Annotated in this window: 44 protein-coding genes and 4 pseudogenes (1 of these 48 running past the window's edge); 26 read left to right on the top strand and 22 right to left on the bottom strand. The window is 41.6% G+C overall.

Annotation, left to right across the window (positions count from 1 at the left end; genetic code table 11):
- Positions 1-381: 381 nt before the first annotated feature.
- The 5 genes from dnaA to P3L56_RS00025 all read left to right on the top strand — a co-directional run bounded on the left by dnaA (position 382) and on the right by P3L56_RS00025 (position 8,436).
- The gene (gene dnaA / locus P3L56_RS00005; protein WP_042846777.1) at positions 382-1,773 is read left to right on the top strand and encodes a chromosomal replication initiator protein DnaA; all 1,392 of its coding nucleotides are present in this window, start codon (positions 382-384) and stop codon (positions 1,771-1,773) included.
- A gap of 5 nt (positions 1,774-1,778) precedes the next feature.
- Entirely contained in the window at positions 1,779-2,879 is a 1,101-nt protein-coding gene (gene dnaN, locus P3L56_RS00010) for a DNA polymerase III subunit beta (protein ID WP_042846778.1), read from the top strand.
- A gap of 9 nt (positions 2,880-2,888) precedes the next feature.
- Positions 2,889-3,983, top strand: coding sequence for a DNA replication/repair protein RecF (gene recF, locus P3L56_RS00015; RefSeq protein WP_042846779.1), 1,095 nt, complete (start codon positions 2,889-2,891; stop codon positions 3,981-3,983).
- An 18-nt stretch (positions 3,984-4,001) separates the two neighbouring features.
- Entirely contained in the window at positions 4,002-6,416 is a 2,415-nt protein-coding gene (gyrB, locus tag P3L56_RS00020) for a DNA topoisomerase (ATP-hydrolyzing) subunit B (RefSeq protein ID WP_042846780.1), read from the top strand.
- A 436-nt stretch (positions 6,417-6,852) separates the two neighbouring features.
- Positions 6,853-8,436 (top strand): phosphoethanolamine transferase, encoded by a 1,584-nt coding sequence (locus P3L56_RS00025; RefSeq protein ID WP_198861036.1) that lies wholly within the window; start codon positions 6,853-6,855, stop codon positions 8,434-8,436.
- 336 nt (positions 8,437-8,772) lie between these two features.
- On the opposite strand, the gene asd is transcribed toward P3L56_RS00025, so the two are convergent.
- Positions 8,773-9,879: an aspartate-semialdehyde dehydrogenase gene (gene asd / locus P3L56_RS00030; protein WP_042846781.1), complete on the bottom strand. Its 1,107-nt coding sequence runs from the start codon at positions 9,877-9,879 to the stop codon at positions 8,773-8,775.
- A 333-nt stretch (positions 9,880-10,212) separates the two neighbouring features.
- On the opposite strand from asd, the gene P3L56_RS00035 reads away from it, so the two are divergent.
- Positions 10,213-11,397, top strand: coding sequence for an MdtL family multidrug efflux MFS transporter (locus P3L56_RS00035; RefSeq protein ID WP_198861037.1), 1,185 nt, complete (start codon positions 10,213-10,215; stop codon positions 11,395-11,397).
- A complete protein-coding gene (yidZ, locus tag P3L56_RS00040; RefSeq protein WP_071547546.1) occupies positions 11,390-12,355 on the top strand; it encodes an HTH-type transcriptional regulator YidZ in 966 nt (321 codons plus the stop codon). Before P3L56_RS00035 ends, yidZ begins: the two co-directional genes overlap by 8 nt.
- A gap of 70 nt (positions 12,356-12,425) precedes the next feature.
- Here the strand turns inward: yidZ and ykgO are convergent, their stop codons facing one another.
- A complete protein-coding gene (gene ykgO / locus P3L56_RS00045) occupies positions 12,426-12,551 on the bottom strand; it encodes a type B 50S ribosomal protein L36 (protein ID WP_042846784.1) in 126 nt (41 codons plus the stop codon).
- A gap of 2 nt (positions 12,552-12,553) precedes the next feature.
- Entirely contained in the window at positions 12,554-12,814 is a 261-nt protein-coding gene (locus P3L56_RS00050; protein WP_071547547.1) for a type B 50S ribosomal protein L31, read from the bottom strand.
- Between the two features lie 241 nt (positions 12,815-13,055).
- Between P3L56_RS00050 and P3L56_RS00055 the strand changes: the two genes are divergently transcribed.
- From P3L56_RS00055 to P3L56_RS00085, 7 genes are all read left to right on the top strand, one after another.
- Entirely contained in the window at positions 13,056-14,168 is a 1,113-nt protein-coding gene (locus P3L56_RS00055) for an SGNH/GDSL hydrolase family protein (RefSeq protein ID WP_052219354.1), read from the top strand.
- 218 nt (positions 14,169-14,386) lie between these two features.
- Positions 14,387-15,298: an N-acetylglucosamine kinase gene (gene nagK, locus P3L56_RS00060; protein ID WP_042846786.1), complete on the top strand. Its 912-nt coding sequence runs from the start codon at positions 14,387-14,389 to the stop codon at positions 15,296-15,298.
- Between the two features lie 391 nt (positions 15,299-15,689).
- Positions 15,690-16,325, top strand: a complete 636-nt coding sequence (locus tag P3L56_RS00065; protein ID WP_272686184.1) for an OB-fold-containig protein — start codon at positions 15,690-15,692, stop codon at positions 16,323-16,325.
- A 79-nt stretch (positions 16,326-16,404) separates the two neighbouring features.
- The gene (locus tag P3L56_RS00070) at positions 16,405-18,606 is read left to right on the top strand and encodes a flotillin family protein (RefSeq protein ID WP_042846788.1); all 2,202 of its coding nucleotides are present in this window, start codon (positions 16,405-16,407) and stop codon (positions 18,604-18,606) included.
- Positions 18,607-18,686: 80 nt separating this feature from the next.
- The gene (locus P3L56_RS00075; RefSeq protein WP_210831740.1) at positions 18,687-23,624 is read left to right on the top strand and encodes a DNA repair ATPase; all 4,938 of its coding nucleotides are present in this window, start codon (positions 18,687-18,689) and stop codon (positions 23,622-23,624) included.
- Entirely contained in the window at positions 23,624-24,202 is a 579-nt protein-coding gene (locus P3L56_RS00080) for a rhomboid family intramembrane serine protease (protein WP_198861039.1), read from the top strand. Before P3L56_RS00075 ends, P3L56_RS00080 begins: the two co-directional genes overlap by 1 nt.
- A gap of 185 nt (positions 24,203-24,387) precedes the next feature.
- Positions 24,388-26,877: a penicillin G acylase gene (locus P3L56_RS00085; protein WP_233102520.1), complete on the top strand. Its 2,490-nt coding sequence runs from the start codon at positions 24,388-24,390 to the stop codon at positions 26,875-26,877.
- 38 nt (positions 26,878-26,915) lie between these two features.
- Here P3L56_RS00085 and P3L56_RS00090 read toward each other — a convergent pair whose 3' ends face one another.
- A complete protein-coding gene (locus tag P3L56_RS00090; RefSeq protein WP_048605648.1) occupies positions 26,916-27,578 on the bottom strand; it encodes a helix-turn-helix transcriptional regulator in 663 nt (220 codons plus the stop codon).
- A 74-nt stretch (positions 27,579-27,652) separates the two neighbouring features.
- Here P3L56_RS00090 and P3L56_RS00095 point away from each other — a divergent pair, with 74 nt between their 5' ends.
- Positions 27,653-29,062: an MFS transporter gene (locus P3L56_RS00095; RefSeq protein ID WP_198861041.1), complete on the top strand. Its 1,410-nt coding sequence runs from the start codon at positions 27,653-27,655 to the stop codon at positions 29,060-29,062.
- A 52-nt stretch (positions 29,063-29,114) separates the two neighbouring features.
- Here P3L56_RS00095 and P3L56_RS00100 read toward each other — a convergent pair whose 3' ends face one another.
- The gene (locus P3L56_RS00100; RefSeq protein ID WP_042846794.1) at positions 29,115-30,602 is read right to left on the bottom strand and encodes an MFS transporter; all 1,488 of its coding nucleotides are present in this window, start codon (positions 30,600-30,602) and stop codon (positions 29,115-29,117) included.
- Between the two features lie 94 nt (positions 30,603-30,696).
- On the opposite strand from P3L56_RS00100, the gene P3L56_RS00105 reads away from it, so the two are divergent.
- From P3L56_RS00105 to P3L56_RS00115, 3 genes are all read left to right on the top strand, one after another.
- The gene (locus tag P3L56_RS00105) at positions 30,697-31,242 is read left to right on the top strand and encodes a TetR/AcrR family transcriptional regulator (RefSeq protein WP_129467263.1); all 546 of its coding nucleotides are present in this window, start codon (positions 30,697-30,699) and stop codon (positions 31,240-31,242) included.
- 70 nt (positions 31,243-31,312) lie between these two features.
- Positions 31,313-32,170 (top strand): hypothetical protein, encoded by an 858-nt coding sequence (locus P3L56_RS00110; RefSeq protein ID WP_166685553.1) that lies wholly within the window; start codon positions 31,313-31,315, stop codon positions 32,168-32,170.
- A 928-nt stretch (positions 32,171-33,098) separates the two neighbouring features.
- The gene (locus P3L56_RS00115; RefSeq protein ID WP_001353740.1) at positions 33,099-33,338 is read left to right on the top strand and encodes a BrxA family protein; all 240 of its coding nucleotides are present in this window, start codon (positions 33,099-33,101) and stop codon (positions 33,336-33,338) included.
- 187 nt (positions 33,339-33,525) lie between these two features.
- Here the strand turns inward: P3L56_RS00115 and intI2 are convergent.
- Positions 33,526-34,503 (bottom strand): annotated as a pseudogene (gene intI2 / locus P3L56_RS00120) (class 2 integron integrase IntI2).
- 331 nt (positions 34,504-34,834) lie between these two features.
- On the opposite strand from intI2, the gene dfrA1 reads away from it, so the two are divergent.
- The 8 genes and pseudogenes from dfrA1 to P3L56_RS00160 all read left to right on the top strand — a co-directional run.
- Positions 34,835-35,308 carry a trimethoprim-resistant dihydrofolate reductase DfrA1 gene (gene dfrA1, locus P3L56_RS00125; protein ID WP_000777554.1) on the top strand — a complete coding sequence of 158 codons (474 nt, stop codon included), beginning with the start codon at positions 34,835-34,837 and terminating at the stop codon, positions 35,306-35,308.
- Positions 35,309-35,437: 129 nt separating this feature from the next.
- A complete protein-coding gene (locus P3L56_RS00130) occupies positions 35,438-36,070 on the top strand; it encodes a type B-2 chloramphenicol O-acetyltransferase CatB2 (RefSeq protein ID WP_012477387.1) in 633 nt (210 codons plus the stop codon).
- 71 nt (positions 36,071-36,141) lie between these two features.
- Positions 36,142-36,666 carry a streptothricin N-acetyltransferase Sat2 gene (gene sat2, locus P3L56_RS00135; protein WP_000704156.1) on the top strand — a complete coding sequence of 175 codons (525 nt, stop codon included), beginning with the start codon at positions 36,142-36,144 and terminating at the stop codon, positions 36,664-36,666.
- A 57-nt stretch (positions 36,667-36,723) separates the two neighbouring features.
- A pseudogene (gene aadA1, locus P3L56_RS00140) lies at positions 36,724-37,559 on the top strand (ANT(3'')-Ia family aminoglycoside nucleotidyltransferase AadA1).
- Between the two features lie 28 nt (positions 37,560-37,587).
- The gene (locus P3L56_RS00145; protein WP_001444089.1) at positions 37,588-38,085 is read left to right on the top strand and encodes a hypothetical protein; all 498 of its coding nucleotides are present in this window, start codon (positions 37,588-37,590) and stop codon (positions 38,083-38,085) included.
- A 60-nt stretch (positions 38,086-38,145) separates the two neighbouring features.
- Entirely contained in the window at positions 38,146-38,517 is a 372-nt protein-coding gene (locus tag P3L56_RS00150; protein WP_000119696.1) for a hypothetical protein, read from the top strand.
- 409 nt (positions 38,518-38,926) lie between these two features.
- Positions 38,927-39,304, top strand: coding sequence for a hypothetical protein (locus P3L56_RS00155; protein WP_001271300.1), 378 nt, complete (start codon positions 38,927-38,929; stop codon positions 39,302-39,304).
- 22 nt (positions 39,305-39,326) lie between these two features.
- Positions 39,327-39,479: pseudogene (locus P3L56_RS00160) on the top strand (IS256 family transposase); the annotation flags it as partial.
- 55 nt (positions 39,480-39,534) lie between these two features.
- On the opposite strand, the gene P3L56_RS00165 reads toward P3L56_RS00160, so the two are convergent.
- The 16 genes and pseudogenes from P3L56_RS00165 to atpI form a co-directional block, all read right to left on the bottom strand.
- Positions 39,535-41,151: a Tn7-like element transposition protein TnsE gene (locus P3L56_RS00165; protein WP_000251879.1), complete on the bottom strand. Its 1,617-nt coding sequence runs from the start codon at positions 41,149-41,151 to the stop codon at positions 39,535-39,537.
- A complete protein-coding gene (locus P3L56_RS00170) occupies positions 41,152-42,678 on the bottom strand; it encodes a TnsD family Tn7-like transposition protein (protein ID WP_001243518.1) in 1,527 nt (508 codons plus the stop codon).
- A gap of 2 nt (positions 42,679-42,680) precedes the next feature.
- Positions 42,681-44,338: pseudogene (locus tag P3L56_RS00175) on the bottom strand (AAA family ATPase).
- On the bottom strand, positions 44,335-46,443 hold the full coding sequence (locus P3L56_RS00180; RefSeq protein WP_000267723.1) for a DDE-type integrase/transposase/recombinase: 2,109 nt from the start codon (positions 46,441-46,443) through the stop codon (positions 44,335-44,337). The pseudogene P3L56_RS00175 and the gene P3L56_RS00180 overlap by 4 nt, the downstream one beginning before the upstream one ends.
- A complete protein-coding gene (locus tag P3L56_RS00185; protein ID WP_001029679.1) occupies positions 46,430-47,251 on the bottom strand; it encodes a TnsA endonuclease N-terminal domain-containing protein in 822 nt (273 codons plus the stop codon). The genes P3L56_RS00180 and P3L56_RS00185 overlap by 14 nt, the downstream gene beginning before the upstream one ends.
- A 159-nt stretch (positions 47,252-47,410) precedes the next feature.
- A complete protein-coding gene (glmS, locus tag P3L56_RS00190) occupies positions 47,411-49,243 on the bottom strand; it encodes a glutamine--fructose-6-phosphate transaminase (isomerizing) (RefSeq protein WP_198861042.1) in 1,833 nt (610 codons plus the stop codon).
- 210 nt (positions 49,244-49,453) lie between these two features.
- Positions 49,454-50,824: a bifunctional UDP-N-acetylglucosamine diphosphorylase/glucosamine-1-phosphate N-acetyltransferase GlmU gene (gene glmU / locus P3L56_RS00195; protein WP_042846796.1), complete on the bottom strand. Its 1,371-nt coding sequence runs from the start codon at positions 50,822-50,824 to the stop codon at positions 49,454-49,456.
- A 124-nt stretch (positions 50,825-50,948) separates the two neighbouring features.
- Positions 50,949-51,374 carry a F0F1 ATP synthase subunit epsilon gene (locus P3L56_RS00200; RefSeq protein ID WP_042846797.1) on the bottom strand — a complete coding sequence of 142 codons (426 nt, stop codon included), beginning with the start codon at positions 51,372-51,374 and terminating at the stop codon, positions 50,949-50,951.
- A 21-nt stretch (positions 51,375-51,395) separates the two neighbouring features.
- Positions 51,396-52,778: a F0F1 ATP synthase subunit beta gene (atpD, locus tag P3L56_RS00205; protein ID WP_042846798.1), complete on the bottom strand. Its 1,383-nt coding sequence runs from the start codon at positions 52,776-52,778 to the stop codon at positions 51,396-51,398.
- 34 nt (positions 52,779-52,812) lie between these two features.
- Complete coding sequence (gene atpG / locus P3L56_RS00210) at positions 52,813-53,676, bottom strand: F0F1 ATP synthase subunit gamma (RefSeq protein ID WP_042846799.1); 864 nt, start codon at positions 53,674-53,676, stop codon at positions 52,813-52,815.
- 55 nt (positions 53,677-53,731) lie between these two features.
- Complete coding sequence (atpA, locus tag P3L56_RS00215) at positions 53,732-55,273, bottom strand: F0F1 ATP synthase subunit alpha (protein WP_042846800.1); 1,542 nt, start codon at positions 55,271-55,273, stop codon at positions 53,732-53,734.
- Between the two features lie 14 nt (positions 55,274-55,287).
- A complete protein-coding gene (gene atpH / locus P3L56_RS00220; RefSeq protein WP_042846801.1) occupies positions 55,288-55,821 on the bottom strand; it encodes a F0F1 ATP synthase subunit delta in 534 nt (177 codons plus the stop codon).
- Positions 55,822-55,833: 12 nt separating this feature from the next.
- Positions 55,834-56,304 (bottom strand): F0F1 ATP synthase subunit B, encoded by a 471-nt coding sequence (atpF, locus tag P3L56_RS00225; protein WP_042846802.1) that lies wholly within the window; start codon positions 56,302-56,304, stop codon positions 55,834-55,836.
- Between the two features lie 58 nt (positions 56,305-56,362).
- Positions 56,363-56,602 carry a F0F1 ATP synthase subunit C gene (atpE, locus tag P3L56_RS00230; RefSeq protein WP_004093904.1) on the bottom strand — a complete coding sequence of 80 codons (240 nt, stop codon included), beginning with the start codon at positions 56,600-56,602 and terminating at the stop codon, positions 56,363-56,365.
- Between the two features lie 46 nt (positions 56,603-56,648).
- Entirely contained in the window at positions 56,649-57,467 is an 819-nt protein-coding gene (atpB, locus tag P3L56_RS00235; protein ID WP_048605636.1) for a F0F1 ATP synthase subunit A, read from the bottom strand.
- 33 nt (positions 57,468-57,500) lie between these two features.
- Positions 57,501-57,671, bottom strand: the end of a protein-coding gene (gene atpI, locus P3L56_RS00240) for a F0F1 ATP synthase subunit I (RefSeq protein ID WP_042846804.1). Its footprint extends 207 nt past the window's final position; only the last 171 of its 378 coding nucleotides appear in the window; the start codon falls outside the window, past its right edge — the gene reads right to left on this strand; the stop codon is at positions 57,501-57,503.

Genomic DNA, 57,671 nt, shown 5'->3' on the forward strand with positions numbered 1-57,671 from the left:
CAAAGCGCAAGGATCTTGAAGTGATCTGAAAATATTTTTTGATCAAGCAGAATATTTTCGAGAAATCGTCTAAAGTTATCCCCAGCCATGTGGAAAAATAGCGGGTAATGACGATCATCCTGTCTGTTTCTTTATCATAAGAGATGCCTTATCACATTTACCTGTGGATAAAAAGCATAAAAACTGTGTAAAAGAATGAAGATCTCTGGCTAATTTTGCGGTATGATCTCGGGTCTATTTCTGATCCACTGATCAGCAATATGCGGTAAGTAAAAATTAATCTAAAACCTCTTTGGGCCATTAATAAAAAGTGATCCTGAGAAAATTCTTTGTTTGAATCCGTAATTCTTGTTCCATTGACCTTGTTTAGGGGAGTCCAACGTGTCACTTTCGCTTTGGCAGCAATGTCTTGCCCGATTGCAGGATGAACTACCTGCCACAGAATTCAGTATGTGGATACGCCCCCTTCAAGCTGAATTAAACGACAACACACTGGCACTGTATGCCCCAAATCGTTTTGTTCTCGACTGGGTTAGAGACAAGTACATCAATAATATTAATGAATTATTGAATGACTTTTGTGGAACTGACGCGCCTGCTCTACACTTTGAAGTGGGCAATAAACCGATTGCCGTCGCACCGGCAGCAACGCAAGCACGTACAACAAACCAAGTACCTGCATTTGCCGCGCCGTCAGCTCCGATTAAACCAAGTTGGGATAACTCAGCCAAAGTACAACCGGAAGTCGCTTACCGTTCTAATGTGAACCCTAAGCACACTTTTGATAACTTTGTTGAAGGTAAATCGAACCAATTGGCTCGTGCCGCCGCGAGGCAAGTGGCTGAAAATCCGGGTGGGGCCTATAATCCACTATTCCTTTATGGTGGAACAGGTTTAGGTAAAACTCACTTATTACATGCTGTAGGCAATAGTATTATGGAGCATAAAGCCAACGCACGCGTGGTTTATATGCACTCTGAACGTTTTGTTCAAGATATGGTCAAAGCTCTACAGAATAACGCAATTGAAGAATTTAAACGTTATTACCGTTCTGTAGATGCATTACTTATTGATGATATTCAATTTTTTGCTAACAAAGAGCGTTCACAAGAAGAGTTTTTCCATACTTTTAACGCGTTACTTGAAGGCAATCAGCAAATTATTTTAACATCCGACCGTTATCCAAAAGAGATTAACGGGGTTGAAGATCGCTTAAAGTCACGCTTTGGTTGGGGTTTAACGGTAGCAATCGAACCACCAGAACTCGAAACCCGTGTCGCGATATTAATGAAAAAAGCAGATGAAAATGAAATCCAACTGCCAGGTGAAGTGGCTTTTTTCATCGCAAAACGGCTTCGCTCTAATGTTCGTGAGTTAGAAGGCGCATTAAATCGTGTGATCGCCAACGCAAACTTTACAGGTCGCGCAATTACTATCGATTTTGTACGCGAAGCATTACGTGACCTATTAGCACTACAAGAAAAACTGGTAACTATTGATAATATTCAAAAAACTGTTGCTGAATATTATAAAATTAAAGTGGCAGATTTACTGTCGAAACGCCGTTCTCGTTCTGTCGCTCGTCCGCGTCAGATGGCAATGGCCTTGGCAAAAGAGCTGACCAACCATAGTTTACCTGAAATCGGGGATGCCTTTGGCGGCCGTGACCATACCACGGTATTACACGCTTGTCGTAAAATTGAACAGTTACGGGAAGAGAGCCATGACATCAAAGAAGATTTTTCTAATTTAATCAGAACATTATCATCTTAATTGCTATGAAATTTATTATAGAACGCGAGCAGTTATTAAAACCGTTACAACAGGTTAGTGGTCCTTTAGGTGGGCGTCCAACTCTGCCTATTTTAGGTAACCTTTTATTACAGGTAAAAGAAGGCACCCTCCAACTCACTGGAACCGACCTTGAAATGGAGATGATGGCCAACGTTCCTCTAACGCAGGAACATGAAGTTGGTGCAACAACAGTGCCTGCACGCAAGTTTTTTGATATCTGGCGTGGTTTACCTGAAGGTTCTGAAATTCTAGTAGAACTCAATGATGATAGACTGCTCGTCCGTTCTGGTCGTAGCCGCTTTTCATTATCTACTTTGCCAGCAGCAGACTTTCCAAACCTAGATGATTGGCAAAGTGAAGTTGAGTTTTCTCTTCCTCAGTCAATACTGAAACGTTTAATTGAAGCAACTCAGTTTTCCATGGCACACCAAGATGTGCGTTATTATCTCAACGGAATGCTATTTGAAACTGAAGACTCAATGCTGAGAACCGTTTCAACCGATGGGCACAGGCTAGCAGTTTGTGCGATGGACATCGGTCAATCTTTACCTTCTCATTCGGTAATTGTTCCTCGTAAAGGGGTGATTGAGTTAATGCGCTTGTTAGATGGTGGCGATTCACCATTACAACTGCAAATCGGTAGCAATAACATACGCGCCCACGTTGGGGATTTTATTTTTACCTCTAAATTGGTTGATGGTCGCTTCCCTGATTATCGCCGTGTGTTACCGAAAAACCCAAATAAAACATTAGAAGCTCGTTGTGACTTACTAAAACAGGCATTTTCCCGTGCGGCGATTTTATCCAATGAAAAATTCCGCGGAGTACGCTTATATTTTAGTGAAAACCAATTACGCATCACAGCAAATAACCCTGAGCAAGAAGAAGCTGAAGAAATTGTTGATGTTAGCTATCAGGGAACTGAGATGGAAATTGGTTTTAACGTCAGCTACATCTTAGATGTCTTAAATGCACTGAAAAGTGAAAACGTGCAGCTATTATTAACCGATGCAGTTTCCAGTGTGCAAATTGAAGACGCTGAAAGCAAAGCGGCGGTATATGTTGTCATGCCAATGCGTTTATAATCGGTATTTATGATCCTTTCGCGTTTATTAATCCGCGATTTTCGAAATATTGAAAATGCGGATCTCGCCCTTGCTAATGGGTTCAATTTTTTAATTGGCCCAAACGGGAGTGGCAAAACTAGTATACTGGAAGCAGTGTACACCTTAGGTCATGGCCGCGCATTTCGCAGTATTCAAGCGAATCGTGTTATTCGTCATGAGCAAGAACAATTTATTCTTCATGGTAAACTTAGCCATCTAGATAAAAATCGTAATGACCTTTCATTGGGGTTAAGCAAAAATCGCGAGGGTGACAGTAAAGTTCGCATAGACGGCACCGACGGCCATAAAATTGCAGAGCTTGCAAAACTGTTGCCGATGCAATTAATTACCCCAGAAGGTTTTACACTACTCAATGGCGGCCCGAAATATCGTCGAGCCTTCATTGATTGGGGCTGTTTTCACAATGATCCGTTGTTTTTTTCAGTATGGTCTGATTTAAAACGGTTATTAAAGCAGCGAAATGCGGCTTTACGCCAAGTTACCCGTTACGAACAAATACGTCACTGGGATAAACAACTGGCGCCAATTTCAGAGCAAATTAGCCAATGGCGTCATGACTACATCGCAGGTATTGCCGAAAATATAGAGCAAACCTGTCAGCAGTTTTTACCCGAATTTTCACTCTCGGTATCCTTTCAGCGCGGTTGGGATAAAGAAATTGATTATTCAGAACAATTAGAGCGCCAATTTGAGCGTGATAGAGCACTAACCTATACCGCTTCAGGGCCACATAAAGCAGATTTGCGTATTCGTGCAAATGGTACCCCTGTAGAAGATATGCTTTCTCGGGGCCAACTAAAGCTATTAATGTGTGCATTAAGGTTAGCGCAGGGTGAGTTTTTCACTCGTCAGAGCGGGCAAAGGTGCCTGTATCTGCTGGATGATTTTGCCTCCGAGCTTGATGCGGGTCGCCGCCAATTGTTAGCGACACGTCTCAAAGCTACGCAAGCACAAGTGTTTGTCAGTGCCATTACAGCTGAACAAGTTAATGATATGATAGACGCAAACAGTAAGATGTTTAGTGTAGAACATGGCAAAATAGAAGTTCAACCTCAGGAATAGAAAGAGCAGGAAACGTTGATGTCGAATACATATGACTCCTCAAGTATCAAGGTATTAAAAGGACTGGATGCGGTGCGTAAGCGCCCGGGCATGTATATCGGTGATACAGACGATGGAACAGGTCTTCATCACATGGTTTTCGAGGTTGTCGACAACGCTATCGACGAAGCCCTCGCAGGCTTCTGTGACGATATCGTGATCACTATCCATGCCGATAACTCTATCTCCGTACAGGATGATGGACGTGGGATACCAACAGGTATACACGAAGAAGAAGGTGTCTCTGCTGCAGAAGTTATCATGACTGTCCTGCACGCAGGGGGGAAATTTGATGACAACTCCTATAAAGTCTCCGGTGGTTTACACGGAGTTGGGGTTTCTGTTGTTAACGCCTTATCTGAAAAACTTGAACTGGTCATTCGTCGTGACGGTAAAGTTCATGAGCAAATTTATAAACACGGTGAACCACAAGGTCCTCTGACTGTTGTTGGGGAAACAGACATAACAGGTACTCTCGTACGTTTTTGGCCAAGTATGGATACCTTTAAAGGTGTCACAGAATTCGAGTATGATATTTTAGCTAAACGTCTTCGTGAGCTATCATTCTTAAACTCTGGGGTATCAATCAGGCTTATTGATAAACGTGATGGGAAAGAAGACCATTTCCATTACGAAGGTGGTATCAAAGCCTTTGTTGAATATTTAAGTCGCAATAAAACGCCAATTCATCCGTCAGTATTTTATTTCTCTACAGAAAAAGACGGTATTGGTGTTGAAGTTTCAATGCAATGGAATGATGGCTTCCAAGAAAACGTGTACTGCTACACCAATAACATCCCACAACGTGATGGTGGTACTCACTTAGCTGGTTTCCGTGCAGCGATGACCCGCACATTAAATAACTACATGGAAAAAGAAGGCTATCAGAAGAAAAGCAAAGTCAACGCTACAGGTGATGATGCGCGTGAAGGCCTAATTGCTGTTATTTCCGTGAAAGTTCCAGACCCTAAATTCTCATCACAAACCAAAGAAAAACTAGTTTCTTCTGAGGTAAAAACTGCCGTTGAAACTATCATGAACGAGCGGTTGGTTGAGTATTTACTGGAAAACCCGAATGACGCTAAAATTGTTGTCGGTAAAATTATCGATGCCGCTCGTGCTCGTGAAGCCGCACGTAAAGCACGTGAAATGACACGCCGTAAAGGTGCGTTAGACTTAGCCGGCCTACCGGGTAAATTAGCAGACTGCCAAGAACGTGACCCAGCATTATCTGAACTCTACTTAGTGGAAGGGGACTCTGCGGGCGGCTCAGCAAAACAAGGCCGTAACCGTAAAAACCAAGCTATTTTGCCACTAAAAGGTAAAATTCTTAATGTTGAAAAAGCGCGTTTCGATAAAATGCTTTCTTCACAAGAAGTTGCCACTCTTATCACAGCATTAGGTTGTGGCATCGGACGTGATGAGTACAACCCAGACAAACTGCGTTATCATAGCATTATTATCATGACGGATGCGGACGTCGATGGTTCACACATTCGTACACTGCTATTAACCTTCTTCTATCGTCAAATGCCTGAAATTGTTGAACGTGGTCATATCTTTATCGCTCAGCCGCCACTGTATAAAGTAAAACGTGGCAAACAAGAGCAATACATAAAAGATGATGATGCGATGGACGATTATCTTATTTCTATCGCCCTTGATGGTGCAGAGTTACATCTCAGTGCCGACGCTCCAGCAATGAAAGGTGAAGAATTAGAAAAGCTGGTTGTCGAATATAATGCGGCTCACCGTATTATTCGTCGCCTTGAGCGCTTATACCCACAAGCCTTACTCAACAGCTTAGTTTATCAGTCTACGCTGACTGAGGAAGACTTAAAAGAAAACGCAAAAGTTGAAGAATGGGCTCAAACATTAGTTAAGCGCTTAGAAGACAACGAGCAATTCGGCAGCACATATAGCTACATAATTAAAGAAAATCGTGAGCGCCAATTATTTGAGCCAACAATCCGTATTCGCACTCACGGTGTTGATACTGATTACAACCTCGACTTCGATTTTGTTCACGGTAGCGAGTATCGCCGTATCACTCATTTAGGCGACTTAATCAGTGGCTTAATTGAAGAAGGGGCGTATATCCAACGTGGTGAGCGTCGTCAGAATATTGATAACTTTGAAGAAGCTCTCGCTTGGCTATCTCGTGAATCGCGTCGTGGTCTGTATGTACAGCGTTATAAAGGTCTTGGTGAAATGAACCCAGAACAGCTTTGGGAAACCACCATGAACCCTGAAACTCGCCGTATGATGCGCGTAACCGTAAAAGATGCTATCGCAACAGATTTACTCTTTACTACATTGATGGGTGATGCTGTTGAACCTCGTCGTGCATTTATTGAAGAGAATGCGCTAAAAGCAGCAAATATTGATATTTAATTATTATATTTACTGATTAATATTAAATAACTCCACTCGAAAGTGTGGGGTTATTTTTTTCTTTATTTCCCCTACTTATTTGCTCACTGAACATGACATTCAGCAGCCCTCTTATTTTAAAATAAGCAATAACTCATTAATTTATTAGCTGATTATGGTAAGTCTTTATCTAAAAGCGACCATCACAGTGATATTGAGATCCAAATTGCTCTCTCTTTTAACAAAGTTTCTTCGCTGCCATTTTCTTGGTAGGGAAAAGCTCATGACTTAACCTCACGAGATTTTACAGTTTTTTACGCCACTATTTTGATTATCTTATCTTTTTATGTGCTATAAACGGTTAATCCCCTAAGTTAATTAGATGTTAATGGTTAAATCCATATGTTCAATAACCCAACACACTCAAGGTAAAAGCAAAATACGTAATAAGAAAACAATGATACGACAACTGATTATCCCTATTTATTTTTTGTTGCTCTCATCCATCCCTGTTTTTTTCAGTGGTGATGCGAATGTGATGGCAGACACTGCGATTATCATTTCTGGCACACTCATTATGCTTCTGTGTGCTGGCGTATATCGGTCCCTTATCGGAAAAATATTCACGGTTTTCGTCTCATTGCTTTGGGCGTTAAATCTTTCAGTCTCATTTTTCTTTTACAAAAAACACGATATTCGGTTTTCCTCTTCAATTGCCGAAACCTTTATTAATACCAATAGTAGCGAAACGGTGGGGATGCTCTCCTACAATATTGGTTATGTGATCTTTTATTTGTTTGTTTTTTCAGTGTATTTATTAAGCATCCATAAATGTACTAAATATATAAACCGCCGTACGACAATGATTAGTATCGCGATGTTATGTGGTTACCTCTTAGCAATCCCTGCTTATTACGCGTCATTACTCAATAAACCAGATAGCTCATTGTTAATAACCGAAAAATATTTGCTCAACACGCCATTTTACAATGCAGCTGCTCTCGTCAAAAACTTGTATGAAAACCGCGGCATAAAAAAAATCTCATCCCAAATCGTATCATTTGACTATGAGAAAAAAGATACTGAAGCACAAATCTATGTTCTCGTCATTGGCGAATCCCTACGTCGTGACCATATGGGTTTATATGGCTATCAATATGATACAACCCCTAATCTAGATAATCGTCAGTCACAGCTTTTGGTATTCCAACAAGCTTATTCTCCTGCTCCGGTCACCATATTGTCAGTGCCAATCTCACTGTCTAATATTCGCTTTGACCAAATGCAGGACAAATCACACTATGCTGACAATATTATTTCATTAGCCAATCATGCGGGTTTTAAAACCTATTGGATAAGTAACCAAGGAAAAACCAATAAACGAACCAGTGTCATCTCTGCGATAGCTAACATGGCTCAAAAGAAAAAATGGAATGAATTCGTGGGTTATGATGAGGAAATTCAAGGCCATTTTAATGATGCGATTAACGACCCAACAGACAAGAAAAAACTGATCATCCTACATACTTATGGGAGCCATGAGCCTGCGTGTAACCGTTTTCCAGAAAAAGAGTTAAAAAAATTCAGTGAACAAGAAGATGATAATTGTTATGACAGCTCTATCGCTTATACCGATAAATTTATCGAAAACTTACTCCAACAGCTAGACGGGAAGCCCGCTTCGTTGATGTACTTTTCAGACCATGCATTACAACGATTAGACAGTGATAACAATATTCACTACCACCATGGCGTAAATAACCCAAGAAAAGAAGCTTATGAGATACCCTTATTAATCTGGTACAGCCAAACCATACCAAAACCGGCATTAAACCCACGAGCTTTGGGTCAACCCTATTCAACTGCTAATAATTATTGGTTAATTAGTGACTGGTTAGGAATACAACAGCATGCATCACAAGCTTGTTTATCTCCCATGCGTGAATGCTATCAACCCAATAACAACATTCAGGTGATTGATGGCAACCGTAACATATTACCGGTTAATCAATTACCATCGGAAACAAAAGACCCTCAATAAAAGCTAAAAATATTTGGCATTATCTAAAGAAAAATAGTGGCATCATGGAAGTCGCCAATACTGTTCGCCCTAGTATTGCCAATAATACAGTGGGTCATAATATAAAACTGCTTGAGGAAACGTGAATATACTTCCCCCTAATGATGTTTCAATACCTAAAAAAACCGTATTTTCTATCCAGTGAAGTATATTGAATTAAAGGTTATTCATCACCAAAATACATAATGGCGTCATATCAAGACGCCATTATTCGTGTACAACAAGAATATCCCCTTGGGTAAAGCCAACATATTTTTATATGCAGGCCTATATAACCCACCGACATTCATTAAGGAATTATAATAAAATCCTTAACATACGGCGAAGAGGCTCAGCGGCTCCCCACAGTAATTGGTCACCAACAGTAAAGGCTGATAAATACTCAGGCCCCATATTCAATTTGCGTAAGCGGCCAACTGGCGTACTTAATGTACCAGTCACTGCAGCAGGTGTCAGTTCACGCATTGTGATTTCTCTATCATTTGGAACGACTTTTACCCACTCATTATGAGAAGCCAGTAATTGTTCAACCTCTTTTAACGGCACATCTTTTTTCAATTTCAATGTAAAGGCTTGGCTATGGCAACGAAGTGCGCCAATACGAACACACAAACCATCAACAGGGATAATATTTTTACCTGTTGCCAATATTTTGTTAGATTCCGCTTGGCCTTTCCACTCTTCACGGCTTTGGCCATTTTCTAGCGCTTTATCAATCCATGGAATTAAGCTTCCTGCTAGTGGGACACCAAACGCATCTGTTGGCATCGCGCCACTGCGTGTAAAATCAGTGACTTTCTTCTCAATATCTAAAATAGCAGAGGCTGGGTCTTGCAGTTCTTTGACCACTTGTGTGTGCAAAGACCCCATTTGTGCCAGTAGCTCACGCATATTACGTGCACCTGCACCTGATGCGGCTTGATAAGTTGCAACTGACGCCCATTCCACTAAATTATTCGTGAACAAACCACCTAAAGACATCAACATCAAACTAACTGTACAGTTACCACCAACAAAGGTCTTAATACCTTTATTCAAACCATCTTGGATGTGTTGGTTATTCACTGGGTCAAGGATGATAATCGCATCATCATTCATACGTAATGAAGATGCTGCGTCAATCCAGTAGCCATCCCAGCCTGCGGCTCTGAGCTTCGGATAGACATCATTAGTATAATCACCACCTTGGCAGCTAATAATAACATCTAGCGCTTTCAATGCATCGATATCAAAGGCATCTTGTAAAACACTTCGATGACCACCATAAGTTGGTGCTTCTGCACCTTGTTGTGACGTCGTAAAAAATACAGGGCGGATCGCATCAAAATCACGTTCTTCTACCATTCTCTGCATCAATACTGAACCGACCATACCGCGCCAACCAACAAACCCTACATTTTTCATTTTTATTCACCCTGTTTGTTTAAAGTTTTACCAAAAAATTTCCTGTTCCAACTTAATAAGAAGCAATACCGCATTTTTGTCATTTATAAGAGGCTCATGAAAGCTGGAGCTAGAAATTTTTCGGATATATTAAACCTGACAAAATATGCATCAGTGTGCAAGTGAATTTCATCACTAATAGTAAGAAGATTAGTAATAAAGCTAATACTCCTCCTAAAACACATGAATATCTTATTTCCATTTTGGAAAATGCTGTTTTCTAATTAATCCATTCGTTATATCATTCACTCAGCTTAAAATTAGAATAATCCCTCTCACAGTACAGCTTATCTCATGACCAAATATGTTCTTTTTAGCTTTTGGATAGTCCTTATCTATCCCCTTGGTGTCGACCTTCACTTAACGGGTATTCCTTATATAGCCGCTGACTTAAGCGCTAGTGAAAGCCAACTTCATGTCGCATTTTCTATTTACCTTGCAGGCATGGCATCCACAATGCTCATTGGGGGATGGTTCGCCGACCATGTTGGCCGTAAACCCGTGGTCTTAGTGGGGACGGCAATATTTGCCATTTCCTCTGTCATGGCAGGAAACTCGACATCGATTGACCTATTTTTGATGACTCGCTTCCTACAAGGCATCGGCGCTGGTTTCTGTTATGTGGTGACTTTCGCTATTTTACGAGATGTACTTAGTCCACAAAGGCGGACTAAAGTCTTAGCGGCAATGAATGGCGTGACTTGTATCGCCCCCGTACTTGCCCCTGTCATTGGGTTTGCCATTTTACTGGTCTACCATTGGTCAATGATGTTTTACTTTATGGCTACTTATGCGGTACTGAGTATGGTTTTCTGCTTAGTGTCGATAAAAGAAACTAAACCTGCGGCTCGCCAAGAAACCAAACACACCACATCATCGCCAGACACCACAGAAAAAATCTTCAATTTATTCTTTGTCACTCGTTTGATTATTTCTTGCTTTGGAATGGCGGTGATCCTGACCTATGTGAATGTCGCACCGATTATCCTGATGGGTAATCTAGGTTTTACCACGGGTCAATATTCCACAGCTATGACCGTTCTAGCAATGGTGAGTATGGGGACTTCGTTCTTAATGCCAAAATTGCTATCAACATTTAATAGCCAATCGCTGCTCAATACTGCCCTTGGGTTATTTTTATTCAATGCCGTTGTTTTATCTGTGTATCTCTTTACGTTTAACAACCTGATTTTGCTATTTATTGTTTTTGCTTGTAGCGGAATGGGTTTTTCAATGCAATTTGGGATTATTATGAGCCAAGCGCTATCCCCATTTGCCAGAAAAGCCGGTATTGCAAGCTCCATTTTAGCCATTTCGCAACTCAGCTTCGCCTCTTTGTATATTTGGCTAATGGGGGCAATTGGCATACCATCAATCAGTATGTTGCTAATTATCCTATTAGCAGCAGGTACTATGGGCATAATCTTGCTCAGAGTTCCCGCCACACAAGTCAATGAAAAGGTAATAGCATGTGAATAAACAATTGCATCGTTTAGACTTAAATTTACTGGTTATTTTGCAATATTTAATGGAAGAGCGGAGTGTTAGCCTCGTAGCTCAACGCCTTGCTATCACGCCATCTTCTGTCAGTAAATCATTGTCTAAACTACGCCAATGGTTTGATGACCCGCTATTTATTCGCAGCCCGCAAGGGCTTCTTCCTACACCATTGATGTATCATATAGAAAAATCACTTCCTGAGTTTTTGAATTTATCCAGCTATATCACTGAAATCCGTGATACTGAAAAACCACGGGGAATAACATTCCGGTTAATGATGGAAGCTCCATTAAATCTGATCATGCTCCATGATTTATCCTTGAATATCCTCAATCAATATCCTGAATCAGACGTCATTATGCGGGATTGGGACTATAATTCACTTGCGGCATTAGTGGCAGGTGATGCCGATATTGGGTTAGTAGGTAGGGAAAGTTTTCACAGCTCAAAAGAGTCAATAAACCACTTACCAAATATCCTTAATTTCGACGTGTTGTTTACTGACCGACCTCTGGCCTTTATTCGCCGAGATCACCCCATTCTAAAAGAAGAATGGAGTTTAGCCAATTTCCTAAAATACCCTCATATTAGCACTGAATTTGGTAATCGTATTCCATGGGCCCTAGATGACTTATTGTCTACAATGGGGCTTAATCGCCAAATTAGCCTTTCATTTTCAACATTTGAACAATCACTGCTGATGGCATCACGACCTGAACACAATCTCATTACCTGTACTCCCGGATACTGCCAACATTATGTGAATAACTTCAAACTTGATCTCGTCTGTCTACCACTCCCCATTGATGACATTCTTTACCAGCAACTCGAAATCCCCTTTTTAGTGTTGTGGCATAAACGCAACTCGTATAATTCCAAAACATTATGGCTAAGAGAACAAATTAAAAATAGCATTCTCAATTTTGTAAATGCATAAAAAATGCCATGGCAAGGAGCATGAATTGCCATGGCAAAAGCAAGAAACACCAGAAAAAATTAACAAGGAGTTAGCCTTGTACAGCTTTAAAACGTGGGTTTGTTTTGCATATCACATACACACGACCACGACGGCGAACAACTTGGCAATCTGGATGACGCGTTTTTGCCGTTTTTAACGAACTCAACACTTTCACGTTTATTTCCCCTCTGTTTGTAAAAAACGCCCGAAACGTTTTTGGAATTGTGCTGTTTTCCCTTCTTGAGAAATCACTTTTTGTTTGCCGGTATAGAATGGGTGCGATTGAGAAGACACATCAAGGGTGACATAAGGGAAAATCTCCCCTTCAAATTCAATCGTTTTTGCCGTTTTTATCGTCGAGCCCACTTTAAAATAAGCATCAACACTTGTGTCATGGAAAACCACTGTACGGTACTGTGGATGTATCCCCTGTTTCATAATAGCCACCTGAATGTTATGTTATAATATAACAATATATTATTTAAAATAACGACGCAACTATTTTATGGACCAACACTATTTCACAAACAACAAAATAAACATAACAAACTGAATTAAAACACTTTATAAGAGAATAAATACTAGAAAAACCAAAAATCTGTTATCACTATTTGATATTTGAATAAAAAATTACCTGATAACTTTATAAGTACTTAATTAATTATTTGGGTAAAAAACAATGCCTATAGAAACAATACGCACTTTCCCTCGTCATACTGATCAAGTAAATAATTGTCGACCTGAAAATACCTCTTCCTCATTCACTCGTAAAATCAAAATGTTATTTAATTCCCGTTTTCAGTTAGGAGGCGTACCTATTTTTAATGTGTCTAACCCATCAACTAATAGTATTAATACCGATGAGACTGACTCTTCACAGTCTAAAGAACTATTTTCATTAGCTGTTAGTATGTATAGCCAGCCAAAAGATAAAATTAATAATTTTGAAAGAGTTATTGTGGTTGGAGACAGCCTGTCAGATTCAGAAGGAAGAATGCTGAAAAAGACACTAGGGCTACTACCTTCTGCACCACAATACTATAAAGGACGCTTTACTAACGGCTTCACATGGGTAGACTTCCTAACTTCACCAACAGTGATGAGCTACAAAGACAAAAATTCAAATAATACATATCGACCTGTTGAAGTTATCAATAAGGCCGAAGGGGGCGCTGTCTGCGCAACTTACAACCAAAAAAACCCTAAATTTAGATTTATTTCCAATATAAAAAGGCAAATACAAGGTATTAAATTCAATAAGTCAGACCTTGCTATTATCTCTATTGGCTCTAATGATTACATGACATTCAATAAAACAAATACCTATAAAGTCATTTCCAGTCAGCTCAAAGCAATCAATAAAATGATAAAGCATGGTGCACAGAATATCTTAATAATGGGGATACCTGACCCAAGTAAAACCCCCTTTAAGAACGAAAAACCGATGGAATATGAAAATAAAATGAAAATGCTAACTCTTATGCATAATCAAGCATTGGAAAATAGCATAAAAAAATTAAATGCTCTGCATAGTACTAATATCGTTTTTTTTGATATTGATAAAACGATGACAGAGATTTATCAGCAAGCCAAAACCCTTAACTATGAAACAAACCTACCATTTGCTAACGGTTATATTGGTGGAAAAGAACAACTAGATACGGCCCCACCTTATCTATTTAATGATAATGTCCATCCAACACAAGAAGTTCATGCCATTGTGGCACTTAAACTCAATGAATTTATTGCAAAAAATTTCAAATCTCCTGTAGCTCCTACAACAACTGATTAACCCTCACCGAGAGGCGAGTCGTTACACACTGGCCTCTTTTAATCTGTTATTGTTCAATGCAAATCAACCTAAAAACACCTAAAGAAAAATAAAATCTAAAACAATAATTTATCCTCTAGTGATCTTTTGTATAATTAACCTATTACGCACTATCATTTATTATTTATCAAAGAGATACATTAGCTTTTTAATAAATAAACCATTAGGGGAAGGTGAAAATGTATTACGGCTTTGACATGGGCGGAACAAAAATTGAACTTGCTGTCTTTGACAAAGAGTTAAATCAAGTCTGGCAAAAACGTGTTCCTACGCCTAAAAACGACTACCAATCACTGTTAAACGCGTTTCTCACACTCACACAAGAAGCCGATGAAAAATTTAACTGTCTAGGCAAAATAGGAGTTGGTGTGCCAGGTATCGTCAACCATGCTGAAGGCACTGTATTCACAACAAACGTCCCAACTGCGCAATATAAACCTTTAATTCATGACTTGGCTAATATTTTACAGCGCCCAGTCAAAGTGGAAAATGATGCTAATTGTTTTGCTTTATCAGAAGCTTGGGACCCTGAATTCAAACGTTATCCAACCGTCTTAGGCTTAATTCTAGGAACAGGGGTTGGTGGTGGTTTCGTCATAAACGGCAAAGTGCTACCTGGAAAAAATGGGATTGCCGGAGAAATTGGCCACATGAATTTAAGCGTTCGCGGCGCTAAGCTTTTGGGTGATACAGTCCCTGAAATCATTTGCGGTTGTGGGCAAACCGCTTGCTTTGAAACTTATTTATCTGGCCCCGGCTTTGAACGTATCTATGCTTCGTTTACTGGTAGAAAACATTCAGCAATCGAAATCATTGAACAATATAAACAAGGTGATATCCAAGCAAAACAGCATGTCGACCGTTATATATCATTGCTTGCAATGTTTATGGGGCAAATCGTCACCGTTTTCGACCCTGATTTAGTCGTTATTGGTGGGGGGCTCTCACAATTTGAAGAAATCTATCAACGACTACCTGAAGTCCTACCACAATATCTTTATGGCATCGCAACATTACCTGCGATTGAAAAAGCACGTTATGGTGACTCTGGTGGGGCTCGAGGGGCAGCATTCCTAAACTTAATTGACTAACTTTGTACTTTTTTGCGCTTCATTAAGCTTTTAGCCAATGAAGCGCAAATTTATCACTTTAATCATTTCTATTTTCCCCATTTTATCCTTTAAATACCACCTCTTTGGTTGAGAATGATTATCATCAACTTAGCTATTAATGATAAAATCATGCTCTGTCAGTAGCTTCTTATTATAAAAAGTACTTTAGGAATAACTTCAGAGGATCACACTGGATATCAATCCAGTATTGTACGAAACTCAAAAATTAAAAGTGCTTATAGACTAGTCTGATACTGTAATTAATTAAAAAATATATTATTACGTTATATTTTTTAATGGTGATAAATTAAACAAGCTGTTCCTGTTTTTGCATACTATGTATACATACTTAGAATAAAGAGAAAATCCTATGAGTTTGTTTTTCCATAACAGCTTGATGTTTCCAATAGTTATCTTTAGCGGCTTACTAATTATTGTGTTGTTTTACTGGTTATGCGCTGCTTTTGGTCTGTTAGATATTGATTTATTCAATGTTGATACTGAATTTGATAGCGGTATTGACGCAACAGGTTTTGCTGGGTGGTTAACAAAACTTGGGTTAGCAGGGGTCCCTGTCACCATTATTCTGACATTATTTACACTGTTTGGTTGGGTGATCACCTACTTTAGTGTTTATGGTTTTATTCGCTTTATTGATTTAAGTCTATTGCGTTATCTTGTTGGTTTTGCTGTATTTGTTATCACGATATTTATCTCACTTCACTTAACCGCCCTTTGCTTAAAACCTGTACGGAATAAACTTATTAGCCTCAATAAACCCAAAACAGTACACCAACTCATCGGGAAATATGCCACAGTCCGCTCAGGTACCGTCAATGAAAAAAACGGTGAAGCCATACTCGAAGATGGTGGTGCCGGGCTAATTTTGCAAATACGAGCGCCATTTACAGAAGGTATAAAACGGGGTGATCGCGTTGTTATTATTAGCTATGACGCAGACTCACACAGTTACCAAGTTGTCACTGAAAAAGAATTCCGCAACTAAAGCTATTGGTTGTTATATAAAATAATACTTGCTTGAATCATCGAAATGACGACATCGTCAGAACCTATGGAGAAAAAATATGGATTTGGCTGCATTAATGCCCTTTTTAACCATTGTCGGAGGGATAATCCTAGTTATTTTAGGGTTTTTTGGGTTATTCAAAGCCTTCTATATCAAAGTCCCACAAGGTACTGCTTTGATTGTCAACGATATGTCGTCTCAACCAAAAGTACATTTTACTGGGGCATTAGTTTATCCCGTTATCTACAAAAAAGAGTTCATGCGTATTTCATTGCTGACTCTGGAAGTTGACCGTCGCGGTAAAGATGGCCTTATTTGTCATGATAACCTACGCGCAGATATCACGGTTGCATTCTACTTGCGCGTAAATGAAACTACTGAAGATGTACTGAAAGTGGCTAAAGCTATCGGGGTTGACCGCGCATCAGACCACCAAGCCGTCAGCACCTTATTTAGTGCTAAATTCTCAGAAGCATTAAAAACTGTCGGTAAACAATTAGATTTAGCAACATTATTTGAAAATAGACAAGATTTCCGTGACCGCATTGTGGATGTAATAGGTAAAGACCTCAACGGTTACGCTCTGGAAGATGTCGCTATCGACTACCTAGAACAGACACCAAAATCAGCCCTCGACCCAAATAATATTTTTGACTCCGAAGGTATTCGTAAAATTACTGAAATTACGGCTATTCACAATATAGAAACCAACCAGAAAGAACGAGACCAAGAACTGGCGATTCAAAAGAAAAATGTGGAAACGCGTGAAGCTAGCTTAGCACTTGAGCGTCAACAAGCTGATGCAGAAGCCCGTCAAAAACGTGAAATCGATAATATCCGAGCGCGTGAACAGGCTGAAACTTTACGTGTTCAAGAAGAAGAACGTTTAAAATCAGAACAAGCGCGTATCCAAACTCAGCAAGAAATTGAAATTCGCGAAGAAAACCGCATGCGTGAAGTCGAAGTGGCTCAACAGAACCGCACTCGCGCTGTTGCTATTGAAGAAGAACGCGTTAGCCGTGCTCGTGAACTTGAAGTCGTTGCTCGTGAACGAGAAGTTGAATTACAACGTATTGAAAAAGAAAAAGCGCTGGAAGAAGAACGTAAGAATATCTCTAATGTAATCCGTGAGCGTGTAGCAGTGGAAAAAACGGTTGCACAAGAAGAGGAACGCATTAAAGAAGTTCGCGAAGTTTCTGAAGCTGAGCGTATGAAAAAAGTCACTGTCATTAATGCCGAAGCAGAAGCGGAAGAGTCTTTAGTCCGCCAAGTGAAAAAAGCTGCCGCAGATGAAGCTAGCGCTAAACACCGTGCAGAAGAAATCAGTACGATGGCACAAGCTGAATTAGAAGCATCAGCAAAACAAGCTGAATCGAAAAAACGTTTAGCTGAAGGTATTGAAGCTGAGCATGCCGCATTAGGTTTAGCAGAAGCTCGTGTTCGCCAAGCAACTGCGGAAGCCGAAGAAAAAGAAGGTTTAGTACTTGCTAATATCACGGCTGAGAAACTGCTAGCCGAAGCACGTGGCTTGAAAGAAAAAGGCTTAACTGAAGCCCAAGTTATGGAAGCTAAAGCAAAAGCTGAGCAACAACAAGGGTTTGCTGAAGCAAAAATTCTTGAAGAAAAATTAGCAGCGCAAGCTCGTGGTGAAGAACAACAAGCTAACGCTAAAGAAAAATTAGGCTTAGCCGATGCCAAAGTCCTTGAAGAAAAACTGGCAGCACAAGCTCGCGGTGAAGGTCAATTAGGTTCAGCACAAGCAGAAGTTATCCGCCAACGCCTGAAAGCCGAAGCTGACGGTTTAACAGATAAATTTAAATCAATGGATCACCTCAGCGATACTGCTCGTTCTCATGAAGAGTTCCGTATGCGTCTTGAGAAAGAATTTGAACAAGCCATGGCCTCTATTGATGCGAATAAAGAAATTGCTCGTGAACAAGCCGATGTATTGGCTGCTGCACTGAGCAAAACCAATATCGAAATTGTAGGTGGTGATGGCAGCTTCTTTAATACTTTCTCAAAAGCACTTAGCTTAGGCAAAGCTGTTGATGGTTTTATGGATAAAAGCAGCTTCGCTAAAGAGAATGTTGAAAAACTAATTAATCGCAGCAAAGAAGATAAGAAAGTTGATATTGCCGCTTTACTAAAAAACCCTGAAGTTCAAGACCTAATCAATGGCTTTATGGCAGCGAAAGGGGCAGGGCAACTGGCAAAAACAGTCACTGCAAAACCTATTCCACCGACAGATGACCAACTTTAAGTAATCAGCACATATAGGGGTAATTCTACCCCTAATCGCTTTTCATTTTTATTGTCTTAGTTAAGGGAATTTGCTGCACCATGTCAGATATTCAGGATACGGATCGCGAACAAGAAATACTCGATAGCGCTGTCGCAGAAGGGGGGGCGTATGAAATATTGCGTAAGCGCCTAACCGAGCAAGGTCAGCAACTTCATCAAAAAGCTTCGTTACTGAATGAAAAACGGCTAGAAGAATTTGGCCAAAGCCAAATGGATATTATTGGCCGCATTCGTATTCGTACTGAAAATAATTGCCAAGCAAGGGACATTGTTCGTGTTGGTGAATGGCTTTTATTTGGTTATAACGTTTTCCTCGGGCTTAAAAAAGAAACTCACCTTGAAGATGTTTTTTCATTATATCGACTCGTCGAAGGTGAGGATGAATTTGATGTTGAAGCCGTCCCTTACGAAGAAACCTTTTTAAGCGATAATCGCTTTGTTCAAGATTTTACTGAACTGTACACTTACTATAAAAACACCCAACTCCTTCAGCTTGTTGAAAGGGATGGGAAACTTCTCGCCAGTTTCCAAATTGGTGACCGCATCACTGATGTCCGTGTTTTCCGTTGGTCTATATCAAGTGATAAGCGCCGTATCGAATATATAGATAATCGAGGTGAGCGGGACATAGCTCTTCCTCCCGCGTATGACTTTGAATGGCATAAAACCACACGCGAAAACACGGTTAATGGTCGTTACCCTCATCTAAATATTCTTGATACTGTATTTATTGAAACTATCGGTGGCGACTTAACAATTAAGTGTGAAAATAATACTGAAGATGGTTTAGGGATTTATCGGGAAGCTGTTCTGGATAAAAACCAGTCTCTTGATGATGCACAAATTGAATACGCTCAAACAGGCAGCTTAATTATATTAAAGGTTCTGCCTTACCGAGAAGAAAGCTGGCGTTATCTGGTTTACAACACATTATCCCAATCAGTACAACGCATCGATGCCATTGGGCAAGCTTGTGTTCAGCTACCTGAAGATCACGGCATTATTTTCCCTGGTGGCTACTATTTACAAAATGGCGATTACAAAACCTTTGATCAGCCCATGGAGGGAATGCGTTTTCGTCGTTTACGTCGTTCTCCAAATGGTGAAGATGTCTTATATGTTTTCTATTCCCCAAACCAAGGTCGCCTTGCCCTATTTAACTATAATTTAATCGAACGTACATTATCCGTTCCGCTTATTGGGCATGGTTACGCCATGTTTGAAGATGGCAAAATGGTACTGTTTGAAGGTGAAGGGGAGGAAGCCACCCGAGTGCATCCTATGCAGGTTTGGCAAACACCTTTTTACTCAGAAGAGTTTGCAGATCAGCAACCAACACGGAGTGGTTTTTTTGGGCGTATAGGAAATGCTGATTTAGTAAGGGGTATTTCAGAAATTTTGCATGTTGCAAAAGAGATAGAAGGTAACCAAGTTTCTATTGCGCGCTATGAACAACTTAGCCAACAACCCAAAAATTTATTAGATCTCTATTATTGGCTCAGTGATGACCAGTGCCTAAGTATTGGTAAATTACTGAAAGAGATTACTCAGACTAGTGAATTAGTTCTTGATGAGTATGAAAAAGTTGAGAGTATTAGGCAACAATCCGCCAAATCAATGAATGAGGCGGTCAGTCGTCAAAAATCACTACTTTCTTTGACACTGCCTGATGGTTGGACTGATATTCAACAGTTTGTTGATGGCTTAAATTCTCTCAATGCACATCGAGGGCATTTAATTTCATTACGTGAATTTCGCTATATGGATTTAGAACAACTCAGCGAAATGGAAAATGAAATAATTGAAGCTCAGCAATCTGTTTCACAAGCAACCGCAGCGTTCCTTGCAAGCGATAAAGCATTACTACCTTTTAAATCACAGCTTGCTATTTTTGAAGAACAAATAGAAAAATCACAAAACAGTGCTCAGTTAGACGTCCCCATGAATGACATGGAAAAAATGTCTGCTGATTTAGATATGTTATCCAATTTAATGGCATCATTGTCTTTTAACGATGTCACTCAACAAACAAGTATTATTGATGCTATCTCACAAATATATGCACAATTAAACCAGTCTCGTGCTCGCTTACAACAAAAACGAAAATCTCAAAGTAGCGTGGAAACTGTCGCGCAATTTGGGGCTCAATTTCGCTTGTTTAGCCAAGGGATCACCAATGCACTTTCCCTTGCCTCTGACCCTGAAAGTTGTGATGATCAGCTATCAAGATTACTGGTTCAATTAGAAGAACTGGAAAGCCAGTTTAGTAGCCATGATGAATTTCTCGATGATATTCTTGCTAAACGTGAAGAATTACTCGAAACCTTTGAGTCCCATAAACAAGTTCTAATTGACGACCGCCAACGTCGTGCTCAAAACTTATTAACCGCAGCAGATCGCCTACTCGATAGCTTGCAACGTAGAACCGTCCGTTTACAATCTCAAGATGAACTTAACGCTTTCTTCGCATCTGATCCCCTCGCATTAAAAACTCGCGAAATTATTGAAAAACTAAGGGAAATTAACGATAACGTTAAGGCAGATGATATCGATGCTCGTTTAAAAGCCTCTCGCGACCAAGCTATCCGCGTCCTAAGGGATAAAACAGATATTTTTGAAGATGGCGGCAATATCATTAAATTGGGTCGTCACCGTTTTAGTGTGAATACCCAAGAACTAGACCTAACGATTTTACCTAAGAATGATCAACTGTGGGTTTATCTAACAGGGACTGATTTCCAAGAACCTATTGAGAATGCAGAGTTATCACAGTTACGACCTTATTGGAGTGCATCACTAGAATCTGAGTCTGATACCGTTTATCGTTCAGAATACCTTGCTTATTCTATTATTTATGCGGCAACCAAGCGCCAAGACGGGCTGGATTTTAGTCTTCTAAAAAGTGCGTTAACTTCCCCAGAAAAACTTGAGAAAATTGTCCGTGATTTTGCTAGCCCACGTTACAAAGAAGGCTATGAAAAAGGTATTCATGACCATGATGCCGTTGCACTACTGAAAAAATTACTGCCAATCGGTGAAAATGCAGACCTTCTACGTTATAACCCAACAGCCCGTGCCATTGCTGCAATCTATTGGGAACAAGTACAAAACGAAGATTACCCTGCTCAATGGCCGGAACGCGCAAGAACGGCAATGAATATTCACCAATTATTCCATAATGATAATGCCCTACTTGACCTACAAGCCGAAATTGAAGCTGGTATCAGCTTATTTTTACAAGATAACCCAATTCAATGCCAAGGGTATGTACAGACTCAGGCTGCTGAATATCTAAGTTTTGCCTTAGCGAGAACACCCATAGAATTGGTTTATAGTAAATATGCTAGGGAATTAGTGCTCGCATTACAAAGCCGATTGGAAGACGCGCATATGTGGCTCGATTTCAATCGTTCACAACAAAACCTAGGTACTCGCTATGCTCAACGCTGGTCATTAATTCAAAACTGGCTACAAGGGCTATGTTCTGTACCTGAATTTTCTCATCTAGAACCTTATATACCAGGTGCAATCGCGATTATCATATTAGATAAAGTCGCCTCTGCCCGTTATAGTGAAGCTGACCTTTACTTTAAAGTTAGCGGTTTGCTAGGTGAGCATCCAACGATTGAAAACCAGACTTTATCCTTAAGTTTAGATAATTACTTTGGTCGTATGCGTGGGCAAAGGAAACGTTTTATTCCTGAATTTCGCCAGTATCAAGCATTACGACAACGCATTATTGCCACAGAACGTAGTCGCTTAAAACTTCATGAGTTCAAAGCCAAACCACTGAGTTCATTTGTTCGTAATAAATTGATAAATGATGTTTATTTGCCAATTATTGGTGACAATATGGCGAAACAAATAGGGGCTCTTGGGGAAGGGAAACGCACCGACCTAATGGGGCTACTATTAATGATATCCCCACCAGGTTATGGTAAAACTACCTTAATGGAATACGCGGCAGATCGCTTAGGGTTAATTTTTATGAAAGTTAATGGCCCTGCTCTTGGGCATGATGTGCTTTCTCTTGACCCCGAACAAGCACCTAATGCCACGGCAAGGCAAGAGCTTGAAAAGCTGAATTTAGCCCTCGAAATGGGGAATAATGTGATGCTATATGTCGATGATATACAACATACACACCCTGAGTTTTTACAGAAATTTATTTCCTTATGTGATGGAACAAGGCGCATTGAAGGGGTTTGGAAAGGAAAAACTAAAACTTATGATATGCGAGGCAAAAAATTCTGTGTCGTCATGGCCGGTAACCCTTATACCGAGTCAGGAGAAGTGTTCCGTATTCCAGATATGCTAGCAAACCGTGCTGATATCTATAACCTCGGGGAAGTATTAGGTGGGATGGATGATGCTTTTGCATTGAGTTATATCGAAAATAGCCTCACATCTAACCCTGTATTAGCCCCTCTAGCGTTACGGGACCTTAATGACCTCTACTTATTTGTCGACAAAGCTATGGGGAAATCAATCTCAACTAACTCACTCAGCTACCCATATTCTGATGCTGAAATAAATGAAATTACTTCAGTAATCAAAAAAATGATTAAGTTACGAGATATTGTATTGAAGGTGAACCAACAGTATATCGCAAGTGCAGCCCAATCAGATAAATACCGTACAGAGCCGGCTTTCCGCCTACAAGGTAGCTATCGAAACATGAATAAATTGAGTGAAAAGGTTTCTTCAGTTATGAATGACGATGAGCTAGAAAGGTTACTTGATGACCACTACCTTGGGGAAGCTCAACTTTTAACCACTGGTGCAGAAGAAAACTTACTTAAACTGGCTGAAATACGTGGCACTCTTTCTCAGAAAGATGCTAAACGCTGGCAGCAAATTAAGAAAGACTTCATGCGTAATAAAGCACTTGGTGGCGATAATGCCGATATTGGTGATCGGGTCGTGGGCCAGCTAGCTTCATTAGTAGAAAGCGTCCAAGCCCTTGGTAACCCCTGATGAACTTTTTGCAAGGTTACCCGCGTATTAGGCTATTAATTTTTCTGGTAGCAATTTTTATTATTGTTCAGTTAATTAATAGTCTAACAGCGGGTGGGTTAACCCCCTTTGGGGTTGTCCCTCGAACCATGACCGGGTTACTAGGCATTTTTTTTGCCCCCTTTATCCACGGTAGTTGGGGGCATCTATTCAGCAATTTACCGCCATTTATCATTTTAAGTGCCTTGCTACTTCATCGCACAGTTAAAGCTTATCTACTGGCATCATTGTTTATTATCAGTGTTGGTGGTTTAGCTGTTTGGTTACTAGGCCGTAATGCTATCCATATCGGTGCTAGTGGCTGGGTTTTTGGTCTATGGGGCTTACTCATTGCCCAAGGCTTTTTACGGCGAAAATGGGTTGATATTGCCATTGCATTATTCGTGTTATTTTATTTTGGTACGATGGCTAGCGGCTTGCTCCCCATTAACCTGTATATTTCTACTGAATCCCATATTGCTGGTGCCCTAGCTGGTATTACCTACGCATGGTTGGCTAATCGTTACGACAAAAAAACGCGTTTATCTTCGCTCAAATAACCCCACCATTTGACTCATTTTTTATCTTTTTTCCCATTTTACGTATCCCTTTTTGTGAGCTTGATTCACATATTAATAATTAACTTAAAATTAACCAATAATTAACAATGTAATAATGCTAGTCTCAAAAAACAATAACGACAATGGAGACACAACCGATGAAAAAAAAAGTCATACCTATCGCAATGGTTTTCGGGTTAACCACCTTGTCATTCACCTCACTTGCCGCACACACTACACAAGTGAAAATTGAACGAGACAGCTATGGTGTTCCTCATATTTATGCCGATGATACTTATAGCCTTTTTTATGGGTATGGTTATGCTGTCGCACAAGACAGGCTGTTCCAAATGGAAATGGCGAAACGCAGCACACAGGGCACGGTTTCAGAAGTGTTAGGTAAAGATTACATCGCTTTTGACAAAGATATTAGAACTAACTATTGGCCAGATTCTATTCATCAACAAATAACTCATTTACCGACAGAACAGAAAGATATTCTAAAAGGTTATGCTGATGGAATGAATGCATGGATAAAACAAGTTAATGAAAAACCAAATGAATTAATGCCTAAGCAGTTTATCGATTATGGTTTTTTACCTTCACAATGGGATAGCTTTGATGTTGCCATGATCATGGTTGGTACAATGGCAAATCGTTTTTCTGATATGAACAGTGAAATTGATAACCTTGCATTACTTACTGCACTGAAAGATAAGTATGGTGAACAAATGGGAGTAAAAGTCTTTAACCAAATTAATTGGCTTAATAACCCCAATGCACCAACAACCATCTCACCGCAAGAATTTACCTATTCAGATTCAAAAAATAACAAAATAACAACACAATTGAATCAAATTAATGATTACCGTTTAACGGCTCCCATGTTTGATCGACCCGCTAAAAATAACTCAGGTAAACTTATTGCTCTTTCCCCTAAACAAAACAATGCGTTAATTTCCCAACAGTACGAACAAGGTGGAGCTAATGGGATTGCGGGCTACCCCACCACCAGCAATATTTGGTTAGTGGGGAAAAATAAAGCTTCTGGCGCAAACGCTATTTTACTCAACGGCCCTCAGTTCGGTTGGTTTAACCCCGCATATACCTATGGTATTGGTTTGCATGGTGCAGGGTTTAACATTGTTGGAAATACTCCTTTTGCCTACCCAGCTATTTTATTCGGTCATAATGGCCATATTTCTTGGGGGTCAACGGCAGGGTTTGGCGATGGTGTTGATATCTTTGCTGAAGAAGTTTCACCTGAAAACCCCAATAATTATTTACATCAAGGCCAATGGAAAAAAATGCTAACACGCCAAGAAACAATCAACGTAAAAGGCGAAAAACCGGTTACCTTTGCTGTTTACCGTACAGTTCATGGCAATATTATTAAGCGCGACGACTCTACTCACACCGCTTACAGTAAATCTCGCGCGTGGGATGGGAAAGAAGTATCATCATTAATGGCATGGGTTAAACAAGGGCAAGCACAAAATTGGCAGCAATGGCTAAACCAAGCAAAGGACCAAGCCCTCACAATTAACTGGTACTACGCCGATAAAGACGGAAACATCGGCTATGTTCACACCGGTCATTACCCAGATCGCCAAGCTAACCATGATCCGCGTTTACCTGTTCCAGGAACAGGTGATTGGGATTGGAAAGGTATGCAACCCTTCGAAAACAACCCTAAAGTGTATAACCCTAAATCAGGTTATATCGCTAACTGGAATAATTCCCCCGCAAAAAATTACCCTGCGAGCGACCTTTTTGCTTTTCTCTGGGGCAGTGCGGATAGAGTGACAGAGATAGATAACCTCATAGATTCTTATGATAAATTAACATCAGATGATATGTGGAATATTTTACAACAGACTAGCCGTGTTGACCTCAACCGGCGTTTATTTATGCCTTATTTAAGCCAAGCTACTGAAGCCTTACCAGCTAGTGATAACGCAGCCAAATTAGTCTCAATACTCAAACAATGGGATGGTATAAACCAATTATCCAGTGATGGTAAACACTATATTCACCCAGGTTCAGCCATCCTTGATATTTGGTTAAAAGAAATGCTCAAAGCTACATTAGGCCAAACGATCCCAGCCCCATTTGATAAATGGTATCTTGCAAGTGGCTATGAAACCACACAAGAAGGGCCTACAGGGTCATTAAATATTAGCACGGGTGCCAAGTTACTTTATGAATCACTACTGGGTAATGACTCCGCTATTCCTCAAACAGTGGATATTTTTTCAGGTCAATCCAAGAATACTATCATCCGAAAAGCACTGGATACCACCTACCAAAAAATGAAAGATAAATACGGCGACGACCCTGCAAACTGGCAAACCAATGCTACTGCATTAACTTTCCGTGAAAATAATTTCTTTGGGGTTCCACAGGCTCTAGCAAAAGAAAATTTCCATCAAAATGAATACCATAATAGAGGTACAGAAAATGACCTTGTGGTATTTACTGAAAATGGTGTTCAAGCGTGGGATGTTGTTGCTCCTGGTCAAAGTGGTTTTATTTCGCCCCAAGGCAAACGCTCACCCCATTACCAAGACCAGCTTTCACTGTACAACCAGTTCGGTAAAAAACCATTATGGTTAGATAAACAAGAACTGGCGCCACATATAGAATCAACGGAAACACTCACTGTTTATCAATAAGCTTATTTTGATAACTAAATACCAAGACTTCTTGGTATTTAGTTTTTAACTGTGACTCGATATACACAACGTGCCGCACCATTTAGCAAGTATTGCTCACGCACAACACTCCCCTCGTCACCGACTACCTCGCTAAATAAAGTTAATTCCGAACGGCAAAAGTTTTGGCAAACCGTCGCGGCAGCACAAATTGGGCAATGATTTTCAATAAATAACCAACTGTCATTATCTTGCTCAACTTTCGCCATATAGCCTTCCTCGCTCCGGACTTCTGCTAATGCTGCTAAACGTTCCGGCAATGCCAAACCTTTACAACGTGCAAAATATTTATCTCGGCTTTCCTCTTCTCTTTGGCTTATCAGGCGCTCTAAACCCTCATCACCAAAAATAGTACGAACAGAATCAATTAATTGCAGAGCTAATTGCGCATGGGTATCAGGAAAACGCTGGTGCCCTAATTCAGTGAGAACCCAATTTTGCCGAGGCCTTCCCGCTCCGGTTTGTGACATACACTGAGCACCTTCCACTAACCCTAAAGTAACTAACTTTTGAAGGTGTTGCCGTGCAGCCTCCCCCGTCAGATTTAAATCTTTAGCGATTACTGCTGTAGATATTGGCCCTTTCGTTTTAATACAAAAAAGGACTTTATCTACGGCTTGAGTGAGATTTAAATTATCAAAGTAATTACTTGCTTTAATCATTATACGACTCTATTATCCAATACATTACTTGGATAATACCTCTTTTCTGACTATTCCGTCTAGCGGGTCTCTCTATGAGCAATAAAACACCAACAACAGCACAGGGTAAATGGGCTGATTTACTCAGTGGTTCCAATGCATTACTCACAATAGCGCTCACTGGAGGCGTTGCCTTACACGCTATTAATATTTATATCGTAACAACCATATTACCCAGTGTGGTTAACGATATTGGTGGTCTTGAATATTATGCATGGAATACCACGTTGTTTGTGGCAACTTCAATTGTCGGTTCAGCGCTTTCCAGCAAAATTTTAGATAGCTTTGGGCCTAAATTTGCCTATTTAATAGCATTAATATTATTTTCCCTTGGGTCTATCTGGTGTGCGGCTTCCCCATCTATGTTGATATTACTTGGAGGGAGAGCGCTACAAGGGCTTGGTGGGGGGATTTTATTCGCACTAAGTTATGCTTTGATCCGAATTGTTTTCACAGAAAATTTATGGTCACGGGCGATGGGCGTCGTTTCTGGTATGTGGGGAATAGCGACCTTATGTGGCCCAGCCATTGGTGGTATTTTTGCAGAGGGTGGTCATTGGCGCTGGGCATTTTGGGCCCTACTCCCTGTAGCCGTTTTTTTATCCTTAATTGTCATCGGACAACTACCAAAAAGGCAAAACCAGCCACCTCAAACGGCTAAAATTCCTTTCTTAGCAATATCATTACTTGTTATCTCAGTTCTTGCTATTTCAATTGGTAGCTTATCGGAAAAATTACTAGTAAACCTGATTGGCTTATTCATTGGCCTCGCCACACTTATTATTATTGTGTTGTTAGATGGGAAAAACGGAAAACGTTTATTACCAACCGGCTCCTATTCGTTAAAAAATCAGCTTGGTGTGATTTTTTTAACTATGTGCTTACTTGTTGGTGGCATGACAACAGAAATTTATGTACCTTATTTTCTTCAAACCATTCATCACTTTTCACCATTATATGCAGGGTACTTAACTGCGATCATGGCTGCTGGCTGGACAATAGGGGCACTATTTAGTGCAAATAAAACAGGTAAGGTAGTCATTCAGATTATAAGAGTCGGGCCGGTCATCATATTTATATCTCTGATTGTTCTAACAGTATTGACGCATAACCAGAAACTGACCGAATCTTTACCTTTATTTATTATTTACTTAATTGCTATGGCAGGCGTTGGGCTAGGTATTGGCATTTGTTGGCCTCACCTCGTTCTACGTGTATTTAATAATGCGCCAAAAGGGGAAGAAAACCTTGCATCTTCTTCAATAATTACTATTCAGCTATATGCCACGGCCTTATCAGCAGCTCTTGTTGGTGTCGTTGTTAACAATAGTGGGCTAATCAGCCCCGGCGGAATGTTGGGGGCACAACAGGCATCTATCTGGCTATTTGCGTTATTTTCCCTTAGCCCGTTGATGGCTATCATCATGATCCGTAAAGTGAAATAATTAAATCCAACTAAAATGGGAGCAACCTAGCTCCCATTTTTAATTAATCAATTCAGTGTTTTTTAGTACGCATAAAGTACGGTAGAGCCAATATGCTAACAAGCAAGACAACAATCGTCGCTATCATGACCACTAAAAAGGCATGATCAAAAGCAATATTAGCCTGATTAATTAATCTGTTAGCACTGTCTAATGGTAGCTTTTCAGAAACCAGCAACGCTTCATCAATGCTATCATAGACCTTATTACTGACCGCTAAATCATCTGGAAGGGATAGCTTTAACGTATAAACAGCACTCATCAACCCCCCCATAAAAGTCACGCCAAGTACACTACCAATTTCATAAGCAACCTCTTCAAGAGAAGCTGCCATACCTGCTTTTTCTTCGGATGCACTTAACATTACCGTTGTAGAAGCCGTAGTAAAAATAGCCCCTAGCCCAAAGCCAATCAAAAATAAGAATGAAAGTAATAATAAACCTGTTGATGTTTTAAATACCCACGCTAAACCAACAACACCAATTAAGGTACATGTAAACCCTAAAACAGCTAATTTTGTTTCACCTAACTTATGCAAATACACCCCTGCTAAAGGGGCTGAGATCAACGAGGCAATAGGAATAGGCATGATATAAAGCGCCGCGTCAAATGGCGTATAACCTAGTACCAACTGTAACCGCTGACTAAGCAGCAGTTCGACCCCAACAATAACCACAAGGGATATAATTGCCATCAAGATACCAGCACTAAATTTAGGATTTCTCAATAAGGCAAAATCAATCATTGGCGATTCCGATGTGATTTGCCGATGCCTAAAGACCGCCAAAAAGACCACACCAATAACCCCAGAAGCCATTACAGCAGTCCAATCTGTATAAGCTTTACCTATTTCTTTTAATGTATAAATAGAACTGATAAGCCCGATCAAAACTAAAATAGCCCCCAGTACATCGATTTTTTTGTTGTTATTTCCACCGCATTTAGGAACCAAACAATAAGCAAATGGTAAAACTAATAACACAACAGGAACATTAATTAAAAAAACAGAACCCCACCAAAAATGGTTAAGTAAGATACCGCCAATTAAAGGGCCAATAGCGGCACCACCTGATGCCACAGCAGACCAAATACCGATTGCGAGCGCCCTTTCTTTTGGGTTCAAAAAAACATTCCTAACAATCGCTAATGTCGCTGGCATACTTACAGCAGCACCAACCGCGAGGAAGCCTCGAGATAAAATTAAACTCATCGCCGTTGGCGAAAAAGCCGCACATAATGACGCTATGCCAAATAATGGTAGCCCCAATAAAAACATCTGCTTATGACCCACTTTATCGCTTAACATTCCCGCAGCAGGCAATAAACCTGCAACCACTAATGGGTAAGCATTCATAATCCATAGTTTTTCAGATGCGGTCGCACCTAAATCATGAGTCAACTTGGGCAGTGCGGTATAAAGCACAGTAACATCAATAACTATAAGAAATAACACACTTGATACTAACAGAAGTACTATCCAGCGTTTATAATCGGCTAACATAAAATTCTCTCAATGAGTTTAGTTGATCACGCTTTATTGATGATCGTGCTATAATATAAATCCATACGTATGTATTGAAAAGAGGTTTTTCTAAATGGGACGTCAACGAACGATTGATCGCGATAAGGTGCTGGATACCGCTGAAGAAATCGTCATTACACAAGGGGCCGCAGCCCTGACTATTGATGCTGTTGCAAAAGCAATGGGGATCTCTAAAGGTGGAGTTCAGTACTGCTTTGGCAATAAAGAGGCCCTTATCGATGCGATGTTTGAACGTTGGGGCCGATCCTATGATGAAGTATTCAACCGAGTTATTGAGCAAGATAATAGCCCAGAAAGGAAAATTTTAGCCCATCTACAAGCAACCCATGAGCACGATAAAGTCTCAATGGCCAAAGGTGCGGCCTTAATGGCGTCATTATTACAAACGCCGGAATACCTTAAAAGTACACGTATTTGGTATCGTGAACGTATTGAAAACCTGAATACATCCACAGAAAAAGGCAAACAGGCAAGAATTATTTTTCTAGCAACTGAAGGCGCTTTTATGCTGCGCTATATGGGATTAATGGAAATCGATGATAATGAATGGCAATCTATATTTAGTGATATGATTAACTTATTGAAAAACGACTCATAACATCCTTTTTTAAAATAAATAATCTCTTAATTTTAATATCATTATACAACATATTTAAATGGAGATTATTATGAGACCAATTATTATCAATGTTGATTATAAACATAACCCAAATAAAATATATAACATTTCCAACAAGGTCACACTAAAAAACAAGATAGTAAATATAGCAAACAAAAACATAGAACTAAATTATAAAAAAGAAATTATATCAAACAAAATAAAAAGCGATAAAAAAAACATAGAAAGTATAGATAATATAGATTTATTTTCTGAAATAATTAGGGAGAAAAATGTAATTTACACTCAATCACAAAATAAAATACTACCCTCACAATATATTAATTTAATTAAAAACCACCGAAAAACATTCATTCCAACAGGGAATAATGATCATACTATAGTCCTATGTTCCGGCGATCTCATCGGAAAAGGGGTATATGGAGCCGCCTATAGGATAGGTAACTTTGTTATCAAAATACCCAATGATGACAATATACAGAAAAGTAATAAAAACACCGAGTACTCTCGCTGTTCAAATGTATTAAATGAAATAAATAGGGATAATGATTTTTCTCGAGGAATCACATTAAAAAATGGTAAACAAGTACTAATTACCAAATATGTCGATGGTAAGTCTATAACTGGAAAAAATGCATTTGACTTTGTAAAAGAGAAAGGGCGTATTTTATTTGATTATGGTTCTGAAGGAAATGTTAAAATAGATAATAATGGAAAAAAATATGTTATTGATGTCGACTTTGTAGCACAAGCTACTGGGTTAAAAAAATATCCCTCATTAGGAACCCTAACAATACATGAAATTTATAAGGATATATTTACTATAAACCCACTTAAAACGAATAATGAAAAGCCTTTTTATTATTCTGAAATAGAAGATCTTTTACCAAAATTGAAAGGAAAGTGAAATAACATCCTTACTAACGATACTATTCCACAACACAGGGTCATTTTTCTTACAAGGAAAATGACCCTGATGCAGGAAAATGAGTGACTAAACCAACGGTATAAAGCTGTTCTATAATTAACAGATCAAAATTATAATTCGGTGTTAATTTTTCATACCTCCGATTATCAAGGCTATCTAAATACATTAGGTTTTCATCAGCACAACACCGTATAAGTGCAAGTAAAAAAACACTATTTTCAAAAGAAAGATCATTGATACTTAACGCATTTTCTTTTTTTATAAAGAAAAGGTTATCAATATATTCAACTTTTTCTTGCCTTTCTTTTTCATTTTCTATACGAATACAATCAACACAAATATGTTCAAGATTGCTTAAATTTGAAAAAAAAGGCTCATTACGGTTAAATAATGAGCCCTGTGGGCGGACAAAATAGTTGGGAACTGGGAGGGGTGGAAATGGAGTTTTTAAGGATTATTTAGGGAAGAGTGACAAAATAGATGGGAACTGGGTGTAGCGTCGTAAGCTAATACGAAAATTAAAAATGACAAAATAGTTTGGAACTAGATTTCACTTATCTGGTTAACTAATCTAGCTAACCTGCCGCTCAGCTTAGTACGATCCTATATCCAACTGATCATAATCCTTTCATCAGTATCCCAAATTAAATCCCCCTCCTAGACTGCCTCACCAACACTTTACAGTGATCCCGTATTTCCGGACAGGTGATTGATTTTTTTCGCTTGTACAGGTGTTAAGCCACAGTTATCTTGATGTGGACATTATGCATTGTAATAGCCCATTAACATGCGCTAAGAGCATAAATTAATATACAGTAACAAGCATTACGAGGTGCTAATGTTTGGAAAGCAGCCTCTTCCAACTACAATAATAAGTTAACTATCCTCCACCCACAAATAATTACAAATGACCCCTTTCCGCTATAACTCCGATCTCACCAGCGGCTCGCTACAAACCCGAGAGTGTCGCATTATTACTGGCTTGTTACTCCAAGAGCTTGATGAAGCTGCCTGGGATAAAGCCATGTATAAGGAAAATGTGCTTCAGAAACGCACGCAATCTACGGTAAGACGTATTTCTTCAGCGCTTAGAAAACGCCTAGAACACCTAAGCTCTGACTTTTGGGCTTTTGCGTTTTTATGTTAGGCATTGTCTGGCAACTGGAGGAAGTGTAATGACCATGAATGGTCACTGTGATTGACAGTATCTTGCTTAAACTTATCTGAACAATGGTAGAACTGGCTCATATTTATCCCCTCTATGATTGTTTATCTTTTTCACCATAAAAAGTATCAGGGGCTACTCAGGGCTACATAAAGATATTTATCTACTTTTACTGATTGATAAGTAGCATCAGTCCATCCGCAGGACTGGTGGTGCCGGCAAAATGCTGACCCAACACATGCGTATAGATTTGCGTGGTCTTAACATCGTTATGCCCTAAGAGTTCTTGCACAGTGCGAATATCACGCCCCGCTTGTAATAGATGCGTAGCAAACGAGTGACGAAATGTATGACAAGTGACACGCTTGCTAACGATGCCTGCTTTTTGTACGGCTGCCTTCAATGCCTTTCGCGCAACGGAGTCATGCAGATGATGGCGGCATAATTTGCCGTTATACGGGTGGTTGCAGAGCGTGCTGGAGGGAAAGACAAACATCCACGCCGCTTGTCGATAAGCAGAAGGGTATTTGTGATCTAAAGCAAAAGGCAGCGATGGCCCTACGCCTTGTAAGTTGTCGTCTTGCTGAATAAGCCGCGCTTGCTCAATGAGTTATTTTATTGCTGGGATTAGGCGCGTGGGCAGTAGGCTGTTTCTGCTTTTCCCACCCTTACCGTCATGCACAGTGATGCAGCCATTATCAAAATCAAAATCTTTAACCCGCAAACGCAAGCATTCATTAATGCGCAAACCTGCACCATACAGCAGCGTAAAAATAACTTGGTTGCGAGTATCCATAACCTGCAAAATGCGTTGCACTTCATTTGCAGAGATAACAGAGGGTAGCCGTCTAGGCTTGCTTGCAGGGATATAATCAATATCGCCCAACGGCTGTTGTAAAAACCTGTTGTACAAAAAAGCTAGGGCATTTAAAGCGATTTTCTGCGTGTTTATGGCTACATGTCTGCTGTTTGCTAAGCTGGATAAAAACAGCCTGACCTCTTCACTGCCCATGGTCTGAGGATGACGTTTTTTGTGAAACAGAATAAAACGCTTAATCCAGTGCAGGTAAGTTTTTTCAGTTTTCAGCGCATAACCTTTTTGTCGCATATCCGTGCGTATAGAATTTAAAAATGGACTGTTAGACATAAAACGCTCCTTGTCTTGCAACTGTCTGCCTATACAGCCTATTCTAGCTGGGATTTAAAAAAGTGCCTGTTTTTTACGCCTAGAGATGCTTGTTTACCGGTAGAGTTTTAATTTAATGCTAAATAAATTAAAATGTTATGAGTTCTTTGGGTGAGATAATGTGCATCGTGCAAGCAGGATAGACGGCATGCACGATTTGTAATAACAGAGTGTCTTGTATTTTTAAAGAAAGTCTATTTAATACAAGTGATTATATTAATTAACGGTAAGCATCAGCGGGTGACAAAACGAGCATGCTTACTAATAAAATGTTAACCTCTGAGGAAGAATTGTGAAACTATCACTAATGGTAGCTATATCGAAGAATGGAGTTATCGGGAATGGCCCTGATATTCCATGGAGTGCCAAAGGTGAACAGCTCCTGTTTAAAGCTATTACCTATAACCAATGGCTGTTGGTTGGACGCAAGACTTTTGAATCAATGGGAGCATTACCCAACCGAAAGTATGCGGTCGTAACACGTTCAAGTTTTACATCTGACAATGAGAACGTATTGATCTTTCCATCAATTAAAGATGCTTTAACCAACCTAAAGAAAATAACGGATCATGTCATTGTTTCAGGTGGTGGGGAGATATACAAAAGCCTGATCGATCAAGTAGATACACTACATATATCTACAATAGACATCGAGCCGGAAGGTGATGTTTACTTTCCTGAAATCCCCAGCAATTTTAGGCCAGTTTTTACCCAAGACTTCGCCTCTAACATAAATTATAGTTACCAAATCTGGCAAAAGGGTTAACAAGTGGCAGCAACGGATTCGCAAACCTGTCACGCCTTTTGTGCCAAAAGCCGCGCCAGGTTTGCGATCCGCTGTGCCAGGCGTTAGGCGACGCGTGGAGTCGCTCTAGAATTTTCGGGTACAAATTTTATGACGAATTATTTTGAGAGTCCCTTCAAAGGGAAGCTTCTGACTGAGCAGGTGAAGAATCCGAACATCAAGGTAGGGCGGTATAGCTACTATTCCGGCTATTACCATGGGCACTCGTTTGATGATTGTGCTCGCTACCTTCTACCAGACCGTGATGACGTTGATCAGCTGATTATCGGCAGCTTCTGCTCCATCGGATCAGGCGCAGCTTTTATTATGGCTGGGAATCAAGGCCACCGATATGATTGGGTCTCTTCTTTCCCTTTCTTCTACATGAACGAGGAGCCCGCGTTTGCAAAATCAGTCGATGCATTCCAGCGGGCTGGCGACACAGTTATAGGAAGTGATGTGTGGATCGGTTCGGAGGCCATGATCATGCCCGGGATCAAGATCGGGCATGGAGCGGTGATAGGTAGCCGCGCTTTGGTTGCCAAAGACGTGGAACCCTACACCATAGTGGGGGGAAACCCTGCAAAGTCGATTAGGAAGCGCTTTTCTGAAGAAGAAATTTCTATGCTTTTAGATATGGCTTGGTGGGATTGGCCGCTGGAACAAATCAAGGAAGCAATGCCTTTTCTTTGTTCGTCTGGCATTGCCAGCCTGTATCGTCGCTGGCAAGGCACAAGCGCCTAACAATACGCTACACACGGACAAATTACTCGCTGCGCTCCTAATTTGCCGGTGAGCGTGGCGTTAGGCGTCATATGAAGATTTCGGTGATCCCTGAGCAGGTGGCGGAAACATTGGATGCTGAGAACCATTTCATTGTTCGTGAAGTGTTCGATGTGCACCTATCCGACCAAGGCTTTGAACTATCTACCAGAAGTGTGAGCCCCTACCGGAAGGATTACATCTCGGATGATGACTCTGATGAAGACTCTGCTTGCTATGGCGCATTCATCGACCAAGAGCTTGTCGGGAAGATTGAACTCAACTCAACATGGAACGATCTAGCCTCTATCGAACACATTGTTGTGTCGCACACGCACCGAGGCAAAGGAGTCGCGCACAGTCTCATCGAATTTGCGAAAAAGTGGGCACTAAGCAGACAGCTCCTTGGCATACGATTAGAGACACAAACGAACAATGTACCTGCCTGCAATTTGTACGCAAAATGTGGCTTTACTCTCGGCGGCATTGACCTGTTCACGTATAAAACTAGACCTCAAGTCTCGAACGAAACAGCGATGTACTGGTACTGGTTCTCGGGAGCACAGGATGACGCCTAACAATTCATTCAAGCCGACACCGCTTCGCGGCGCGGCTTAATTCAGGAGTTAAACATCATGAGGGAAGCGGTGATCGCCGAAGTATCGACTCAACTATCAGAGGTAGTTGGCGTCATCGAGCGCCATCTCGAACCGACGTTGCTGGCCGTACATTTGTACGGCTCCGCAGTGGATGGCGGCCTGAAGCCACACAGTGATATTGATTTGCTGGTTACGGTGACCGTAAGGCTTGATGAAACAACGCGGCGAGCTTTGATCAACGACCTTTTGGAAACTTCGGCTTCCCCTGGAGAGAGCGAGATTCTCCGCGCTGTAGAAGTCACCATTGTTGTGCACGACGACATCATTCCGTGGCGTTATCCAGCTAAGCGCGAACTGCAATTTGGAGAATGGCAGCGCAATGACATTCTTGCAGGTATCTTCGAGCCAGCCACGATCGACATTGATCTGGCTATCTTGCTGACAAAAGCAAGAGAACATAGCGTTGCCTTGGTAGGTCCAGCGGCGGAGGAACTCTTTGATCCGGTTCCTGAACAGGATCTATTTGAGGCGCTAAATGAAACCTTAACGCTATGGAACTCGCCGCCCGACTGGGCTGGCGATGAGCGAAATGTAGTGCTTACGTTGTCCCGCATTTGGTACAGCGCAGTAACCGGCAAAATCGCGCCGAAGGATGTCGCTGCCGACTGGGCAATGGAGCGCCTGCCGGCCCAGTATCAGCCCGTCATACTTGAAGCTAGGCAGGCTTATCTTGGACAAGAAGATCGCTTGGCCTCGCGCGCAGATCAGTTGGAAGAATTTGTTCACTACGTGAAAGGCGAGATCACCAAGGTAGTCGGCAAATAATGTCTAACAATTCGTTCAAGCCGACGCCGCTTCGCGGCGCGGCTTAACTCAAGCGTTAGAGAGCTGGGGAAGACTATGCGCGATCTGTTGAAGGTGGTTCTAAGCCTCGTACTTGCGATGGCATCGGGGCAGGCACTTGCTGACCTGCCAATTGTTTTAGTGGATGAAGCTCGTCTTCCCTATGACTACTCCCCATCCAACTACGACATTTCTCCAAGCAACTACGACAACTCCATAAGCAATTACGACAATAGTCCATCAAATTACGACAACTCTGAGAGCAACTACGATAATAGTTCATCCAATTACGACAATAGTCGCAACGGAAATCGTAGGCTTATATATAGCGCAAATGGGTCTCGCACTTTCGCCGGCTACTACGTCATTGCCAACAATGGGACAACGAACTTCTTTTCCACATCTGGCAAAAGGATGTTCTACACCCCAAAAGGGGGGCGCGGCGTCTATGGCGGCAAAGATGGGAGCTTCTGCGGGGCATTGGTCGTCATAAATGGCCAATTTTCGCTTGCCCTGACAGATAACGGCCTGAAGATCATGTATCTAAGCAACTAGCCTGCTCTCTAATAAAATGTTAGGCCTCAACATCTAGTCGCAAGCTGAGGGGAACCACTAGTGTCATACGAACCTCCAAGAGACGGTTACACAAACGGGTACATTGTTGATGTCATGTATGACAATCGCCCAAGTAAGTATCCAGCTGTGTTCAGAACGTACGTCCGAATTCCAGACTATGTCGAACTAGATAACGCGGAGGAGCTGGCCGACGCAATCATTCGAGAGGTTGAGTTAAAGGAGGCATGGCTCACAAGGGTCTTGGGGAACTCAGCCGATCCTGACGCTTCTGTGGGCAAGTGGGACCGGCGCCTAGCGCAGTGCGGTGGTATTGATGAGATGTCAAGTGGGGTGCAGGCAACATACTTCAGTCCAAACGGTCAGCTGGTCGGCTTAGTGGCATACATTGATGCCGAATGGATGGATGAATAGCTCTGACGTTACGATTCAGGTGAGACAACCAGATGGGCATTGCGTACAAGCTCAGTTGCCACCGATGTGGCTACGAGTCTGATCTTCTTTACCTAGGCCAAGGTATGGCGATGCTTCCTGAGCAAATAGTCGGAACGTGCACATGCTGCGACAATCTAACGACGATTTCTATAAATGAAAGCTACGGAGTATGCTCACTTTGTGGGGCTAAGGATCGTGTGATATTTACAAGCTATCAGCATGAGGCAAGGCCAAGAAATCCCTGCTATCTAGAGAGAAGTTTCAAATATCAATGCCCAAGATGCCATGCCTTCAGTATGGAGCCTCCGGATCTACCGGAGATGCTTTGGGACTAATGCTCCGCTTTGCCTCGGGTATCCGTTCGACCTATGTTTAAGAGGAAACGCACGTGTCTGCCGCCAAAGCTCTTGCCTATGCACTTTGTGACAAGTTGGAAAGCAAAAAAGTTGATGAAGTCGTACGAAATCTTGTTTCTAGCGGCTGGAATATTAGGGAAGTGGCCTGGGAAGCTTCGTCCTTTGATCATGAAATGCCCTACTTTGACACGGGGCGGGACTTCGATATTGGATTTCCTGACACGCTGTCATCCAAGATTGAGTTTTTGACCGCGAATGGATCAATCGTCCAAGCACGTGCTCGCCTGCACTTCAAGCAGGCTCTAATTTTTGCCAAGGCGTCCAAACATGTCGCCGCGCTCAAGAACTCATTGGATTACTACTATGGATCGTCTGTAATCCCCCCTCAAAACCACGGAGGCTATTTGTAGAAAATTCCATTAATATGAACTCAAGGTGTTCCCTACGGACGAATCAGCGATGAAGGTGGTGTACCTGGCTATCCAGGCGGCGACCAAGAAATGGACGATGCCGATCCGCAACTGGAAGCCGGCCATGAACCGTTTTATGATCGAATTTGGTGACCGTTTAAATGGCCACCTTTAACTGACCGGCAAAAGCACTTACACAAAAGGGTTTACAGGCTCTTTCAGTCATTCCTTTAATGCGTAAATTGCTCTCTAACCACTCTCTCAGCCCACCCTTCCATATCCTCTCTCGATACTTGCAGCTCCCCCAACCCCTTTGGATGATTCACCCCTCTATGCCCGTCTTGTCCATATAATTGATCAAACAAACTATTTGGCCAATTCAATGAGCTCTTCACCACTCCACGCCGTATCTTTTCAAAATCATTCCGCCATGTTTCGCTATCAACGCCACTCAACACTTTGGTAGAAAGCATTTTCACCCCATCCGATGCATCCACCTCTAGCAATACAAATTCACTGCCATTACGTTGCACCCCAACGGCTTTAATCACTCTTGGTGAGCCATCTTTACACAGATGTAATCGGCTACGCCCAACTTTTGGCAAAACCAAGGTTTCTTCAAAAAGCACCCGACATGCAAATTTAGTTTTTAGAATTGAAAGTAGCTCATCAAAAGCAGCAAATCGATTAGCAAAAATAGAGTTGTAATTGGTTGCATCCTGCTTCCCACCCACATCTGCCGCTGCTAGGACACCACCTAAGTGTGGCTCATCAGTACTAACCAAATTACTATTTTCACTTGTTGTTGCTTCTTCTTTTTCTAAAATAGTTTGGCTACTTTTTCTTGCCCTGCGAGATTTTTCAATTCGACTAGGTCTACTAAAACTTATCCATGTCGGCTCAGCCTCTATGACTCGTGTGTCTGTGTCTATATTGGCTGTTTCCTCATCGTCCAACTGTAGATGCTCATCATCAACAACTGACTCTGTTGAAACCGCTATGTGCTGCGTACTACCATCACCTGCCTCCTTTTCCTGAAAAGAGGCATGGCTAATAGCTGTTGTGCTAGGAAGCATAGCGTTGATTTCTAAACCTACTATTTCCTCAACTAAATAATCCTTATCCTCGTTAGAAGAACGTCCTTTTACATGTAATTTCCAACCCTGCATGGGCGGAGGGTCAAAGCTAAAGCACCAGCTTTCAACGCCGTTCTTAATTTCTCTATTTTGTTGATAGTGCCTAAAAATACTTTCATACGAATCCATAACATCTTGATCCGAAAACAACCAAACCAAAAGCTGCACTACGGCCGACTGCTCTAACGCCCCTTTAGGAAACGATGAACTGGGTAAGATCCTTATCTCTAAATGATCTCGCTCAACCTCATACTGAACGTCGAACTCTTGCTGTAAAGCGGTACTGCTCAAACAGCTTCGACAGAAATAGGAGTTAATTAAAAATAATGACCGAGCTAGCTCTAACTGTGGGATGTGATAACGAGTCTTGCTATATGGTGTTTCAGCTTCGTAAATAAATGAACTCTGCGCTCCATCCTTGTTGCGTACGGAAGCAAAGGACGAGAGATTAGGAAAATCGATTATTTTGGCTCGTTGAAGATCCGATGCTTCAAACTCAATCACACGATCCGCCTTATTTATTTGCTTTGTTGTACTGTTAACCACCTTAGCTCGACTTAATAAAGGCAAATGAGTAAATCGAGTCCATTTCCGTTCTTGCATTGGATTAAACCAAACAAAAATACGCCACTCCTTATGACCCGAGTTACGGAATAAATGACCAATATGTACAACCTGCACATTGTCATTAAATGTAGCTAGCCTAACCACTCACTCTTCCCCATAAACCATTTCCAAGAATCTTTGTGCTTCCTCAGTTATCCGCTCTTTAGATAACGTTGCACTTCTTAATAATCGCCAGCGCCTAAGCTCAACATCTTCCTGTTTAAGCTTAATAAAAGCTTGGCTAATCCGTCTAATTTGATAATCTTCCACACTCTCTGAGTAACGCTTTAAGCAAAGCGCTACCAAAGGCAGTTTCTGTAGATTTTTTGCAAGAGAGGTTCCGTTAGGAGTTTGCTTTAACAGCCAGCTCGATGTCGCTCTTGGGTGATCAAGGCTACTATCTAGACGCTTTATGATTCTTAATAGTTGTCGTACAGCAATTCGATCTCTTTGGTTCCAATCAACTCTAGGGGCGGGTGCCAGACGCTCTTGTTGATGCTGTTGATTCCAGTGAACTAGCCAATCCCTGTCATGTCGGTAAAGCCAAGCGTATAGCACCCCACCCTCTAAAGACTGTCTTGCCGCCTTAATTCCTTGGTATTTATGCACTAGTTGCTGCCAGTCTTTATGCTTAACAGATAAATCTTCAGAGTTAGGTTGCACAGACTGGCTAACAGGTCTTGTCGTTATAGAGTGCTCAGTAAGAGCACTTGCCTGCTGTAGCGCTTCTATAACCGTTAGTTTTGGCAATAAGGCTTGCCACACAATACTATGCTGTAAATAACTAAAGGCTTTTCTATGCTTACGGAATATACTTTTCAGCCAACACGTGTCCTTGTTCTCTGCCAACTTTAAATCCAGTTTCTCTAGTGCCTCATCACTAAAAGTCTGCCTCACTCTCTCCGCCACCAAGTCATGACGAATGTGCTTGCTTTTGGTTAGCCCTAGATCCTGCGCTAAGCGCTGATAAAACAGCGTCCACTGCTCAAGGCTTGGGGAAAGCTCTTGCGCTCGTGGAGCATCTAACAGAGGGGCTATATAAGCAGCTAGTGCTGTTAATTGAGATAGGGAGTCTTTGGGGTAGTCTGAAAGCAGCTCAGTATGACCCAAAGCCCAAAATTGATGTCGGTGATCATCTACAGCTCTATCAAAGAAGACTAAAGCACCGTGTTTTGGACAATATGGCAAAGCGGGCAAATACCAATCTCGTTGCCAAAAGGCTTCCCCATACCTATTTAGCTGAAGAGCAACGCAATCAGGGCAGTATCTAAAGCGGTTATCGCTCTTAACTCTAGAAGCAGCGACTCCTAGCATTAAATGCACCGCACCTTGCGCTTGGTACTCCATTAACCGAATAGCTTCGTCTCGGCGCTCCTTGCCTACAAACGGAGCATATAAAGGGAATAAGGTATGCTCATAAATAAGCTGCTGAACAGCGTAACGTCCTGTTTGATGTAGATGTCTTGCTATCACACCTAAATGCGAGGGCAGACCTAAGGTAGCGACCACCTTGCGGTTGCCATACACCTCATCCAACAGCTGCTTAGGACTAACAATCCCTTGATAAACGCCTGCCCGTGCAATAGTGCTATAAATCAGCTCATTCGAGTACGGAACAGGAAAGTTTCTCATGGCTAACCTGCTTGTTTAAATAAGCTCGCCATATCCACTATTACCCCTTTCCCTTTTAACCGTTCATGCATGGTTTTTTCAGGTTGGCGTTGTGAATAGATATAACGTAAATCCGTATCAGGCAAGCTATCCCAGTCGCTGGGCTTGACTACCTTTATAGCCGAAACCTTTTTACTCTTGGAGGGCTTTTCTAGTTCTGACACTACCGTTTCGCCTTCCATCAACCACTGCAAAACAAGAGGCAGTAACTTTTGTCTTGTCATCGTTGGATTCTGGCTAAACGCTTTTTTAATAGTGGGAATTAACAGGCTTGAATCGTAATCCTCTTTCAGCATCAGATATAAATGACGCTGATCTTCGGTATCTAACTCTTGAAGGGCTTTTTCTTCTGGTGTTTGTTCTTGTATCGCTGCGATATCTAGCTGAAGTTGGATTAACCGTTTATCAATCTCGGGAACGACTAGATCAGAATAACGAGCAATGCGTTCTGGGATACCCGAGCGTAATGCCTCTAGCATGGGGTGCACAGGCTTTAACTCATCTTGATACACTTGCCGCAATAAACCAGCGGTAATACGCTCATTGCCTAAAGCTAGCGCACGGAGCTGAGCGAGTACAAAAAGTTTTACTACAATGTCCATCACTCCTTGGCTTAGCTCATACCACACATCACGGACCTCATCCGATAACAGCGCATCTTTGCGTTGTAAAACCAAAGATTATCCGTAAAAGCGATCCACTCTTGATTGGGCTTTCCACGTTGCGTTTGTTGTATAGGATCCCAGAATATAGCTCCAAACCCTGCCCCTCTACGTGCAGACCGCAAATCAGCCTCAAAAATCTCTCGTGCTTTAGGGGTACCAATCAACATCACTGGTACGCCAATAATATTCACCATCGTCACAAAAAAGTTCAGCATCTCTTGAGATCCACCCGAACGAGAGCGGCTTAAATGCTGAATTTCATCAATAACCAACAACCCTAAAGCATGTGCATTGGCTATTTGCGACATCAAAGCCAACATGGTTTCTATACCATGACGTTTTAAGCCATAACGACGCTCATAGTTCGAGCCCAAGGCTCGATCCAACGCTCTGAAAAAATTCAAGCAGATTTCTTTTAGCGAACCATTATGCGAGCAGTCTATTTTCAAATACACCACCTGCTCTACATTGAGTTCACGATGGTAAATCACCTGAGGATACGTGGCTAGAATACGATGAAGAGAGGTCGTCTTCCCACTACCAGAACAACCAATTAACAATAAGCTTTGTGCCGTAGATCGTGCCTCCTCAAAGCGAAATGTCTCCAACTCTCCCGTTTGAACACGCTCATAACCATTTTGTAAATGCTTTTGTAAATCTCCTGTTTTAGGATTTCTGCCTACGTAGCCACCTCGAATCATGACCGAAATACGCTCACTTAGTAGCAAATGCGTACCTAATGGCTGAAAATAGTCATCTGGAATACGACAAATGGTATGAGCTCTGATAACACGGGACTTTTGCAAGTCAGAGGAAGTAAGCTGTAAAGAGGATTTCAGTGATGCAGCACTATTCACTGACTCTTGTAATGGTGGTAAGGCCTCGATAAAAGGATTATCACGATAAGCCTCTACCCCCGTATCACGATAAACTGCTTGAATCCGGGTAGCACTCATGACTCATCCTTTTCTGGTGGATCCTGAAATAATTCAGGCACGTATGTGGGTAGGCTGTAATCTTCTTGATCATCCGCTTCCACTGCGTTGAAAGGAATAACTTTAGCCTCATCACCTGAAGAGCTTGGCTTCAAATGCTCCGCACGTTTTTTACGCTCCGAGGTCACGGCTTCTTTTTTATTAGTTTTAATCTGCTTAATGCGTGTTGATTTGGGCTCAGTAGTACTGGGCGTTAACTTATTCGCTTTCTGAATGGTTTGCTGAATAAACGCCTCAAGCTCCCTGCGTTTAGTTAACTCATCCTGCTTCGCATTGGCTTTATTGTGTTTTTCTTGTGCTTGTATATCCCAAACCTCCCAAAATGAGAGACCTTTAAACTGCCGACTACGTTCCGTCAGATTACAGCGCCAAAATACACGGCTGCCAACTTGCGGAAACAAATAAATCGTATCAACCAGCACTGGGTCATAAGCCGCTTCTAAATGTTGAGGTCTAGCTATATCAGTGCTCCGCTGCAACCAACCCTCACGCAGAATCTCTGACCCCGAGTAATACAAACCCCACAAATTAACGCCAAATGAAGAAATAGAGACCTTTCGGCGAGGCAGTAACGCTACTCGCAACTGCTCTTGCTCCACAGCCCTTAAACTACCTGTACGATGCTGCATACCCCATTGCCATAGCTGGACAGGAATAGACGGTAAATCTGTAGGAAAATCAGCATCTCGATCGTATTTATCCATCACCAGATGGTTATTTCTGAATAAGATCGTACGCAAAATAATTTGTGTGAACTCAAATACCGACAGAGATGCATCTAACCTATAGTCTGTTTCACCATGGCTTTTGATCCGACTGCCCTCTACAATGCCAGGTGCAAAGGACTTAAACTCGGCTTGTAGTGTTCTAAAAGTGCTTTCCACTATGCCTTTAGCATCGCCACGTCTAGGTGGAGCACTTTCCACTCGCACATTAAAACTAGAAACTAAGGCTTCGACCTGATGACTCATTAATTCGCCACGGTCCGCTAGCAACACATCTGGCAAACCTACACACGGCCAGTCTGAGCTACTAATCTCAATATCATGCTGGGCACAAATGGCCGTTTTGTCAGAGCAAGCATTTACAAAAGCCTGCATCGCCACCACATAAGACGGATTTTCAAAGCCGATATAAAAGCCCGTGATCATCCGACTAAACACATCAATCACAATGTAAAGCGTTGGTCTTCCTATGATTTTTTGGCGATCATGATGATCCACTAAATAAATATCAGCAATCGTGGCATCAATCTCATAACGACTCCCAGGGCCTAACGCCTGAGAAGTGGCTGTACTACTTAAGGGTCGTACGTCTTTTTTATATACCCCTGCTTTAACTCTAGACTTTAAGCGCTGAGCTTTAGGGTATTCTCGATCATAAAAATAACGAAACTGACGTAGTGTTGGGTAATCCTCTTGGGGAATGCGAGGAAAATACTGAGCAAACAAGTCCACAAATCGTCTATAGGCAACGGTGGTCTTTGTACCTTTTTGATTTAACAGGTGCTTTTCTATGGTCAACCTAAAAAGGCGTTCAATCTCGGGCGTTACCTTGGTTCCTTCACCCTTACCATATTCTCTGGCTCGGCCAATCTTTGCTGTTCCTGTCGCTGAACGTCTTTCCCCTGGTGCACCGCTGTTTTTGTAGTCAGGAATTAATGCATTAGGCGTTTGACCACGCTGCCAGTAACGGCGTAACAACTTATAAACTGTAGCCTTAGTAACCTTATGTTCTTGGACCACATGCTCAACGAGTTCGCTTCTGACTTTAGGGTCGAAACGATCCTTACTATTAATAATAGGAAGAATTTTTCGATAATCCTCCTCGCGCTTCTGGAAGCTGACAGAATCTACAGACGGCTCTTCTAAATCAAGATGTACATAAGGGTCATCAGTTCTAACTAAGCGGCCTTCATCTAAATACTGCATTAGCAACAACTCAGCCCTAGCTTGTGGAACTCCTTTATCAGCGCTTATTTGCATCCAGACAACTTGGCCATCCTCTATAGCCAAAATGCGATACGGATCATTATCAAATAGCACAACCTCATTAATTTGCCACATAGCGCAACTCCTCCATATTCACTACTTGGCTAATACAGAGATCTGCACACTTATTTGCCCTGAAAGACTTATAAATATTGAACTTAATAAAACCATTTGCGGTTAAGGCTCGTATCTCACTCAATGTTTTGCCTAACTCCAAATCATAAGCAATATCAACCTGCTTACAGACATTGATAATGTTTTCATCTCCTTTTTCTTGCAGGATATGGGCCAATGGGGATAGTTGTGCTAAAAGCTCCGCAGAAACTTCTTCTGTTTTCACTGAATAAAGCCATTCAATATTTTCTTTTACTACGGGATTTATTTCTTTATCAGTAAAAATGAACCAAGGAATTTGCTTTTGCTGCCAATAGCGACGCTCTAGTTCTAGTTTTTCTAAGGTACGCTCGTCTTGTAAGGCTGCTGCAGGTTTGACTTGAATAGCAAACTGCTCAAAAGGACCATCTTTGCAGTCCACTAAAAAATCAGTAGACATAACCTGATCTACACCACGAATAACAGGATGCTTAATACCACTATCTATTGCAATCTGCCTGGTATCACTAGGTAATAAGGGGAACTGCTCGCGTATATCTAGCACGCTGCTCTCCCACTCAAGACTGAGAAAAACAGCAAGCTCTAAGTCAGATAGCAAATGATGGACTCGTCCCGTCTTATGAGAATAAATACGGTGGGAACGACCTGAAGAAGGAACTTCTTGTACTGTTAGCCATGGAATATAGTCTTTACCATGCCCTTGGCCACGCCCCTCTTTAATACGACGGGCAATTTGCACTTCAGAAAATGAAGAGTTTGCTTTAGCCATAACAAAAGTCCAGTATGCTTTTTCACAGCATAACTGGACTGATTTCAGTTTACAACTATTCTGTCTAGTTTAAGACTTTATTGTCATAGTTTAGATCTATTTTGTTCAGTTTAAGACTTTATTGTCCGCCCACAAGCCCTTTATTAATCAATTTATTAATTACTCAACCGTAACAGATTTCGCTAAGTTACGAGGCTGATCTACATCAGTACCTTTAATTAATGCGACGTGATAAGACAGTAATTGTAATGGGACAGTATAAAAAATTGGTGCAATCAGTTCTTCAACATGAGGTAAAGAAACGATTTTCATATTTTCACTGGCTTCAAATCCCGCGTCTTTATCAGCAAACACATACAATAAACCGCCGCGAGCACGCACTTCTTCAATATTTGATTTAAGCTTTTCAAGTAACTCATTATTAGGAGCAATAATAATGACAGGCATATCTGCATCAATTAACGCTAATGGACCATGTTTCAATTCACCCGCAGCGTAAGCTTCCGCATGAATATATGAAATTTCTTTCAATTTCAATGCCCCTTCAACTGCTATAGGGAATTGATCACCACGACCTAAGAATAATGCATGGTGCTTATCAGAAAAATCTTCCGCTAATGCTTCGATGACTTTATCTTGAGACAACATGCTTTCAATACGGGAAGGGAGCGCATGTAATGCATGGGAAATATTTTCTTCCAGCTCAGGGTTTGCGCCTTTTAAACGCCCCATATACGCCACTAACATCAGTAAAACAGTTAATTGTGTAGTAAATGCCTTGGTTGATGCCACACCAATTTCTGCACCCGCTTTTGTCATCAACGCAAATTCTGATTCACGTACCAATGAAGAGCCTGCAACATTACAAACAGCTAAAGAAGTCAGATAACCTAATTCTTTAGATAAACGCAATGCCGCTAATGTATCCGCCGTTTCACCTGACTGAGACAACGTGATCATTAAACTATTTTTACGATGTGCTGGATTGCGATAACGATACTCTGAAGCGATTTCCACATCACATGGAATACCTGCTAAGGATTCAAACCAATAGCGCGCAACCATGCCTGCATTGTAAGATGTTCCACAAGCAACAATTTGAATATGCTCAACTTGAGATAAAATATCACCGGCTTTAGGGCCTAATTCGCTCAAATCGATGCCATTGTCTTTGTCAAAACGCCCTTCAAGGGTGTTTTTAATTGCCATTGGCTGTTCGTAAATTTCTTTTTGCATGTAATGACGATAAACGCCTTTATCACCTGCATCATATTGAACATTTGATTCGATTTGCTCGCGTTCAACAGGGGCACCGTTATTATCAAAAATACGAACAGTACGGCGAGTAACTTCCGCGACATCACCTTCTTCAAGGTAAATAAAACGACGAGTCACAGGCAGTAGTGCTAATTGGTCCGATGCTAAGAAGTTTTCACCCACACCTAAGCCAATAACCAATGGGCTACCAGAGCGTGCGGCGACTAATAATTCAGGAATACGGCTATCCATAATTACCGTACCGTAAGCACCGCGTAATTGTGGAATAACACGTTGAACCACTTCCACCAGTGACCCACCTTTTTGTTGTTCATGGTGAACAAGGTGAGCAATCACTTCAGTGTCAGTCTCTGAACTAAAGACATAACCGAGTTTTTTCAGTTCTTCTTTCAGTTCTAAGTAGTTTTCAATAATACCATTATGAACAACTGCAATATAACCTGACGTATGCGGGTGAGCATTACGTTCACTTGGAATACCATGAGTCGCCCAACGAGTATGCGCAATCCCCGTTCCACCTGATACAGGGTTCTTTTCCACTTCTTCCGCCAGCATTTGCACCTTGCCCACTTCACGTAAGCGTTGTAGATGACCTTCGTGATCAACAACAGCCATACCAGCTGAGTCGTAACCACGATATTCAAGACGACGAAGACCTTCTAACAAAATTTCTGCGATATCACGTTGTGCAACAGCACCTACAATTCCACACATATTTTATTGATTCCTAGACAAAAGGCTCTTTCTATAGAGACCCTTATTTTGTCGTAACCTAATTGTTGTACAGTTTTCACTGTTCCCCAGCCTTGTAGAAAATGGGGATATTTATTTTTATATTGCTACCTTAGGTAGCTACTTTAATCTTTGCTATTTATTAGCGTTTTTATCATAGGAGAGATATCGCTATCACTCCTTAATATTTACTTATTTTTTCTTAACTGGACGTTGCCAGTTTTTTATATGCATTTGCTTTACACGGCTAACAACAAGCTCATCTTCATTCACATCACGAGTCACTGTCGTACCAGCACCAATGGTTGCACCTTTTGCCACTGAAACTGGCGCGACTAATTGGGTATCAGAGCCTACAAATACATCATCACCGATAATGGTTTTATGTTTATTAGCGCCATCATAGTTACAAGTGATAGTTCCAGCACCAATATTCACGTTATCACCAATTTGTGCATCACCGAGGTAACTCAAATGGCCAGCTTTAGAACCTAACCCTAAAGACGCATTTTTCATTTCAACGAAATTACCTACGTGCGCTTTGGCCGCTAATTTAGCACCTGGGCGTAAACGCGCAAAAGGGCCAACCGTGCATTCTGATGATAAATCAGAGTTTTCTATTACTGAATATGGGCTAATAACAGAGTTATCCCCAATTACACAGTTTTTCAAAATACAGCCAGATTGAATATGGACGTTATTGCCTAATGTCACATCGCCTTCAATGATCACATTAGTATCAATAATAATGTCACGACCATGAGTCAATGTTCCGCGCAGGTCAAAACGTGCAGGGTCGATTAGCATCACCCCCGCTAATAACAGTTTTTCAGCTTGTTCTTTCTGATAAACCCTTTCTAACGCAGCCAATTGCAGACGGTTATTCACGCCTTCCATTTCACTTAAATGTTTAGGATGAACAGTTGCAATTTTATTCCCTTCTTTATGCGCTAATGCGATGACATCTGTAATGTAATATTCGCCTTGTGCATTATCGTTGTTTAGCTGAGCCAACCAACGTTTAAAATCTTTACCACTAGCAACCATAATACCAGTATTGATTTCTTGGATCTTACGTTGCTCTTCAGTCGCATCTTTCTGTTCAATAATACCGACAACTTCATTATTTTCACGAATGATACGTCCATAACCACTTGGATTATCTAAGATAACGGTCAGTAAACCAATTCCACCTTCAGGTTTCACTTCAATTAAGCGATCTAAGGTATCTTTGGCAATCAATGGGACATCACCATATAACATGACAATGTCTTCATCATCTTGGAAGTTTGGTGCAGCTTGTTGCATCGCATGGCCCGTTCCAAGTTGTTCGGCCTGCAATACCCAATTTAGGTTTTGCTCACCCAGTTTTTCCTTCAGTAAATCACCGCCATGTCCGTATACCAGATGAATATCTGATGCACCAATGGATTTTGCTGTATCTATAACATGCTGCACCATCGGTTTGCCCGCAAGTAAATGCAAAACTTTAGGTAGATTTGAATACATCCGTGTGCCTTTACCGGCAGCTAAAATCACGACACTTTTTCTTTGCACAGTCATTTTTCCTGAAACTCCAACTTAGGGATGAAAGTAAACCTATTTCCTTTATAAATTACTACATATTTCGTTCAAATAAAAAAGCCAGTTAGGGTTAACCAACTGGCTTTTTTCTATACTGCTATCATTACATTAGCTTTTTAGTCAATTCGATCACTCGAAGTTTGGCTATTGCTTTTGCAAGTTCTGCCGATGCCTGAGCATAATCAACATCACCGTGTGCTTTACGGACGTGTTCTTCCGCTTTACGTTTAGATTCCACTGCTCGAGCTTCGTCTAAATCTTTACCACGGATCGCTGTATCAGCGAGTACGATAACACCGTTTGGTTGTACTTCTAAAATACCGCCGGAGAGGTAAATTAGTTCTTCTTCACCAAACTGCTTGGTAATACGTACCATGCCCGGTTTTATGGCAGTCAGCAGCGGGGTATGCTGCGGGTAAATCCCCAGCTCACCTTCACTACCTGTCACCTGAATTTTCTGTACTAGGCCTTCAAACATTTGTTTTTCAGCACTAACAACAGTCAGGTGGTATGTCATTGCAGCTACCATATCAACCTCCTGTCAGCTGGATTAAAGCTTTTTAGCTTTTTCCACAGCTTCTTCAATGGTACCAACCATATAGAACGCTTGTTCTGGCAGGTGGTCGTAATCACCGTTCAGGATACCACTGAAACCACGGATAGTGTCTTTCAGGGAAACGAACTTACCTGGTGAACCGGTAAATACTTCAGCAACGAAGAATGGTTGAGACAGGAAGCGCTGGATCTTACGAGCACGAGCAACAACCAGTTTGTCTTCTTCAGACAACTCATCCATACCCAGAATTGCGATAATATCTTTCAGTTCTTGGTAACGTTGCAGAATAGACTGAACGCCACGCGCAACATCATAGTGCTCTTGACCAACTACGAGTGGGTCTAGCTGACGGCTAGTAGAATCGAGAGGGTCAACCGCTGGGTAGATACCCAAAGATGCGATTTGACGGCTCAGTACTACCGTTGCGTCCAAGTGAGCAAAGGTGGTTGCTGGTGATGGGTCAGTCAAGTCATCCGCAGGAACGTAAACCGCTTGAACGGAAGTGATAGAACCTGTTTGAGTTGAGGTAATACGTTCTTGCAGAACACCCATCTCTTCCGCCAGCGTTGGCTGATAACCTACCGCTGATGGCATACGACCTAACAGTGCTGATACTTCAGTACCCGCCAGTGTATAACGATAGATGTTATCTACGAACAGCAGTACGTCACGACCTTCGTCACGGAATTTTTCAGCCATAGTCAGACCAGTCAGCGCAACACGCAGACGGTTTCCTGGTGGCTCGTTCATCTGGCCATAAACCAGTGATACTTTATCCAAAACGTTAGAGTCGGTCATTTCATGATAGAAGTCGTTCCCTTCACGAGTACGCTCACCAACACCTGCGAATACTGAGTAACCTGAGTGCTCAATCGCGATGTTACGGATAAGTTCCATCATGTTTACTGTTTTACCAACACCCGCACCACCAAACAGACCAACTTTACCACCTTTCGCGAATGGACAGATTAAGTCCATTACTTTGATACCGGTTTCCAGTAGTTCTGTTGAGTTTGATAACTCTTCATAGCTAGGTGCTGCACGGTGAATTGACCAGCGTTCTTCTTCGCCAATATCACCTTTCATATCAATAGGCTCACCCAGAACGTTCATGATACGTCCTAGAGTTGCTTTACCTACTGGTACTTCGATTGGGTGATCTAAGTTAACAACACTTAAACCACGGCTTAGGCCATCTGATGTCCCCATTGCGATACAACGGACAACACCACCGCCTAACTGTTGCTGAACTTCCAGCACCAGTTTTTCTTTACCGTTCATAACCTCAAGAGCGTCATACACTTTTGGTACGCTATCTTGAGGGAACTCGACGTCCACAACGGCGCCGATTACCTGGATAATCTTTCCAGTAGCCATCTTGAATCCTCTACGTAATTCGTAAACCTAGCTGTTAAACCGCGGAAGCACCCGAAACAATTTCGGTAAGCTCCTGAGTAATGCTGGCCTGACGAGCTTTGTTGTAAACCAACTGCAACTCTTTGATCAGGTTACCACCATTATCAGTAGCGGCTTTCATCGCTACCATTCGTGCGGCCTGCTCACTAGCCAGGTTTTCAACGACGCCCTGATAAACCTGCGACTCGATATAACGACGTAGCAGGGTATCCAGCAACGCCTTAGGATCGGGTTCGTATATATAATCCCAAGATTTCTTCTTCAATGTTTCATCATTGCTTGCAGGCAATGGCAATAATTGAAGAATAGTTGGCTCCTGAGACATTGTATTGATGAACTTGTTAGTCACCACATACAGTTTATCCAAACGCCCTTCATCATAGGCTTGTAGCATAGAGTTAACTGGACCAATCAAATCTGAAAGCGTTGGGTTATCCCCCATTCCGGTTACTTGTGTAACGACATTGCCGCCAACAGAACCAAAGAATGAAACCGCTTTAGAGCCGATTAAAGCCAAATCAACCTGAACATTTTTCTCAGACCATGATTTCATATCTGCAAGGAGTTTTTTGAACAGGTTAATGTTCAAACCACCACACAGACCACGGTCTGTTGAAACAACCAAATACCCTACGCGCTTAACTTCACGCTCTTCGAGATATGGATGTTTATATTCCAGATTACCTAACGCTAGGTGACCAATAACACTGCGCATGGTCTCCGCATAAGGACGGCTAGCCGCCATGCGTTCTTGCGATTTACGCATTTTGGACGCAGCGACCATTTCCATCGCTTTAGTGATCTTCTGCGTGTTTTGCACGCTGGCAATCTTGGAACGTATCTCTTTTGCGCCGGCCATTACTGCTTCTCCTTATTAACCAGACGGCCCATAAAAACTCACGGGCCGAATAGTATTACCAGGACTGAGTTGCTTTAAATGATTCGAGCAGTTTTTTCAACTTACCTTCGATATCATCGTTATAGTTACCAGCCTGGCCGATTTCATTCATAAGGTCAGCATGCTCACGCAGTGCATATGAAACTAATGCTGTTTCGAATGCACCAATTTTCGCTAACTCAACATCATCCAAGAATCCACGTTCTGCCGCAAACAGAGACAATGACTGCTCTGCTACTGACATCGGTGCATATTGTTTCTGTTTCAGCAATTCAGTTACTTTCTGACCATGACTTAACTGTTTACGAGTCGCATCATCAAGGTCGGAAGCAAACTGAGCAAACGCTGCCAGTTCACGATACTGAGCCAGTGCTGTACGAATACCACCAGACAATTTCTTGATAATTTTAGTCTGAGCAGCACCACCAACACGAGATACTGAAATACCTGGGTTAACCGCTGGACGAATACCAGAGTTAAACAGGTTAGATTCCAGGAAGATCTGACCATCTGTAATCGAAATTACGTTAGTCGGTACGAATGCAGAAACGTCACCGCCTTGAGTTTCAATGATAGGCAGAGCCGTCAATGAACCTGTTTTGCCTTTAACTTCACCTTTAGTAAAGTTTTCAACGTATTCAGCGTTAACACGAGCTGCACGCTCAAGTAAACGTGAATGCAGATAGAAAACATCACCTGGGTATGCTTCACGTCCTGGTGGACGACGCAGCAACAGTGAAATTTGACGGTATGCGACAGCCTGTTTAGACAGGTCATCGTAAACGATCAGTGCATCTTCACCACGGTCACGGAAGTATTCACCCATTGCGCATCCAGAGTATGCGGAAAGGTATTGCAGAGCTGCTGATTCAGATGCAGTCGCAACAACAACAATGGTGTTTTCCAGAGCGCCGTGTTCTTCGAGTTTACGTACTACGTTAGAAATTGTAGATGCTTTCTGACCGATAGCGACATAAACACATTTGATACCAGAATCACGCTGGTTAATGATTGCGTCGATCGCTAGAGCAGTTTTACCTGTCTGGCGGTCACCGATGATAAGCTCACGCTGACCACGGCCGATTGGAATCATCGCATCGACTGATTTATAACCAGTTTGTACAGGCTGATCAACGGATTGACGTTCGATAACACCTGGAGCAATAACTTCAATTGGAGAGAAGCCATCATTCTCAACAGGGCCTTTACCATCAATTGGTTGACCCAGTGTATTCACGACACGTCCAAGTAGGCCACGGCCTACTGGAACTTCAAGAATACGACCAGTACATTTTACTTTCATGCCTTCTGCCAAGTCGGCATAAGGACCCATAACAACCGCACCAACAGAGTCACGCTCTAAGTTCAATGCGATGGCGTAACGGTTGCCTGGCAGCGCGATCATTTCACCCTGCATGACTTCGGCTAAACCGTGAATACGAATGATACCGTCATTAACGGATACAATCGTACCTTCATTGTGAGCTTCACTCACAACATCGAACTGAGCAATACGCTGTTTGATCAGTTCGCTGATTTCGGTGGAATTCAGTTGCATATGCTCCAGTCCCCTTAAGACTGCAAGACGTCAGTTAAACGCTCTAAGCGACCGCGGATACTACCGTCAATGACGAGGTCTCCAGCACGAATGATCACTCCAGCAATAACAGACTTATCAATTTTGCAATTCAGCTTAACTTTGCGTGACAGACGTTTTTCCATCGCTGCAGAAATTTTAGCTGACTGCTGTTCACTCAACTCGTTTGCAGAAAGTACATCAACTTCAATCGTTGATTCCAGAGCATCACGTAATTGAATAAATTGCGTTAATACTTCTGGTAGCGTAGTTAAACGCCCATTATCTGCCATAACACGAATCAAGTTTTGAACATGCTCGTCAATTTCATCTCCACAAACAGAGATAAACGTTTTAGCTAATGTTTCTGGTGCAATAGAACCAGAAAGCAGCTCACCAACCTGTTCATTACGCGACACCATTGAGATGAAGCCCAGCATATTCTGCCATTTTTCAACAGATTGGTTTTCCACAGCAAAGTCAAAAGCTGCTTTGGCGTAGGGGCGAGCTACAGTAGCAATTTCAGACATGCCCCTCCCTCCTTACAGTTCAGCGACTAGTTTATCAACGATGTCGCTGTTAGCAGCTTCATCCACGGAACGTTCAATGATCTTCTCGGCACCTGCGATAGCAAGCATCGCAACCTGTTTACGTAACTCTTCACGTGCACGTTTACGCTCAGCATCAATTTCAGCTTGCGCTTGTGCGACGATTTTTGCACGTTCTGCTTCTGCTTCTGCTTTTGCTTCATCAATCATTTGAGTGCGTTGTTTATTCGCTTGCTCAATGATGACTTGTGCTTCAGCTTTCGCTTTTTTCAGTCGGTCGGTTGCGTCGGTTTGCGCCAGTTCCAGGTTCTTTTTAGCACGTTCTGCGGAAGATAAACCGTCAGCAATTTCTTTTTGACGTTTTTCAATGGCCGCCATAATCGGTGGCCATACATACTTCATACAGAACCAAACAAACAGGACAAACGCGATAGCCTGGCCGAGGATTGTTGCATTTAGATTCACAGACAATACCTCTTATTCATTAGTGAATTAATGTTCTTAAAGTGTTCCGTAACGTTAATTAAGCAACAGCGAACATTACATACAAGCCCAGACCAACAGCAATCATCGGAATAGCATCGACCAGACCCATTACGATAAAGAACTGTGTACGCAGCAGAGGAATTAAATCTGGCTGACGAGCAGCACCTTCTAAAAATTTACCACCTAGGATGCCGATACCGATCGCAGCACCGATCGCCGCTAAGCCCATCATCACAGCGGCAGCCATGTACAGCAGATCCATACTCAGGTTTTCCATGACAGTCTCCAGTTTGTTTCAGTTAATACAATTATTGATAATTAAATTAGTGCTCTTCAGATGCCATCGACAGATAGACAACAGTCAGAACCATAAAAATAAAGGCTTGTAGCGTAATAATCAGTATGTGGAAGATAGCCCAAGGTAGGCTTAACAACCACTGTGACCACCACGGAAGCAGAGCCGCGATAAGAATAAAGATCAATTCACCTGCATACATGTTACCAAACAGTCGCAGACCGAGTGATACAGGTTTTGACAGCAGGCTTACCCCTTCAAGAATCAAGTTAACAGGAATAAAAACAGGATGGTTGAAAGGCTGCATAGTGAGCTCTTTCGTAAATCCGCCAATTCCTTTCATCTTAATACTGTAAAAGAGGATTAGGATAAACACACCAATAGCCATCGATAAGGTGACACTAACATCAGCGGTTGGTACTGCACGTAATGCAGGTAACCCGAGATAATGCTCAGCAATATACGGAAGGAAATCAATTGGGAGTAAATCCATCAGGTTCATTAAGAATACCCAGACGAACACAGTTAATGCTAAAGGAGCAATAACTTTGCTCTTCCCGTGATACATATCACGGACTGAGTTATCAACGAAACCAATGATCAGTTCTATTGCAGTCTGTAACTTACCGGGTACGCCACTAGTCGCATTGGCTGCAACTTTTCTAAATAGCCACAGGAACAAAGCCCCGAGAACTACTGAGAAAAAAAGCGAGTCAATGTTCAACGTCCAAAATGTTGGACTAGCGTGGGGATCGACCAACTTAAAGGTACTCAGGTCCAACTGAAGGTTTCTCAGATGGTGGCCTATGTAATCCTCTGTAGTCATCACTTCTCCTGATGCAGACATGATGCCTCTTACCCTTTTGTAGTTTAAAAATACTTACCGTTTAAAAACGGCTGGTGCAACAATCTGAACAATTAGCACCGCTAAATAGGTCAAACCCAGTGGTGTTAATGACGCTTTGAACACACCGAAAGCAACAACTAAAACAACGATAGTTGTAACAACCTTTAGCCCTGCTCCTAATGCTAAGAACCAGGCAATGCGGAC

Origin of the sequence: Providencia sp. PROV024 (assembly GCF_032709665.1) — a bacterium.
GTDB classification, from domain to species: Bacteria; Pseudomonadota; Gammaproteobacteria; order Enterobacterales; family Enterobacteriaceae; genus Providencia; species Providencia huashanensis.

Coding starts and splice junctions, on each gene's coding strand:
- P3L56_RS00070 (WP_042846788.1), top strand. CDS start 16,405: ATGGATTTGGCTGCATTAATGCCCTTTTTAACCATTGTCGGAGGGATA.
- P3L56_RS00185 (WP_001029679.1), bottom strand. CDS start 47,251: ATGGCTAAAGCAAACTCTTCATTTTCTGAAGTGCAAATTGCCCGTCGT.
- glmS (WP_198861042.1), bottom strand. CDS start 49,243: ATGTGTGGAATTGTAGGTGCTGTTGCACAACGTGATATCGCAGAAATT.
- P3L56_RS00100 (WP_042846794.1), bottom strand. CDS start 30,602: ATGTTAGCCGATTATAAACGCTGGATAGTACTTCTGTTAGTATCAAGT.
- P3L56_RS00090 (WP_048605648.1), bottom strand. CDS start 27,578: ATGATTAAAGCAAGTAATTACTTTGATAATTTAAATCTCACTCAAGCC.
- P3L56_RS00200 (WP_042846797.1), bottom strand. CDS start 51,374: ATGGTAGCTGCAATGACATACCACCTGACTGTTGTTAGTGCTGAAAAA.
- P3L56_RS00095 (WP_198861041.1), top strand. CDS start 27,653: ATGAGCAATAAAACACCAACAACAGCACAGGGTAAATGGGCTGATTTA.
- P3L56_RS00050 (WP_071547547.1), bottom strand. CDS start 12,814: ATGAAACAGGGGATACATCCACAGTACCGTACAGTGGTTTTCCATGAC.
- P3L56_RS00130 (WP_012477387.1), top strand. CDS start 35,438: ATGACGAATTATTTTGAGAGTCCCTTCAAAGGGAAGCTTCTGACTGAG.
- atpG (WP_042846799.1), bottom strand. CDS start 53,676: ATGGCCGGCGCAAAAGAGATACGTTCCAAGATTGCCAGCGTGCAAAAC.
- P3L56_RS00065 (WP_272686184.1), top strand. CDS start 15,690: ATGAGTTTGTTTTTCCATAACAGCTTGATGTTTCCAATAGTTATCTTT.
- P3L56_RS00035 (WP_198861037.1), top strand. CDS start 10,213: ATGACCAAATATGTTCTTTTTAGCTTTTGGATAGTCCTTATCTATCCC.
- gyrB (WP_042846780.1), top strand. CDS start 4,002: ATGTCGAATACATATGACTCCTCAAGTATCAAGGTATTAAAAGGACTG.
- asd (WP_042846781.1), bottom strand. CDS start 9,879: ATGAAAAATGTAGGGTTTGTTGGTTGGCGCGGTATGGTCGGTTCAGTA.
- P3L56_RS00025 (WP_198861036.1), top strand. CDS start 6,853: ATGATACGACAACTGATTATCCCTATTTATTTTTTGTTGCTCTCATCC.
- sat2 (WP_000704156.1), top strand. CDS start 36,142: ATGAAGATTTCGGTGATCCCTGAGCAGGTGGCGGAAACATTGGATGCT.
- atpD (WP_042846798.1), bottom strand. CDS start 52,778: ATGGCTACTGGAAAGATTATCCAGGTAATCGGCGCCGTTGTGGACGTC.
- recF (WP_042846779.1), top strand. CDS start 2,889: ATGATCCTTTCGCGTTTATTAATCCGCGATTTTCGAAATATTGAAAAT.
- P3L56_RS00170 (WP_001243518.1), bottom strand. CDS start 42,678: ATGAGAAACTTTCCTGTTCCGTACTCGAATGAGCTGATTTATAGCACT.
- atpA (WP_042846800.1), bottom strand. CDS start 55,273: ATGCAACTGAATTCCACCGAAATCAGCGAACTGATCAAACAGCGTATT.
- P3L56_RS00075 (WP_210831740.1), top strand. CDS start 18,687: ATGTCAGATATTCAGGATACGGATCGCGAACAAGAAATACTCGATAGC.
- P3L56_RS00180 (WP_000267723.1), bottom strand. CDS start 46,443: ATGTGGCAAATTAATGAGGTTGTGCTATTTGATAATGATCCGTATCGC.
- atpB (WP_048605636.1), bottom strand. CDS start 57,467: ATGTCTGCATCAGGAGAAGTGATGACTACAGAGGATTACATAGGCCAC.
- P3L56_RS00145 (WP_001444089.1), top strand. CDS start 37,588: ATGCGCGATCTGTTGAAGGTGGTTCTAAGCCTCGTACTTGCGATGGCA.
- P3L56_RS00110 (WP_166685553.1), top strand. CDS start 31,313: ATGAGACCAATTATTATCAATGTTGATTATAAACATAACCCAAATAAA.
- P3L56_RS00115 (WP_001353740.1), top strand. CDS start 33,099: ATGACCCCTTTCCGCTATAACTCCGATCTCACCAGCGGCTCGCTACAA.
- atpH (WP_042846801.1), bottom strand. CDS start 55,821: ATGTCTGAAATTGCTACTGTAGCTCGCCCCTACGCCAAAGCAGCTTTT.
- dnaN (WP_042846778.1), top strand. CDS start 1,779: ATGAAATTTATTATAGAACGCGAGCAGTTATTAAAACCGTTACAACAG.
- glmU (WP_042846796.1), bottom strand. CDS start 50,824: ATGACTGTGCAAAGAAAAAGTGTCGTGATTTTAGCTGCCGGTAAAGGC.
- P3L56_RS00085 (WP_233102520.1), top strand. CDS start 24,388: ATGGTTTTCGGGTTAACCACCTTGTCATTCACCTCACTTGCCGCACAC.
- P3L56_RS00105 (WP_129467263.1), top strand. CDS start 30,697: ATGGGACGTCAACGAACGATTGATCGCGATAAGGTGCTGGATACCGCT.
- nagK (WP_042846786.1), top strand. CDS start 14,387: ATGTATTACGGCTTTGACATGGGCGGAACAAAAATTGAACTTGCTGTC.
- P3L56_RS00080 (WP_198861039.1), top strand. CDS start 23,624: ATGAACTTTTTGCAAGGTTACCCGCGTATTAGGCTATTAATTTTTCTG.
- P3L56_RS00055 (WP_052219354.1), top strand. CDS start 13,056: ATGCCTATAGAAACAATACGCACTTTCCCTCGTCATACTGATCAAGTA.
- atpE (WP_004093904.1), bottom strand. CDS start 56,602: ATGGAAAACCTGAGTATGGATCTGCTGTACATGGCTGCCGCTGTGATG.